This is a genomic window from Acinetobacter sp. YH12135 (genome assembly GCF_013418565.1).
In the GTDB taxonomy this organism is placed as follows: domain Bacteria; phylum Pseudomonadota; class Gammaproteobacteria; order Pseudomonadales; family Moraxellaceae; genus Acinetobacter; species Acinetobacter towneri.
Genome location: NZ_VPBU01000010.1, coordinates 57,672 through 109,829 on the forward strand (window position 1 = coordinate 57,672; position 52,158 = coordinate 109,829).

Annotated in this window: 64 protein-coding genes and 4 tRNA genes (1 of these 68 cut by a window edge); 22 read left to right on the forward strand and 46 right to left on the reverse strand. The window is 42.8% G+C overall.

Features of this window, described 5'->3' with window-relative positions; all coding sequences use genetic code 11:
* Positions 1 to 628, forward strand: the end of a protein-coding gene (locus FTU70_RS07355) for a PhoX family phosphatase (RefSeq protein WP_131260576.1). It extends 1,688 nt beyond the left edge of the window; only the last 628 of its 2,316 coding nucleotides appear in the window; its start codon lies off the left edge, out of view; it ends in the stop codon at positions 626 to 628.
* Positions 629 to 668: 40 nt separating this feature from the next.
* Here the strand turns inward: FTU70_RS07355 and FTU70_RS07360 are convergent, their stop codons facing one another.
* Positions 669 to 1,451, reverse strand: a complete 783-nt coding sequence (locus FTU70_RS07360; RefSeq protein ID WP_180060401.1) for an NRDE family protein — start codon at positions 1,449 to 1,451, stop codon at positions 669 to 671.
* Positions 1,452 to 1,544: 93 nt separating this feature from the next.
* Here FTU70_RS07360 and lgt point away from each other — a divergent pair, with 93 nt between their 5' ends.
* The 7 genes from lgt to msrA all read left to right on the forward strand — a co-directional run bounded on the left by lgt (position 1,545) and on the right by msrA (position 6,725).
* On the forward strand, positions 1,545 to 2,354 hold the full coding sequence (gene lgt / locus FTU70_RS07365) for a prolipoprotein diacylglyceryl transferase (protein ID WP_096901379.1): 810 nt from the start codon (positions 1,545 to 1,547) through the stop codon (positions 2,352 to 2,354).
* A 111-nt stretch (positions 2,355 to 2,465) separates the two neighbouring features.
* Entirely contained in the window at positions 2,466 to 2,849 is a 384-nt protein-coding gene (locus FTU70_RS07370; RefSeq protein ID WP_004974797.1) for an AzlD domain-containing protein, read from the forward strand.
* A gap of 98 nt (positions 2,850 to 2,947) precedes the next feature.
* Positions 2,948 to 3,790 (forward strand): thymidylate synthase, encoded by an 843-nt coding sequence (thyA, locus tag FTU70_RS07375; RefSeq protein ID WP_004974795.1) that lies wholly within the window; start codon positions 2,948 to 2,950, stop codon positions 3,788 to 3,790.
* Between the two features lie 91 nt (positions 3,791 to 3,881).
* Entirely contained in the window at positions 3,882 to 4,394 is a 513-nt protein-coding gene (locus FTU70_RS07380) for a dihydrofolate reductase (protein WP_180008668.1), read from the forward strand.
* Between the two features lie 70 nt (positions 4,395 to 4,464).
* Positions 4,465 to 5,520, forward strand: coding sequence for a DUF4105 domain-containing protein (locus tag FTU70_RS07385; RefSeq protein WP_004974789.1), 1,056 nt, complete (start codon positions 4,465 to 4,467; stop codon positions 5,518 to 5,520).
* A 153-nt stretch (positions 5,521 to 5,673) separates the two neighbouring features.
* The gene (locus FTU70_RS07390) at positions 5,674 to 6,141 is read left to right on the forward strand and encodes an META domain-containing protein (protein ID WP_004974787.1); all 468 of its coding nucleotides are present in this window, start codon (positions 5,674 to 5,676) and stop codon (positions 6,139 to 6,141) included.
* A gap of 62 nt (positions 6,142 to 6,203) precedes the next feature.
* Positions 6,204 to 6,725, forward strand: coding sequence for a peptide-methionine (S)-S-oxide reductase MsrA (gene msrA / locus FTU70_RS07395; protein ID WP_180050677.1), 522 nt, complete (start codon positions 6,204 to 6,206; stop codon positions 6,723 to 6,725).
* Positions 6,726 to 6,796: 71 nt separating this feature from the next.
* Here the strand turns inward: msrA and FTU70_RS07400 are convergent, their stop codons facing one another.
* The 6 genes from FTU70_RS07400 to FTU70_RS07425 all read right to left on the reverse strand — a co-directional run bounded on the left by FTU70_RS07400 (position 6,797) and on the right by FTU70_RS07425 (position 8,763).
* Positions 6,797 to 7,441, reverse strand: a complete 645-nt coding sequence (locus tag FTU70_RS07400) for a fumarylacetoacetate hydrolase family protein (protein ID WP_306669310.1) — start codon at positions 7,439 to 7,441, stop codon at positions 6,797 to 6,799.
* A 34-nt stretch (positions 7,442 to 7,475) separates the two neighbouring features.
* Positions 7,476 to 7,973 carry a YcxB family protein gene (locus tag FTU70_RS07405; RefSeq protein ID WP_179993954.1) on the reverse strand — a complete coding sequence of 166 codons (498 nt, stop codon included), beginning with the start codon at positions 7,971 to 7,973 and terminating at the stop codon, positions 7,476 to 7,478.
* 193 nt (positions 7,974 to 8,166) lie between these two features.
* Positions 8,167 to 8,243 (reverse strand) — tRNA-Arg (locus tag FTU70_RS07410).
* A 212-nt stretch (positions 8,244 to 8,455) separates the two neighbouring features.
* Positions 8,456 to 8,532 (reverse strand) — tRNA-Arg (locus FTU70_RS07415).
* Between the two features lie 49 nt (positions 8,533 to 8,581).
* A tRNA-Arg gene (locus FTU70_RS07420) sits at positions 8,582 to 8,658 on the reverse strand.
* A gap of 15 nt (positions 8,659 to 8,673) precedes the next feature.
* Positions 8,674 to 8,763, reverse strand: a tRNA-Ser gene (locus FTU70_RS07425).
* A 264-nt stretch (positions 8,764 to 9,027) separates the two neighbouring features.
* On the opposite strand from FTU70_RS07425, the gene rnr reads away from it, so the two are divergent.
* From rnr to FTU70_RS07455, 6 genes are all read left to right on the forward strand, one after another.
* Entirely contained in the window at positions 9,028 to 11,451 is a 2,424-nt protein-coding gene (gene rnr / locus FTU70_RS07430; protein WP_179997260.1) for a ribonuclease R, read from the forward strand.
* A 79-nt stretch (positions 11,452 to 11,530) separates the two neighbouring features.
* Positions 11,531 to 12,115 (forward strand): hypothetical protein, encoded by a 585-nt coding sequence (locus tag FTU70_RS07435; RefSeq protein ID WP_180060402.1) that lies wholly within the window; start codon positions 11,531 to 11,533, stop codon positions 12,113 to 12,115.
* Positions 12,116 to 12,189: 74 nt separating this feature from the next.
* Positions 12,190 to 14,229, forward strand: coding sequence for a M3 family metallopeptidase (locus FTU70_RS07440; protein WP_131260579.1), 2,040 nt, complete (start codon positions 12,190 to 12,192; stop codon positions 14,227 to 14,229).
* Positions 14,230 to 14,269: 40 nt separating this feature from the next.
* Positions 14,270 to 14,479: a YheV family putative zinc ribbon protein gene (locus tag FTU70_RS07445; RefSeq protein WP_171324836.1), complete on the forward strand. Its 210-nt coding sequence runs from the start codon at positions 14,270 to 14,272 to the stop codon at positions 14,477 to 14,479.
* Positions 14,480 to 14,500: 21 nt separating this feature from the next.
* Complete coding sequence (locus tag FTU70_RS07450; protein WP_004974772.1) at positions 14,501 to 14,911, forward strand: hypothetical protein; 411 nt, start codon at positions 14,501 to 14,503, stop codon at positions 14,909 to 14,911.
* Between the two features lie 101 nt (positions 14,912 to 15,012).
* The gene (locus tag FTU70_RS07455) at positions 15,013 to 15,906 is read left to right on the forward strand and encodes a DMT family transporter (RefSeq protein ID WP_154320308.1); all 894 of its coding nucleotides are present in this window, start codon (positions 15,013 to 15,015) and stop codon (positions 15,904 to 15,906) included.
* A 115-nt stretch (positions 15,907 to 16,021) separates the two neighbouring features.
* On the opposite strand, the gene FTU70_RS07460 is transcribed toward FTU70_RS07455, so the two are convergent.
* From FTU70_RS07460 to FTU70_RS07480, 5 genes are all read right to left on the reverse strand, one after another.
* Positions 16,022 to 18,229, reverse strand: a complete 2,208-nt coding sequence (locus FTU70_RS07460; RefSeq protein ID WP_180060403.1) for a TRAP transporter large permease subunit — start codon at positions 18,227 to 18,229, stop codon at positions 16,022 to 16,024.
* A 220-nt stretch (positions 18,230 to 18,449) separates the two neighbouring features.
* Entirely contained in the window at positions 18,450 to 19,031 is a 582-nt protein-coding gene (gene rrtA, locus FTU70_RS07465) for a rhombosortase (RefSeq protein WP_104853260.1), read from the reverse strand.
* 103 nt (positions 19,032 to 19,134) lie between these two features.
* Positions 19,135 to 20,181, reverse strand: coding sequence for a hypothetical protein (locus FTU70_RS07470; RefSeq protein WP_004974758.1), 1,047 nt, complete (start codon positions 20,179 to 20,181; stop codon positions 19,135 to 19,137).
* Between the two features lie 445 nt (positions 20,182 to 20,626).
* Complete coding sequence (locus tag FTU70_RS07475; protein WP_096901367.1) at positions 20,627 to 21,049, reverse strand: protein YgfX; 423 nt, start codon at positions 21,047 to 21,049, stop codon at positions 20,627 to 20,629.
* A complete protein-coding gene (locus FTU70_RS07480; RefSeq protein WP_004974752.1) occupies positions 21,042 to 21,299 on the reverse strand; it encodes a succinate dehydrogenase assembly factor 2 in 258 nt (85 codons plus the stop codon). Before FTU70_RS07480 ends, FTU70_RS07475 begins: the two co-directional genes overlap by 8 nt.
* A 185-nt stretch (positions 21,300 to 21,484) precedes the next feature.
* On the opposite strand from FTU70_RS07480, the gene FTU70_RS07485 reads away from it, so the two are divergent.
* Positions 21,485 to 22,657 (forward strand): acyl-CoA dehydrogenase family protein, encoded by a 1,173-nt coding sequence (locus tag FTU70_RS07485; RefSeq protein ID WP_004974751.1) that lies wholly within the window; start codon positions 21,485 to 21,487, stop codon positions 22,655 to 22,657.
* A 75-nt stretch (positions 22,658 to 22,732) separates the two neighbouring features.
* Here the strand turns inward: FTU70_RS07485 and FTU70_RS07490 are convergent, their stop codons facing one another.
* The 30 genes from FTU70_RS07490 to FTU70_RS07635 all read right to left on the reverse strand — a co-directional run bounded on the left by FTU70_RS07490 (position 22,733) and on the right by FTU70_RS07635 (position 39,155).
* The gene (locus FTU70_RS07490) at positions 22,733 to 24,223 is read right to left on the reverse strand and encodes an NAD(P)/FAD-dependent oxidoreductase (RefSeq protein ID WP_180060404.1); all 1,491 of its coding nucleotides are present in this window, start codon (positions 24,221 to 24,223) and stop codon (positions 22,733 to 22,735) included.
* A 202-nt stretch (positions 24,224 to 24,425) separates the two neighbouring features.
* The gene (rplQ, locus tag FTU70_RS07495; RefSeq protein ID WP_004974746.1) at positions 24,426 to 24,791 is read right to left on the reverse strand and encodes a 50S ribosomal protein L17; all 366 of its coding nucleotides are present in this window, start codon (positions 24,789 to 24,791) and stop codon (positions 24,426 to 24,428) included.
* A gap of 18 nt (positions 24,792 to 24,809) precedes the next feature.
* Positions 24,810 to 25,817, reverse strand: a complete 1,008-nt coding sequence (locus FTU70_RS07500) for a DNA-directed RNA polymerase subunit alpha (RefSeq protein WP_004974745.1) — start codon at positions 25,815 to 25,817, stop codon at positions 24,810 to 24,812.
* A gap of 17 nt (positions 25,818 to 25,834) precedes the next feature.
* Entirely contained in the window at positions 25,835 to 26,461 is a 627-nt protein-coding gene (rpsD, locus tag FTU70_RS07505) for a 30S ribosomal protein S4 (RefSeq protein ID WP_004974744.1), read from the reverse strand.
* A 12-nt stretch (positions 26,462 to 26,473) separates the two neighbouring features.
* Positions 26,474 to 26,860 (reverse strand): 30S ribosomal protein S11, encoded by a 387-nt coding sequence (gene rpsK, locus FTU70_RS07510; RefSeq protein ID WP_001040166.1) that lies wholly within the window; start codon positions 26,858 to 26,860, stop codon positions 26,474 to 26,476.
* A 19-nt stretch (positions 26,861 to 26,879) separates the two neighbouring features.
* Complete coding sequence (gene rpsM, locus FTU70_RS07515) at positions 26,880 to 27,236, reverse strand: 30S ribosomal protein S13 (RefSeq protein WP_004974734.1); 357 nt, start codon at positions 27,234 to 27,236, stop codon at positions 26,880 to 26,882.
* A 107-nt stretch (positions 27,237 to 27,343) separates the two neighbouring features.
* Positions 27,344 to 27,460, reverse strand: coding sequence for a 50S ribosomal protein L36 (rpmJ, locus tag FTU70_RS07520; RefSeq protein ID WP_000867907.1), 117 nt, complete (start codon positions 27,458 to 27,460; stop codon positions 27,344 to 27,346).
* 20 nt (positions 27,461 to 27,480) lie between these two features.
* A complete protein-coding gene (gene secY / locus FTU70_RS07525) occupies positions 27,481 to 28,800 on the reverse strand; it encodes a preprotein translocase subunit SecY (protein ID WP_171257418.1) in 1,320 nt (439 codons plus the stop codon).
* 45 nt (positions 28,801 to 28,845) lie between these two features.
* Complete coding sequence (rplO, locus tag FTU70_RS07530) at positions 28,846 to 29,286, reverse strand: 50S ribosomal protein L15 (RefSeq protein ID WP_004974728.1); 441 nt, start codon at positions 29,284 to 29,286, stop codon at positions 28,846 to 28,848.
* A 3-nt stretch (positions 29,287 to 29,289) separates the two neighbouring features.
* Positions 29,290 to 29,466 (reverse strand): 50S ribosomal protein L30, encoded by a 177-nt coding sequence (gene rpmD, locus FTU70_RS07535; RefSeq protein ID WP_004786899.1) that lies wholly within the window; start codon positions 29,464 to 29,466, stop codon positions 29,290 to 29,292.
* Between the two features lie 6 nt (positions 29,467 to 29,472).
* Entirely contained in the window at positions 29,473 to 29,970 is a 498-nt protein-coding gene (rpsE, locus tag FTU70_RS07540) for a 30S ribosomal protein S5 (RefSeq protein ID WP_004974725.1), read from the reverse strand.
* 2 nt (positions 29,971 to 29,972) lie between these two features.
* Positions 29,973 to 30,323, reverse strand: a complete 351-nt coding sequence (gene rplR, locus FTU70_RS07545) for a 50S ribosomal protein L18 (protein ID WP_004281497.1) — start codon at positions 30,321 to 30,323, stop codon at positions 29,973 to 29,975.
* A 14-nt stretch (positions 30,324 to 30,337) separates the two neighbouring features.
* The gene (gene rplF, locus FTU70_RS07550; protein ID WP_004974722.1) at positions 30,338 to 30,871 is read right to left on the reverse strand and encodes a 50S ribosomal protein L6; all 534 of its coding nucleotides are present in this window, start codon (positions 30,869 to 30,871) and stop codon (positions 30,338 to 30,340) included.
* A gap of 16 nt (positions 30,872 to 30,887) precedes the next feature.
* Positions 30,888 to 31,283, reverse strand: coding sequence for a 30S ribosomal protein S8 (gene rpsH, locus FTU70_RS07555; protein ID WP_004974720.1), 396 nt, complete (start codon positions 31,281 to 31,283; stop codon positions 30,888 to 30,890).
* 12 nt (positions 31,284 to 31,295) lie between these two features.
* Complete coding sequence (rpsN, locus tag FTU70_RS07560) at positions 31,296 to 31,601, reverse strand: 30S ribosomal protein S14 (RefSeq protein WP_004825185.1); 306 nt, start codon at positions 31,599 to 31,601, stop codon at positions 31,296 to 31,298.
* A 9-nt stretch (positions 31,602 to 31,610) separates the two neighbouring features.
* Positions 31,611 to 32,147, reverse strand: coding sequence for a 50S ribosomal protein L5 (gene rplE / locus FTU70_RS07565; RefSeq protein WP_004974719.1), 537 nt, complete (start codon positions 32,145 to 32,147; stop codon positions 31,611 to 31,613).
* 16 nt (positions 32,148 to 32,163) lie between these two features.
* Positions 32,164 to 32,481, reverse strand: a complete 318-nt coding sequence (gene rplX, locus FTU70_RS07570; protein WP_004974717.1) for a 50S ribosomal protein L24 — start codon at positions 32,479 to 32,481, stop codon at positions 32,164 to 32,166.
* A 9-nt stretch (positions 32,482 to 32,490) separates the two neighbouring features.
* Positions 32,491 to 32,859 carry a 50S ribosomal protein L14 gene (gene rplN / locus FTU70_RS07575; protein WP_001982634.1) on the reverse strand — a complete coding sequence of 123 codons (369 nt, stop codon included), beginning with the start codon at positions 32,857 to 32,859 and terminating at the stop codon, positions 32,491 to 32,493.
* A gap of 91 nt (positions 32,860 to 32,950) precedes the next feature.
* On the reverse strand, positions 32,951 to 33,208 hold the full coding sequence (rpsQ, locus tag FTU70_RS07580; protein ID WP_004974714.1) for a 30S ribosomal protein S17: 258 nt from the start codon (positions 33,206 to 33,208) through the stop codon (positions 32,951 to 32,953).
* Positions 33,205 to 33,402 carry a 50S ribosomal protein L29 gene (gene rpmC / locus FTU70_RS07585; RefSeq protein WP_004650482.1) on the reverse strand — a complete coding sequence of 66 codons (198 nt, stop codon included), beginning with the start codon at positions 33,400 to 33,402 and terminating at the stop codon, positions 33,205 to 33,207. Before rpmC ends, rpsQ begins: the two co-directional genes overlap by 4 nt.
* Complete coding sequence (rplP, locus tag FTU70_RS07590; RefSeq protein WP_004691317.1) at positions 33,402 to 33,815, reverse strand: 50S ribosomal protein L16; 414 nt, start codon at positions 33,813 to 33,815, stop codon at positions 33,402 to 33,404. Before rplP ends, rpmC begins: the two co-directional genes overlap by 1 nt.
* A gap of 3 nt (positions 33,816 to 33,818) precedes the next feature.
* On the reverse strand, positions 33,819 to 34,571 hold the full coding sequence (rpsC, locus tag FTU70_RS07595; RefSeq protein WP_004974711.1) for a 30S ribosomal protein S3: 753 nt from the start codon (positions 34,569 to 34,571) through the stop codon (positions 33,819 to 33,821).
* Between the two features lies 1 nt (position 34,572).
* Complete coding sequence (gene rplV / locus FTU70_RS07600; RefSeq protein WP_001982638.1) at positions 34,573 to 34,902, reverse strand: 50S ribosomal protein L22; 330 nt, start codon at positions 34,900 to 34,902, stop codon at positions 34,573 to 34,575.
* 11 nt (positions 34,903 to 34,913) lie between these two features.
* On the reverse strand, positions 34,914 to 35,189 hold the full coding sequence (gene rpsS / locus FTU70_RS07605; RefSeq protein WP_004673001.1) for a 30S ribosomal protein S19: 276 nt from the start codon (positions 35,187 to 35,189) through the stop codon (positions 34,914 to 34,916).
* A 19-nt stretch (positions 35,190 to 35,208) separates the two neighbouring features.
* Positions 35,209 to 36,033, reverse strand: coding sequence for a 50S ribosomal protein L2 (gene rplB, locus FTU70_RS07610; protein WP_004974706.1), 825 nt, complete (start codon positions 36,031 to 36,033; stop codon positions 35,209 to 35,211).
* Between the two features lie 11 nt (positions 36,034 to 36,044).
* Positions 36,045 to 36,365 (reverse strand): 50S ribosomal protein L23, encoded by a 321-nt coding sequence (rplW, locus tag FTU70_RS07615; RefSeq protein ID WP_004974703.1) that lies wholly within the window; start codon positions 36,363 to 36,365, stop codon positions 36,045 to 36,047.
* A complete protein-coding gene (gene rplD / locus FTU70_RS07620; RefSeq protein ID WP_004974702.1) occupies positions 36,362 to 36,964 on the reverse strand; it encodes a 50S ribosomal protein L4 in 603 nt (200 codons plus the stop codon). Before rplD ends, rplW begins: the two co-directional genes overlap by 4 nt.
* An 11-nt stretch (positions 36,965 to 36,975) precedes the next feature.
* Positions 36,976 to 37,614: a 50S ribosomal protein L3 gene (gene rplC / locus FTU70_RS07625; RefSeq protein ID WP_026438075.1), complete on the reverse strand. Its 639-nt coding sequence runs from the start codon at positions 37,612 to 37,614 to the stop codon at positions 36,976 to 36,978.
* Between the two features lie 59 nt (positions 37,615 to 37,673).
* Positions 37,674 to 37,985, reverse strand: a complete 312-nt coding sequence (gene rpsJ, locus FTU70_RS07630; RefSeq protein ID WP_000070912.1) for a 30S ribosomal protein S10 — start codon at positions 37,983 to 37,985, stop codon at positions 37,674 to 37,676.
* 426 nt (positions 37,986 to 38,411) lie between these two features.
* The gene (locus FTU70_RS07635; RefSeq protein ID WP_180060405.1) at positions 38,412 to 39,155 is read right to left on the reverse strand and encodes a type 1 glutamine amidotransferase; all 744 of its coding nucleotides are present in this window, start codon (positions 39,153 to 39,155) and stop codon (positions 38,412 to 38,414) included.
* 148 nt (positions 39,156 to 39,303) lie between these two features.
* Here FTU70_RS07635 and FTU70_RS07640 point away from each other — a divergent pair, with 148 nt between their 5' ends.
* The 6 genes from FTU70_RS07640 to FTU70_RS07665 all read left to right on the forward strand — a co-directional run bounded on the left by FTU70_RS07640 (position 39,304) and on the right by FTU70_RS07665 (position 45,718).
* Positions 39,304 to 40,494, forward strand: coding sequence for a PLP-dependent transferase (locus tag FTU70_RS07640; RefSeq protein WP_178318805.1), 1,191 nt, complete (start codon positions 39,304 to 39,306; stop codon positions 40,492 to 40,494).
* Between the two features lie 51 nt (positions 40,495 to 40,545).
* Positions 40,546 to 42,129 (forward strand): helicase HerA-like domain-containing protein, encoded by a 1,584-nt coding sequence (locus FTU70_RS07645; RefSeq protein ID WP_179989917.1) that lies wholly within the window; start codon positions 40,546 to 40,548, stop codon positions 42,127 to 42,129.
* A 239-nt stretch (positions 42,130 to 42,368) separates the two neighbouring features.
* Entirely contained in the window at positions 42,369 to 43,580 is a 1,212-nt protein-coding gene (hmpA, locus tag FTU70_RS07650) for an NO-inducible flavohemoprotein (RefSeq protein WP_004974691.1), read from the forward strand.
* Between the two features lie 91 nt (positions 43,581 to 43,671).
* On the forward strand, positions 43,672 to 44,115 hold the full coding sequence (locus FTU70_RS07655; protein ID WP_004974689.1) for an Rrf2 family transcriptional regulator: 444 nt from the start codon (positions 43,672 to 43,674) through the stop codon (positions 44,113 to 44,115).
* A gap of 130 nt (positions 44,116 to 44,245) precedes the next feature.
* Complete coding sequence (yihA, locus tag FTU70_RS07660; RefSeq protein WP_180060406.1) at positions 44,246 to 45,088, forward strand: ribosome biogenesis GTP-binding protein YihA/YsxC; 843 nt, start codon at positions 44,246 to 44,248, stop codon at positions 45,086 to 45,088.
* A 216-nt stretch (positions 45,089 to 45,304) separates the two neighbouring features.
* A complete protein-coding gene (locus FTU70_RS07665) occupies positions 45,305 to 45,718 on the forward strand; it encodes a VOC family protein (RefSeq protein ID WP_019836869.1) in 414 nt (137 codons plus the stop codon).
* A 78-nt stretch (positions 45,719 to 45,796) separates the two neighbouring features.
* Here the strand turns inward: FTU70_RS07665 and FTU70_RS07670 are convergent, their stop codons facing one another.
* Positions 45,797 to 47,038, reverse strand: a complete 1,242-nt coding sequence (locus FTU70_RS07670; RefSeq protein ID WP_004974680.1) for a dicarboxylate/amino acid:cation symporter — start codon at positions 47,036 to 47,038, stop codon at positions 45,797 to 45,799.
* 165 nt (positions 47,039 to 47,203) lie between these two features.
* Positions 47,204 to 48,076, reverse strand: a complete 873-nt coding sequence (locus tag FTU70_RS07675) for an acyl-CoA thioesterase II (protein WP_154320299.1) — start codon at positions 48,074 to 48,076, stop codon at positions 47,204 to 47,206.
* 304 nt (positions 48,077 to 48,380) lie between these two features.
* Between FTU70_RS07675 and plsB the strand changes: the two genes are divergently transcribed.
* The gene (plsB, locus tag FTU70_RS07680; protein WP_004974675.1) at positions 48,381 to 50,945 is read left to right on the forward strand and encodes a glycerol-3-phosphate 1-O-acyltransferase PlsB; all 2,565 of its coding nucleotides are present in this window, start codon (positions 48,381 to 48,383) and stop codon (positions 50,943 to 50,945) included.
* Between the two features lie 90 nt (positions 50,946 to 51,035).
* Here the strand turns inward: plsB and FTU70_RS07685 are convergent, their stop codons facing one another.
* Together FTU70_RS07685 and FTU70_RS07690 are read right to left on the reverse strand one after the other, a co-directional pair.
* Positions 51,036 to 51,371 (reverse strand): type II toxin-antitoxin system HicB family antitoxin, encoded by a 336-nt coding sequence (locus FTU70_RS07685; protein WP_004974672.1) that lies wholly within the window; start codon positions 51,369 to 51,371, stop codon positions 51,036 to 51,038.
* Positions 51,372 to 51,498: 127 nt separating this feature from the next.
* Positions 51,499 to 52,158: RNA-guided endonuclease TnpB family protein (locus FTU70_RS07690; RefSeq protein ID WP_180060407.1), on the reverse strand; the 660-nt coding region annotated here is incomplete at its 5' end.

Sequence of the window (52,158 nt, forward strand, 5' to 3'; positions counted from 1 at the left end):
TTCAAGCTATGCAACAGATCCTGCAAACCCACGTAACTACACCGATCCTGAAGGTGGTAAAGGTAACGTCAATGGTCATATTATCCGCTTTAAAGAAGAGAATACTGCAGCAACATCATTTGAATGGGATATCTATCTATTTGGTGCTGAAGCAAGTATGGATCCGACAATTAACCTTTCTAATTTAAGCGATGCAAACGACTTCTCAAGTCCAGATGGTATGTGGTTTGACCCACGTGGTGTTCTTTGGATTCAAACAGATGATGGCGCATATACAGATGTTACAAACTGTATGATGTTAGCAGCACTACCTGGTCAAGTTGGTGATGGCGGTGTTGTAAAAACTGTTGGTGATCAAAGTACAATTGCTGGTGCTCAAGTCACCGATAAAAACTTACGTCGCTTCCTTGTTGGGCCAAAAGAATGTGAAATTACAGGTGTAACCATGACACCTGACTACAAAGCAATCTTTATTAACGTTCAGCACCCAGGTGAAGATTCAAAGAGTTTTGATGCGCCAAGCAGCCATTGGCCTGCAACACAAACTGACATGAACAATAAAACTGCACGTCCTCGTTCAGCAACGGTTGTCATCACCCGTAAAGACGGCAAAGCAATTGCTGGATAACATCCATAAATTAAAAATGCCGACATCACGTCGGCATTTTTTATGCCTCAATGTTCAACTGTTGCTGCACAATATCTCCCTTTTGCTCACCATATTGTGTTTTTTCCAGCCATGTAAATTGCTGCGCCTGCATACGTAAAAAATTGGAACAACGTGTACCGTAAAGTGGACTTTGAATAAAAGTCGATGACAACAACGCTTCCATCTCCAATGAAATCCCTGTTTGCGGTAACAATTCAGATGCAACTTTGCGTTCATCTTGCAAAATATCCCACGCCGCAGCATTTAGCTCTGCCGTTGCAAGATCAGGCAATTGCAGCATCGGTAAAAACTCCTGCGTAAAGCGTTTGCGTAAGCGTGCAGTTTTCTCCCAAGGGTCACTCATCAATCCATTCGACACCACATAAACGCCTTTAGCTAAAACCTGCGGCGCTTCTCCACGGCTACTCATGTACACCGCTTGAGTGGTGTCACCCACAAATAAATTAAAACCTGCATATTCACATTGCTGTTTTTCTAAGGCTTGCGCAAAACGGATAGGCGTTTGCTCAGATTCTAAAAAAGCCTGAATAATATGCCCACGTGAAGTTGGATATTCACGAACATCATTCGCATCACGATAATTGGTAATCACAGCCCAGCGTCCCGATGGGGTAATGCCCATCCACGTACCGCCCGATTCTAAATCTTGCCCTGCAACAATTGGACTATCAGACCATGCTGCCAGTGCTGCTGTCGGACGCCGATAGAACTCATCTCGATTTGAAATCAAACACAGTGGTGTGTCTGTCAAGACCTGCCAAGCCAATGCCACAATACACATAATTTAAACTCTTGATCTTTACACATTGAATGTACAACATTTTTCATCACATTCAGCTAAAATCTGTGCAAAACAGAATCACAAGGAACAGGAATGCTCACCTATCCAAATATTGACCCCGTTGCTATTTCGCTCGGGCCTTTACAAGTCCATTGGTATGGCTTGATGTATTTACTGGCATTTTTATTTGCATGGGGTTTGGCAACTTACCGTGCCAAACAACGTGGCTGGACACCAGACATGGTTTCCGACCTGATCTTTTACGGCGCTTTGGGCGTGGTGATTGGTGGACGTGTCGGTTATGTGTTTTTCTACGGCTTTGAACAATTTTTGGAAAATCCACTGTGGTTATTCCAAGTCTGGACAGGCGGCATGAGTTTCCATGGCGGCTTTCTGGGCGTGATTTTAGCCATGCTGTTCTGGTGTAAAAAATACAAAATGACGTGGTTTCAAACTTTGGATTTTATTGCCCCATGTGTACCTACAGGTCTAATGTTTGGTCGTATTGGTAACTTTATTGGTGGTGAATTATATGGTCGCCCTGTGACCGATCCGAATTTTGCTTTGGGGATGATTTTCCCGACCGATCCTTTACAATTGGTACGTCATCCATCGCAATTGTATCAAGCCTTATGTGAAGGTCTAATCCTGTTTATTGTACTGTGGTGGTTTAGTTCAAAGCCACGTCCACGCATGGCAGTGTCTGCCCTATTCCTGATTGGTTATGGTTTGGCGCGCTTTGTTGTCGAATTTTTCCGCGAACCCGATCATGGTCAGCTCTTTATTGCATGGATGAGTAAGGGACAATTCCTGAGCTTACCAATGATTTTGGTCGGTTTCTGGATGATGTGGTATGCCTATCAAAAGAAAATTTATGATTGGGGGCCGCAAAAAAACAGCTAAGCTACTACCCATTTAAATGCAGGTTTCATCCATTCAGGCGAAGTCAATCTTCGCCTTTTTTATGCTACAGTGCTATCTATTACTTACACTTTTCAGACATCAATATCTCACATGCTTGAATTTTGGTTTAACCCACAGGTTGCGGTCACAAAGAAAATTGCCCTGCTGATGGTGATCGCGCTGGTCACTGCAGCGGTATACTTCTTAGAACCCTTAAAGCTCGATGCGATTTTAATGTTTCTGGCCACAGGTATTGTTTTTTTAATTTGTCGTTACTGCAAAATTCATTTTACTGCACAACATCCCACAGGTTGGTTGGCACGACTATTGACTTGGATTCCACTGGCGTTGTTACTCGCAATAATTTTCATGCAGATTCAACACGGTGAAATTTTACTGTCGGGCGCTCAAGGCATTGGCTTTACCGCTTTGGCTATTTGCCTGTTTTCGCCGTTGGCTTTACTGCATCAACATCACGCTTCCGACACACAATAAAGTCACAACTTTAAAAACTCTGCTATTATTCTTTCTGATTTACTGGGCATCGAATTGCCCAAACAAAAAATATTTCTTTTGCTTGACCAGAGAACGCTATGCGCCAGTATTTAGACCTACTCCAACATATTCTTGACCATGGTGGCGACAAAGGTGACCGTACCGGAACAGGCACACGTTCAGTGTTTGGGCACCAAATGCGTTTTAACCTTGCACAAGGTTTTCCACTGCTGACCACCAAAAAAGTACATTTCCGTTCTATCGTAATTGAGCTGTTATGGTTTTTAAAAGGCGATACCAACGTCAAATATCTACAAGAACATAAAGTCAGTATTTGGGATGAATGGTCTACCGCAGAACAAACCGCGCGCTTTGGTCGTCCTGAAGGTGAACTTGGCCCAGTGTACGGACATCAATGGCGTAATTTTGGTGCAACACAAAAAGCCGATGGTCTGTATGAGCAAGATGGTTTTGACCAAATTGCATGGTTAATCAATGAAATTAAAACCAATCCAAATTCACGTCGTTTAATCGTGTCAGGCTGGAACCCGAAAGAAGCAGGTCAAGTTGCTTTACCGCCTTGCCATACTTTATTCCAGTTTTTTGTGCACAACGGCAAACTCTCATGCCAGCTATATCAACGCAGTGCCGATGTGTTTTTAGGCGTGCCTTTTAATATTGCCAGCTATGCTTTACTAACCCACATGATCGCGCAAGTCTGTGATTTAGAAGTCGGAGATTTTGTCTGGACAGGTGGCGATACGCATTTATATGCCAACCACTTTGAACAGGCACAGTTACAGCTAAGCCGTGAACCACTGGCGTTATGTCAGTTAAAACTCAATCCTGAAATCAAAGATATTTTCGATTTTAAATTTGAAGATATTGAAATTGTAGGCTATGAGTCACATCCTGCAATTAAAGCACCTGTCGCTGTTTAATTGCCTGTTGCTAGATTTATCATCTCAACATTTAAATTGCCCCAACGTCCCCAAAAGATGCTTGGCAGACTAAGAAAATACGAGCCGAATTATGTCATTTCAAAATTTAGAAGTTGTACACGTAGTCGCTATGGATCAACAACGCTGCATTGGTCAGGGTAACCAATTGCCGTGGCATATTTCGGCAGACTTAAAACACTTCAAAGAAATCACCCAAGGTGGCGTGGTGATTATGGGACGCAAAACCTTGGAGTCGATGGGACGCACCCTGCCTAAACGTGTCAATTGGGTGATTACCCGCGACCCAAACTGGGCATTTGAAGGCACAAAAGTGGCGCATAGCATTGAAGATGCCTTGCAACAAGCCGTTGCCGATGTTCAAGCCTCAGAAAAACCAAACACTTTATTTATTATTGGTGGTGGTGAAATTTTTAGCCAAACCATGCCGATTGCTGACCGTTTGGAACTGACGCATATTGAATTGGATGTTCAGGGAGATGCGCATTATCCTGCCATTCCTGCCGAGTTTAAAAAAGTGGCCTCAGAACAGCATGTCGATGAAAAATCAGGGGTTGCCTTTGAGTTTGCCCGCTATCAAAAATAATGCTGACAGCCTTGGCAATATTTGATTATGATGACTTAAACGGAATTTAACTTTGCCTCAGGAATGGCGGATGCTGCATTTCATCTTCAGTTTAGGTGTCGTTCTTTCTTCTATTTGGCTCAGTATGGCCTTGTGGATTCATCAGCCTTTGGGTTGGTTAATGAGCCGTGTGCTGATTGGGACTTGGCTAGCCTTCACCCTCAGCATTTTGGGCATTTATATCACTCAGCATTTGCTCAGTCGCAATCAGGATATTTTGGTTTATCTTTTGGGTTTTACCTTGGGGCTGTTTTGGTATTTTGGGATGGATGCCAAGCAAGACCGTGACTGGAACCCTGAAGTAGCCCGTATGCTGCATTATGAACAAGTACAAGATCAGGTCACGCTGCACAATGTCCGCAATTTTGACTGGCATGCCGATGGTCGCTATACCGAACGTTGGGAAACCCGCCAATTTAACCTGAAACAGATTACGGGGGTGAATATCATCACCTCTTACTGGATGGGGCCAAAAATTGCGCATACCTTAGTCAGTTTTGACTTTGCCGATCAAGCGCCACTCACCTTTTCCATTGAAATTCGCAAAGAAAAACACGAAGAGTTTTCTGCGATTGGTGGCTTCTTTCGGCAATATGAACTCAGCCTTGTCGCTGCCGATGAAAAAGATATCATCTACACCCGCAGCAATATTCGGGGTGAGCAAGTTTATTTTTTCCCGATCCAGCTCAATCCACAAGAAGCACAAGCACTGTTTCAGGAATATCTGCATAAAGCCGATGCTTTAGCCGCCAAAGCGCGTTGGTATAATACGTTGACCAGTAATTGCACCACGCTACTGTTTGACATGATTCAGGCAGTATCTCAAAAACGTTTCCCTGCCGACTATCGTCTGTTTGCTTCGGGTTATTTACCCAATTATTTATATGATTTGCATGCGCTGGATCATCGTTGGGATATGCAAACTTGGTATCAACGTGCCCACATTAACCCACGTGTGGAAAACTTAAAAGATATCCACAGCCAAGACTTTTCCGCGCTCATTCGACAAGGCGTGCAGCTCGATTCTTCAGCAAACATCAGCACGCCTTATTCGCATCCGACTTATCAGAACAAAGTGCTGCCCTGACCTATTTTGGTCATTTTGCGCAGATACAATCAATTCAGAGAAAAAACCACACCATATCTTGGAAAAAGTTGCAGCAAACATACAAGTTTAACTAGAGCCACGGCGCATAATTTGTTTAGATAGCAACAATTTCAAAAAATTAGAGATCATTCCATGCTAAAAAAATACTTCGGGATCACCTTATTGGGTGCAATGATTGCTTTATCAGGATGTGAAACTATGCCAACTCAAACGAGTGCAAGCCAAATTAGCGCAATCAATCAAGCCAACTTAGTACAACGTACATGGACTGCTACGCAATTGGGCAACAGCATGTTAAAAACAGAAGCAAACCGCCAAAACTTGCCATATTTAAACTTTGATGCCGCCACACAAACAGTCACAGGTTCAGATAGTTGTAACCGACTCAGCGGTAGTTATGTCGCAGGACGTGACACCCTACAATTGGGGCAATTGGCAACCACGCGAATGGCTTGCTTAAATAACAACAACTTAGATCAGAAATTTCATGAAGCCCTAAATAAAGTGACGCATTATCAGGTCTATGGTAAAACCCTGAAATTGCTAGATCGCCATGGAAATTTACTGATTCAATTTGAAACACCAACGGCTGCACGTTAACGGCTAAGCCTAATAATAGACAGGCTTAAAATGGTTTATTCATAAAATATAAGGACAAAATCATGCAACAAGCATTGTTTGGTGGCGGATGTTTCTGGTGTGTCGAAGCCGTATTTTTACAACTGCAAGGCGTAGAAAAAGTCACCAGCGGTTATGCAGGTGGACATACCTTAAACCCAAGCTATGAAGATATTTGCCGTGGCGACAGCGGACATGCAGAAGTCATTTTGATTGATTTTGATGAGCAGCAGATCAGCTATTCACAATTACTTGAGGTGTTTTTTGCCACACACGACCCAACCACATTAAACCGTCAGGGCAATGATGTCGGCACACAATACCGCTCTGTGATTTATTATTTAGATGCTACACAGCAACAAGCTGCCGCCGAGATGATTGCAGCCTTACAAGCTGAAGGTGTGAATGTTGTGACTGAACTCAGTGCAGCACCTGAATTTTACCCTGCAGAAGACTATCATCAGAATTTCTTTGCCAAAAATCCAAATCAGGGCTACTGCAATTTTTCCGTTCCACCGAAACTGAATAAATTACGCAGTAAATTTCAGCATTTACTGAAAGTATAACCATTGGATTTAAAAGCAAGTACAAAACGGTGATACTCATCTTTTGATGACATCACCGTTTACACCACTATTTATTTTACAAAAGTCGTCCAGACAAATGCCTGAGTACGTCCTTGTAAGGTCATCTTCAACTGATCGCCCGACTGTAATGCTGCCACCCCTGCAGGTGTACCAGTCATTACCACATCACCAGGTTCTAAACTAAATACTTGGCTAATATCTGCCAACAATGCCGCAATATCAAAAATCAATAAACTGGTATCGCCTTGCTGACGTAATTCATCATTAATGTCCAAACGATATTGCACGTTTTTCCAGTCCTGAATTTCCGATACATCCACCCAATCTGCCAACACACAAGAACCGTCAAACGCTTTGGCTCGTTCCCACGGCTGTCCTTTTTTCTTCAGTTCATCCTGCAATTCACGCAAAGTTAAATCCAAGCCCAAAGTCACTGCACTTACAGCATCCAATACTTTGGCAGGATCTGTGTCTGCATTTAAAGGCTGGTCAATGCGTAAACTCAATTCACATTCATAGTGACAATTGCCCCAGACCTTATTCCACGTAATCCCATCACTTAAACTGCGTAAACTGCTTGGCGGTTTAATAAATAACACAGGATGATCAGGTACAGCATTACCTAATTCTTTGGCATGGTCTGCATAACTGCGACCGACACAGACAATTTTAGATGGACGTGTACTCATGATCATCCTCAAATAATTCGTAAATTGGGAAAATTAGAACTTACTTTTTAAAAGTATTTTCAAAAACCGTTTGTTCTGCAGGCTGATTAAATGCACGTTTCGGTACAATCACCACTGTACGATTTTTTAATTCCAGCATATAGGTCAGTTTACCCACAGCGAAATTTTGCACCTCGTTATAATGAAATACCTGTTTACGACCATTGGCATACAGCTCGGCATAGTCCTGAAATAAATCAATGCCTTGCTCGCTTTTTCCAAATTGGTATTTTACAAACTGGCGTTTAAACATCATTGGCAAAAACCAATAACGCATTAAAGTTTGCAAGATTAAAAAGAAAGCACCGAGTGCAACATAATAGCGACCTACCCCATCGAAGCCCAAATAAAAGCCCCAAGCAATAATCGCCACACTAATCAACGGTGTAATAAAACGGGTAAATTGTTTTTTACCAAAAGTCGCAAGGGCAAAGCCGTCTTGAGATTCTTCTAAATTTAAAAAATAGCGCAAAGACAATGCTGGCTGCGTGTCAGACATAAGCTCATCATCAAGTCATTCAAATTGAGCTAAATCTTACACTAGATTGAGCACTTTCCTTATTTTTTTCGTGTTTATTCGCTCAAAGCCAGACGTAAAACAATGGTCATGCTTTTGACACAGAAATTTCATCATTTTTAGATAGTGTAGATGCAAAAAAACCGCATCAAAAGTGCGGTTTTTTATTTCAAGTTGGTGCGCTCAGAGAGATTCGAACTCCCGACCCCTTAGTTCGTAGCCAAGTGCTCTATCCAGCTGAGCTATGAGCGCGACGACTTGATGGGGTGCATTATACGTGTTTTTTTCTGGCTGTTAAGTATTAATTCATCATTTTGCAATCAAATGCACAGATATTGGACGATTCAAAAGAATTTTAACGTAAAACCATGAGTACGCTATTCTTTTTAATAAACTGATTATTGTTTGAGTTTACTAAATTTCAGGCACAAAAAAACCGCATTTAAGCGGTTGATTGTTCAAGTTGGTGCGCTCAGAGAGATTCGAACTCCCGACCCCTTAGTTCGTAGCCAAGTGCTCTATCCAGCTGAGCTATGAGCGCATTACTTGTGTGCCAATTTAGGCGATACGTTACTGTTCGGTTTACTTATTGGTGCGCTCAGAGAGATTCGAACTCCCGACCCCTTAGTTCGTAGCCAAGTGCTCTATCCAGCTGAGCTATGAGCGCGACATAAGTAAAGCGTGGCGGTGAGAGAGGGATTCGAACCCTCGATACAGTTACCCGTATGCGTCCTTAGCAGGGACGTGGTTTCAGCCACTCACCCATCTCACCGTAACGTGCCGCCATAATACAAATTAAGTGCTAGCACTGCAAGCTTCGATACCACAATTTTTGCATATTTTTGCTCAATTAAATATTTTTTAAACAATTTTCAGGATTCATCACCAGAATTACGCCTGAACTTTTGGCAATCGCTGCACAAAAACTAGAAACATCGTAAAATAACGACAGAAAACACATTATTGCAATCATTTACGTGCAGTCTTTCCGTACATGACTTATGCTAAACCTATCTTCTGACATGAAGTTTATTCCATGATGAAAAATTGGGTCGATCCTGAAGCGAAAGCTGAAGCCGAACGCTACGAAAATCCTATTCCAAGCCGTACCTTAATCTTAGAAACCATTGAAACCTTGCAAGCGGCACAGTCACATGCAGACTTGGTAGAGCATTTTGCGATTGCCGATCAAAAAAGTATTGACGCCCTGAGCCATCGTTTAATTGCCATGGTACGTGATGGTCAGCTCATGAAAGATGGATTCAAGTTCCAGCTGGCTGCAGAACAACCGACTCATGACGCCACGGTTTACATCAACAGTAAAGGTTTAGGCACAGCCAATATTGCAGGTCATGAAGATATTTTATTGCCTGAACGCGAACTACGTTTGGTGTTTAATGGCGATCAGGTCAAAGTCCGCCAGACATCGGTAGATCGTAAAGGCAAGGCATGGGGGTTTATTACCGAAGTCACCCAGCGTCGTGTCAAACAAATCATTGGTAAATTGTCAGAATACGATGGTGAATATTTTATTCAGCCTGCCCAGCCAAATAGCCATCAACCCATTACCCTTGAAAAAGAATTAATTGAACATGCCCAAGTTAAATTGGGCGATTCTGTGCGCATTGCCATTGACGACTATCCAACCCGCGAAGAATTTGCCACAGGACATATTATTCAGTCGATGGCAGACAAAGCCGAAACTGAAATTATTATTCCGCAAACCATTTTAGAATTTGGTCTGCCGTATGAATTTCCTGAAGATGTCATTCAAGAAGCTGAAAGCTTTCAAGAACCGACTGCCCAAGACCGTGAAGGACGTGTTGATTTACGCGATTTAGCCTTAGTGACTATTGATGGTGAAGATGCCCGCGACTTTGACGATGCAGTATATGCAGAAAAACGTCCAGGCGGTGGTTACCGTGTCGTGGTCGCAATTGCCGATGTCAGCCATTACGTCCGCACAGGCAAACCTCTGGATGATGAAGCTCAGGAACGTGGGACTTCAGTCTATTTCCCGCATTTTGTATTGCCGATGTTGCCTGAAGCTTTATCGAATGGCTTATGTTCGCTCAATCCACAGGTTGACCGTTTGTGTATGGTCTGCGATTTAAAACTGTCACGTGCAGGTCGTGTCACAGGTTTTGAATTTTATCCATCGGTCATGCATTCCAAAGCACGTTTAACCTATACTCAAGTGGCACAATATTTTGAGGGTGATAGTGCGGCAATTCCAGAAGATCGGGAGGTGCGCAAATCATTAAATACTCTGTTCCAACTGTATCAAGTGCTGAAAGGTTTACGTGCTGAACGTCATGCCATGGAGTTTGAAACCGTTGAAACCTACATGACCTTTGATGAGTTAGGTGGAATTAAAGAAATTTTGCCGCGCAGCCGTAACGATGCGCATAAACTGATTGAAGAATGTATGTTACTCGCCAACGTCGCAGCAGCAGAATATGCACTCAAACATGATGTGCCGATGCTGTACCGTGTGCATGAACCGCCAGAGTTTTCACGTATTCAAAAAGTCCGTGATTTTGTCAAATTACTTGGGCTACATTTTCCAGAACAACCCACTCAGGCCGACTATCAAGCGGTGATTGAAGCCACTAAAGATCGTATTGATGCACCAAGTATTCACGCGGTGTTATTACGCTCAATGATGCAAGCCTATTATGGCGCCAATAATTCAGGTCACTATGGTTTAGCTTACGATGCCTACACGCATTTCACTTCACCAATTCGTCGCTACCCTGACCTATTGTTGCATCGTGCCATTAAAGCGCATTTAAAACAAAAACCATCACCACTTTCGGGCGCAGCTTTAGATGATGCAGGCGAACATTATTCTGCAACTGAACGTCGTGCCGATGAAGCCTCACGCTCTGTCACCACATGGCTAAAATGCCACTATATGCAGCAGCATTTGGGTGAAGAATTTGTGGGCGTAATTTCTGCAGTAGCCGAATTTGGTTTATTTGTTACTCTCAAAGACCTTTATGTCGATGGCATGATTCATGTCAGCCAGTTGGGCGATGACTTCTTTGTATTTGACCAAGCCAGCCAAAGTCTAATTGGACAAGCACGTGGTCAAAGCTTTAGCTTGGGCGATGAAGTTAAAATTAAAGTCGCGGCTGTCAATTTAGAAGATCGCAAAATTGATTTTGAGCTCATGCAGCAACTCACCCATGCAGGTCGTGCTATTCGTATGCGCGCACCGCGCGTGGCAAAACCGTTCAGCCGTGAAGCCACTGAAGAAGTTTTTTCTGAGCGTCCAAGCAAGGCGACTTTAAGTGAAAACGGTGAGCAACCTGTGCCGAAGAAAAAGCCAAAAAGCAAACCGAGCTCTTACGGTAAAAAAACCTCAGCGAAGTCGGAAGCTAAACCGAAAGACAAAGCCAAAAAAAAGACCAAGGTGAAAAAGAAAAAATCCAATGCCAAAGCAAAGGGTGAGTAAATTTTACTAAATAAAAAAGAGTGCTACGGCGCTCTTTTTCATTTAATATATCTCTATAAAAATAAACCACTTAAAAATCATGACATCACAGAAAATTACTAAATACTATTACCATGAATATGTAATATGCTTAGTCTTTGTACTTAGTATTTCAGCACTGATTGCTCTCTTTTTTATAGACTTCACCCCAACAAATCAAGTCAAAATCACAGCCTTCATTGTTGCAACGTTGATTTATTTGGCTGTTTTGATCTACTTTTATGTTCTGCATAGATACGGACAATGGATCATTCCACGTACATGGACAAATGTACAAAAAAAGCCAAAATTCTATTTTTTACTCCTCTTCCCTATTTTTGTAATTCTGTTTCTTTACTTAAATCTAGTTGTCTATCCTCCTCTGCTTCATACCCTAGTTTTGGGTACACCTGCTGTGGTGACATTGGAAGCAAGCGCTGTTAAAAAACATGGTAAAAAAGGAAGTGTCTACTATTCTATTGAAACACCGTATGACTCTACTGGTATGTTTCGAATCAATGTAGATGAATATGAACACTACAAAAATCAAAATCTATTCATAAAATTATCGGTCATTGAGGGGCGCTTTGGCACCTACATCCAAGATATTCAATCTATCCACGGTGAAACAAGAGCGAATAAATAGCACCCAAGGCTTGATTTATCCTTCTAGAAGCCTTACTTCTACAAATAACACAGGAAATAAATCGGCAGACCGACATGACATTAGAAAAGGCAACTTTGCCTGTTCCACAGTTTGATCAAATTACCCTGGCAGATTTAAAACAAAAAATTGAGCATGCCATTCAGCAGGGACAAAACTTTTTAAATAATCTGACTGCAGTACCTGAAAATACGACGGCGCAATTAAATGTTTTAGAACAGATTGATCAGCTCGAAAATAACATGAGCGAAGCATGGGGCGTGCTGTCACATTTAAATGCGGTCATGAATAATCCTGAAACCCGCGAAGTGTATCAAGCGCTGTTACCAAGTTTAAGCGACTACTACACTCAATTGGGTCAGCACACGGTGTTGTATCAAAGCTATCAACATATTCACGACGCCAACACCTTTAAAGATTTGCCTGCTGCACAACAAAGCGCAATTCAACTGGCATTGCGCGACTTTAAACTGTCAGGTGTGGCCTTAGAAGGTGAAGCTAAAAAACGCTATGCTGAAATTTCAGCGCGTTTATCGCAACTGTCATCAGACTTTTCCAATCATGTGTTGGATGCCACTCAAGCCTATTACAAAGTATTGTCCGAAGATCAGCTCAAAGGTTTACCGCCAAGCAGCGTTGAATTGCTGAAACAATATGGTCAGCAACGCGAATTGGAACAAGCTGTGGCAACACTGGATATTCCTGCCTATTTAGCCATTATGACCTATGCCGATGATCGTGCTTTGCGCGAAACCTTGTATCAGGCATACACTACTCGCGCGTCCGATCAATCAGCCCAGTCTGAATTTGACAACACCCCGATCATGGAAGAAATCTTGCGTTTACGTCAAGAAATGGCGCAATTGCTCGGTTTTAACAACTATGCAGAATTATCCCTTGCCAGCAAAATGGCACCAAGTGTCGAAGCAGTCGATCAATTCCTGCGTGAACTGGCAGAACATGCTCGTGCACCTGCAGAACAAGAAATTGCCGAACTCAAAGCCATTGCCGCCCAAGATGGGATTGATACCTTACAACCGTGGGATACAGGCTACTATTCTGAAAAATTAAAATTACAGCAATTTAACCTTTCACAAGAAATGTTAAAACCATATTTCCCTGCACCGAAAGTGGTTGAAGGTCTATTTAGCATCGTCAAGCGTTTATACGATGTCGATATTATTGAGCGCGCTGCCCCTGTTTGGCATCCTGATGCACGTTATTTTGAACTTGAAGATCAAGGTCAAGTGATTGGTGGTTTTTACTTTGATCTATATGCCCGTACAGGCAAACGCGGCGGTGCATGGATGAGTGGTTTCCGTTCACGCATGCAATTGGCACAAGGTTTACAAAAACCAATTTGCTATATGGTGTGTAACTTTACCCCACCTGTTGCAGACCAACCCGCGCTTTTAACGCATGATGAAGTCATCACCCTATTCCATGAATTTGGACATGGCTTACATCACATGCTAACTGAAGTAGATAATATTGCTGTGGCAGGTACACATGGTGTCGCTTGGGATGCGGTGGAATTACCAAGCCAATTCATGGAATTTTGGACTTGGGATCAAGATAGTTTAGATATGCTGAGTGCGCATATTGAAACCCAAGACACCCTGCCAGAACACCTGCTTAAAGCACTGTTAGATGCCCGTTTCTTCCAGTCGGGAATGCAGAGCCTGCGCCAAATTGAATTTGCCCTGTTCGATTTAAGTATTCATCGCAGCAACCCTGCTTTAAATGCGGAACAGATTCAAGCCATGCTAGATGATATTCGTCAAAACTATGCCGTTGCGCCAACTACAGCTTACAACCGCTTCCAGCACAGCTTCAGCCATATTTTCGCAGGCGGCTATGCTGCAGGATATTATTCATACAAATGGGCAGAGGTTTTGGCCAGCGATGCCTTTGATCGCTTTGAAAATGAAGGGCTATTTAACACCGAAACTGGCAAGCAGTTTAGACAGTTTATTCTAGCAGTTGGCGGAAAAGATTCAGCGCTTGACGCATTTATCAATTTCCGCGGACGCGAGCCAAAAATAGACGCACTATTACGTCATCAAGGTTGGACGAACATAGTCAAAAACGCTTAAACTAAGAACTTTAGATGAAGTTAGGGGAGTCGTGATGACCATTAAACGTCGTTTCATTGCAGGCGCAAAATGTCCGAAATGTCAGGCGATGGATCGGGTTGTCATGCTCACCGCTGACGAAGCTGAATGGATCGAATGTATCGAGTGTGATTATACGGAAAACCGTCCAACACATATTGATGAACCTGAAATCCCAGAGGTTTCAGATGAAATTGGGGTGATCCAGTTTAAGCCGCGTCAGTCAAAGTAAAACAATAAGGTTCAACAACGCATGACTGAAGATCAACGACATAACCCTAAGCTTTTATGGGCGATTACGGGTGGGTTAATTATTGTCATTATTGCCGTATTTATCTTTCAATGGATGGGCGATAGCGACAATACTGCGCCTATAGAAACTGCCCCAACTACGGCGTCTGTAGCGAAAGCTGTACCTGCTGAAGCAACGCCATTGCAAGAAGATGAAGCAGCACCAAAACAGTTGGTCACAGAAGATTTACTCAAAGCACCTATATCTGAGAATGCAGCGCTTGCCAAAGAAGAAGTGGCTAAATTAGATGACATTCAAAATCAGCTGAATGATCAACGTGCCTTATTAAAACAGCAACATAACGATGCCGATGAATTGATTAAACTGAAAGAAGAACAAATCAAAATACTGGAAGCCCAACTGGCACAGTAAGCCTCCTCTGCTTCACATCAGTCATTTTAAAATACGATAAAGGGTCAGTGTTGTAGCCAATTTAAGCTAGAATAGCCAGAGGTTATTCTGGCTTTATTTGTATGACATCTTCTGGTTCTGCCCAACAAAATTTGCTCAAAGCAATTATGCTGTTGACCTGCTCTGCCTTTCTGTTTTCACTCATGGGAGTGTGCGTTCGTTACGCATCAGAAACGGTAGATAATGCCACAGTGGTATTTTTCCGTAATTTTATTGGTTTGTTTATTTTTATCCCGTTCATTTTCAATAAAGGCTTAGGCTTTTTTAAAACTGAAAAGTTATGGATGCACACTTGGCGTTCGGTGGTCGGCTTAACCGCCATGTATGGTTTTTTCTACGCGATTGCCAATCTAAAACTGTCCAATGCGATGGTCTTTACCTATTCATCGCCTATTTTTATTCCCCTAATTGCATGGCTATTCCTTAAAGAAAAAATCACCAAACCAATGCTATGGGCTGCGTTCATTGGTTTATTTGGCGTGTTATTTGTCGCCAAACCCGATGCAGGTATGTTTAATAGCATGTCCGCAATTGGACTCAGTGCCAGTTTTTTAGCAGCGATGGCTTTTGTCACGGTACGCGCCCTGACTCAAACCGAACCGCCTGAACGCATTGTGTTTTATTTTTGCATGATTGGGACACTCATTTCTGTTGTACCGATGTTCTGGTCATGGCGTCCTTACAACTTAAAAGAATTGAGTTTTTTAATTGGTGCAGGATTGCTGGCCAATATCAGTCAGATCTTTATGTCCAATGCCTACCGTCTTGCCCCTGCTGGGCAAATTGGCCCTGTCAATTACATTGCGATTATTTTTGCAGGGATTTGGGGCTTTAGCTTTTGGCATGAAACGCCAGACTTATTTAGTTTAATTGGCTTTGCCCTAATTTTGCTTGCCATTATTTTGTGCAGTCCACTGTTACAAAAACACCTGAATCACCACTCACCACATTCTTAATGCTGTTTTTGTATTCCCTACACATCAGCCTCATAAACCTTATAAAAAAACACCCCGTAGCGAACTACAGGGTGTTGTTAAACAATAAGATGACAGTGATTAAGTATCCATGTGCTTATTCATACCAGCCGAATAGCTTGAACGCATACGGTGCATAGGCAATAATCAACATCGCAGGAAGCATCACAATCATAGGCAAAATCCAACGCTCATAACGATAATAGAACGATTTATGACGAACTTCTGCATCGGCTGCAGCGACTTCTTCATCTCCAATCGACTGCCTTGCCAATAAGTGATTCAGCGCTACAGGTGGCGTCACATAGCCTAATTCAAAACCAATTAGGGTAATCATCCAGAAATGTGCAGGATGTATCCCATATTGATAAGCTACAGGCGCAACCGTTGCAGAAATTAGAATCACCGCACCGAATGGATCCATAATCATGCCCACAAAAATCATCAAGGCAACAATCAGGCTAATCACAATAAAGATGCTGCTAATGTCGGTTGGGAACGCTTCCATAATTTCAATGCGTTCTAAATAGCCACCTACACTGACTGAAAGCGCCATCAAAATTACCAATGCCCCAATATGTCCCACCGTTTCACTGGTCGATAAATGCAGAGCTTTGAAGAAACCATACTGACGCAATGGTGAATCAGGTGCAGTCAATAATGAGCGCTCAGATGAAGCTGCTGTCTGTTGTGCTACAGGCTTGTGATCTAAAGTCTGATCCCACTGCCCCATCGCTGGAATAGGCGCAGGTTCATGGCGCAATTTATCAAACAACACCATCATCAATAAAATAACCGGCATCATTACAGGTGCAGTAAATTCATTCATATTGGTGTCTAAAGCATATTTATAGAACAACCAAATCAACACAAAAATGAGGATATATGGTAGTACAGGGCCAAAAGCACGTAAGGACAATGGCGCAGCTATGTTCGGTGCAGCAATGCGGAATTTATTTTCAGCAAAGAACAACGAAATCACTAAAAATAGGGTTGAAGTCAGTAGGAACACATACAAACCATAGTGATACAGCATGTCCGTTGTGACTTCTTTATTCAGCGATGCCACCACAACAATCAATAGGCATGGACGAAGCACGACCCCCATTGAGCCTGACATAGCTGTTGCCGCCAGTGCAAACTGACGTCGTCCACCCGCATTCCAAACTTCTTTATAAATGATCGCACCTGCAGCAATGACAAAAATCCCCGATGCACCGGTATAAGCCGTTGGTAATGCAGCAGCAATCAGAATCAGCCAGGTTAAGGTTTCAGGTGCCAAATTCCACGGACGCAGAATATTCAGGAACAAATCCACAATTCGGGTTTGTTTGAGCAACATCCCCGCCCAAATAAACAATGCCAAGTTCAGGAAAATACTGGAGAATTCGACCAGTTGCCCCAAGTAAATCCCTTGCCCCATCGGATAATCCATTAGGAAAGTAAAGGAGAAACCTGTACTAATTGCCATATAGGCATACAAAGGCACGCTCAGGAACGCAAGACCTAAACTGCCGCCTTCACGAGTTGGTGCAGGTGGCTTAATGAGCTGGAATAAACTAATCAAAGTCAGGGTTGCAAACAGAATCATCCACATCCAGTAAATGACCTGTGTTTCGCCACTCATCGGTACGCCCGAATCGAGTACTGAACGATATTGACTGATACTTGACGAGGTTAAGAAACCATTCGCCACCACCATTAAGGTCGAGTACACCTTGAAGTCAATTTTGGTCGCAGGGCCACGTAAACCAATGTGATGGGTTTTTAAAGTGGCACTAATTGCGGCAAAGACCACCATCAACACCAATAAAATGGCACGGTTTTCAGTACCAAATTTAAAAATGCCAAAGAAAGAGGTTTCAATGGTTCGATACATTTTCAAGCTTGGATGAGCTTGAATATGCTGAATCGCCTGATCATGAAATTGAAATTTTTCTTCACAAATTTGTTTGGCTGCCAAAATTGAAGCACGGACATCTGACTCAGAGGCGGTGCCAAAAATATCGGCAAACTCATCAGCAGCATTGGCTTGCATTTGGGCATGTACTTGCGCATCGACATCGGGGTTGCGTTCACAGTCAGGTGCAGTGGGTTCGGCACGTAAAAATGAATATTGCATACCTGTTGCAGGGTCACCATATAGGCGTTCACCCATGCGCAACAACTGACCATGTACCATTTCACCTGTACCAATAATGAGGGTCAGTAACAACAAGATCAAAATAACGAATGTAGAAATCCATTCTGTCCATATATGTCTGAGCAAAGCCAAGCCAGACCTGCGTTGTCCGTTATTGTGCATATATTTTCCTGTTTTTATTCTATGCAGAAACCGAGACACTCGAATTTCTGTCTGTCCTTATTCAACGGAATATCCATCTTCCATTGAGCATTTTTGTATTCAGTTTAAATGTGAATGAACGTCGTTATTTTTAAAATGACAATATAGATTTTCTTTTAAGTAAAAATGGTCAATTGTGAGATTTCTTGTGAGCCCTTTTTGCCATCATTTTGATGTAATTTTAATGCGGATCAATGCAATAGGCCCAAATAATATAAGCCAGTGCAAAAATTACTCCCCAAATCACCCCCAATAAATGTGCCTCAACTAATACAGGACTGCCGATTAATTCTGCTGTACCCAAACTGCCCACTGTATTTTCCCAAATCAGTTTAGATAAAATAAGCAGCAAGACCAATGTGGCAAAGCCACGTTCTTTTTTATAAAGCAAATGCACACATGCCACCGCCACATAAGCACCATGCAACACCCCAGAAAGTCCTGCATAGGCATCAATATCGGCAAGGAAGTAATAGAAACTCAGACTAATCGCTGGCGGTAGTACCAACAAAAGCGCCACAAAGTGCCATACTTTGGCATGCGGAAAAATAAAAGGTAAACAGGCAAAGGCGATCATATTAAGCAAATAATGAATCCAGCCCACATGCACCCAATGCCCTGTCCATAAGCGCCAGAATTCATCCAATAAATGTGTAGACCAATAAATAAAATGCTCTGCAAAAATCTGCAAACATGCCGAAACCGACATACATGCCGCAATAAACACAATTTTTCGACTGAGAAATTGAGATGAATATTGCATAGGCGCTTGCATCCTCCAAATTATTCTTGTTATGTGCTTCGGCAAACGGATTGCCCAATCCTAAAACTTCTTGTCTATATTGAATTGGGCAATCTTGATATTTTTACAATTGAGCTGCCGTATCCTCATTAAATAAATCATCTAATTCAGATGAATCATCTTGTTCATCCCAGAAACGTTGCTGATCACCCGTACGCACACCTGTATGTTCAGTCCAGTAACGGTCTGAAATTCCTTGTACCATGCTTCCTGCCATGGCATCAATCAATTTAAATTGTGGATTTACAGGTTTTTCGTCACTGCGTGCATTAGAAAAGGCTTTGAGTGCGTCGCGGATTTTGGCATCTTCACCACTGGCTTGGGCAGCAACCGCGTATAAAGCGTGTGATAAACGCACGCCTTTATTTTCACCGATTTGCATCGACTGCTTTAAGGTTTGATACGGATCAGGTTTGCCATCTCCCGCACCTGGAAGCAAAGTCCAAATTACGGCACGTGTAGCCTCTGGTGCGCCCCAGAATTTTTCATTGTTTAAACAGGTCATACCACGTTCAACAATCGCGGCAATATCTTTAGGCACATGCACTGCCCCGCCTGAATTAATATCATTGGTCATGGCTTGCAAGCCACTCAACATCCCCAACATATACACAGTTTGATCAATATCACTGTTCATTTTTGGACAACCTTCGCCCAAAGGTTTCCGATATTTCTTTTCCCAACGATGCTGAAACAATTGATAGCCTGTGTATTGGCGCTGTGCCGCCAAAGCCGCCCAACGTTTTTGCTGAATCCGCGCATCTTGCGCTTCGCCCACTTGCCCTGCTTTTGCTGCACGTAAATAACGCAATTCAGCATCCAAAGCTTTTTCTTCGGCACAAATACCCGCAGCCGAATACATTAGTACCGCAACACGGGTTGGGTCTGCGCCCATATCTTTAGTCGCCATAATGGCAGGGGTTAAGGAATTACCAGAATTACACACCATTTCAGCATCTTCCATCGCTAAAATTGGCGGCACAATATGTTTTTCAGTAAATCCAAGTGCGACATTGGCACCTGTTTTGATCACTTGTGAACAACCTGATAATAATAAACTTGTGATTGCAAATACGGCCACACCCTGGCCTATTTTTTGGACTTGCGACATTTTCCTGTCCTCTATAATTGTGTTTATGTCCATTGCAACAAACATAGCAGAAGCAATATCTGAATAAAAGCGTCTACTTGCTGCTTCAGATGGATAACTTTGCCATGTTTTAAAGTGACTAAAATTGACTGAAATCTGTCATCCGACAAAATTTAGGCAAAAAAAAGTAGCATTGCGACGGTTCAGCACATGCTACTTATTAACTGATGCCCAATTCGGGCTTATCTTAAAAAATCTTTCGACTAAATTTAAATCTGCACATTTCAGGAATCTGATTTGTATTGATCTACACTTGTCTGGAATGAATATAACTGAAAATAGGGATATGTGTAATCTTTTATGCCAATATAAAATGACTGATCAGGACACGAAAAATAGATGATAATTTTATCTTTATGATACTTATAGTTTTTTATTATTATAAAAATATACAGCTGTCTGTAAATTAGAGCATTTTCGCCAATACTTTTAGAGCCTTCCATTCCGCCTTGGAAACCTGATCACACCAAATCACCAGAGGTTTAAAGGCTTGCTGAAATTCCATGACGATATAAATTTGATGATCTATCACTTGACGCAGTTGCACACGCTGAATTTCAATTTGGCGAGCTGTGCTTTTAATCTGTTGTGATACTACACGAGGCGCGAGATAGGAAATTGACCATTCACGGTCATCTAATTGATCTAAACCAACAATTCGGTTTGCACGAACAAATTTAAAATATGTCCAGCCCATAATGACAATACATACAACGCTAAGCCATGGCTTTAACACTTGTAGTAAAAGCCAAACGATGAGTAGAGCGATCATCAGCTGAAACACTATTGCGATGACACTAGGTTTCAGCTGAAACTGCTGCTTAGCCATGCACATAATGCTTTAGTTTACGGATAAAATCTTTCAACTCAGGACGTGGTGGCTCAGACACTTCCATAAACCAATCCAATAAATCTGGGTCTTCCTGCTCAACCAAATCGGCAAACATTTGTTTTTCTTCCGCACTGGCAGTCAAATAATGATTTTTCACATACGGGTCAAAATAGACATCAATTTCCTTTAAACCACGACGGGCACGGTAAATCACTTTGCGTTCTTCTAAGCTGATGTCATCACTCATGCGGTTTCCCCATTAAAACTAAACTCAGGCTAGTTTAACCGACCCCTTTTAAAGTTTCGATGACTTTTATGCAGCATTGACTAAAAGCATCATCTTTCATTTGCAATTGAAACTTTTGCACCTTGTTGCCCCCTATAAATTCTTCTAAGGTGAATTCAAAATAACAACATCAGGAAGATAAAACCATGCAATCTGCCGCAATTCGCCCCATTGCCAATATGTTACCGCGCACCTTATTCAGTGCTGAACACGACAGTTTTCGTGATTTGGTACGAAAATTCTATTTGCAGGAAGTCATCCCCCATACTGAAAAATTTGAAGCGCAGCAGCATGTAGACCGTGAGCTATGGCGTAAAGCAGGTACTTTGGGTTTGCTGTGTAGCACCATGCCTGAAGAATATGCAGGTTCAGGGGTAGACCGCTTATACAGCATGATTTTGATTGAAGAACAAGCCTATGCAGGTGACAGTGCTACCGGTTTTTCACTGCATTCAGATATTGTCGCCAATTACATTAATAACTTTGGCACAACTGAACAAAAACAACACTGGTTACCCCGCATGGCCACAGGTGAAGTCATCACCGCGATTGCCATGACCGAACCCAGTACAGGTTCAGACTTACAAGCTGTGCGTACCTCTGCGGTATTGGATGGCGATGAATACGTGATTAATGGTTCTAAAATTTTTATTACCAACGGCTATTTGTGCGACATGGCGATTGTGGTATGTAAAACAGCGAACACAGACAAAGGTTCAGCCAATCTGTCTTTAATATTGGTAGAAGCAGACCGTGCGGGATTTAGCAAAGGCAAACCACTGAATAAAATTGGTATGAAAGGTCAGGACACTTGCGAATTATTTTTTGATAATGTCCGCGTGCCTCGCAGCAATTTATTGGGTGCAGAAGGCATGGGCTTTATCATGCTGATGAAAGAACTGGCTTGGGAACGCTTAATTGTCGCGATTATTTGCCAAGCAGGTGCAGAAGCTGCTTTTGCACATACACTGCAATATACTCAGCAACGTCAAGCCTTTGGCAAAAGTATTCATAGCTTTCAAAATACGCGCTTTAAACTGGCAGAATTACGCACCGAAATTGATTTCTGTCGTGCTTTTTTAGATCAATGTATGCAGTTACAACTTCAAGATCAGCTCAGTGTTGAAGCTGCAGCGGCCGCCAAATATAAAATTTCAGAGATGTACTCCAAAGTGGTGGATGAATGTCTACAACTGCATGGTGGTTATGGCTATATGCTTGAGTATCCAATTGCACGTGCTTACTTAGACAATCGGGCCAATCGTATTTATGCAGGCACCAATGAAATTATGAAAGAGCTGATTTCACGTTCTTTATAAAATTTCCACCTCAACATAAAAATGGCGCAAGCAATTTTAAATTTCTTGTGCCATATTATTTTTGCACCCAACGATTTAAGACACTAATTTAGGTTTACGCTGCTGTGCAGGCACAGCTTGTTTGAATTTTAAAATACCATCTTCAAAACTTGCTTGTTTTAAAGTTTTGCGATCTTCTAAGTAATTGTTGGTCACTCGCCATGGCGCATGTTTGCCTTGCTTTGGCATCACATCAGCAGCACGCGCGATATAGCCCGAACTCAAACTGCCCATCACCGTATCTTCCAATAACTCTGTTTGGTCACCTTGAGGAATTACCTCGTCATAACCTTGTCGATCCATATAATTGAGCAAACGACAAATATAATCCGCAGCCACATCCACTTTAAGCGTCCAAGAGGCATTAATATAGCCAATAATCATCGCCATATTCGGTACATCGCTGATCATCACACCTTGATATAGCATGTGCTTCGAGGTGTCTAAAGGCACACCATCAATTGTGGCTTGAATACCGCCTAGAATCTGAATATTCAAACCTGTCGCAGACACAATAATATCGGCATCCAAATGTTTACCCGATTTTAATTGCACACCTGTTTCAGTAAAACTTGCAATTTGATTGGTTTCAATCGAGGCATGCCCTTCGCGTAAAATCTTAAATAAATCACCATCAGGCACAACACATAAACGCTGATCCCACGGATTATAATGTGGCGTGAAATGCTTCATATCTACCTTGCCCTTGAGCTGCATTTGGATAGATTTCAGCAACAAAGTCCGCAGTAATTTCGGCTGTTTTTGTGCTAAAGCATAAATGGCGCGTTGCATGCCAATATTACGTGCGCGCGTGATTTTGTAAGCAACATCTTCAGGCAAAACTTTACGCATTTGCTGATAAACAAAATCCATTGCAGGCACTGAAGCAATATAAGTCGGCGAGCGTTGTAGCATGGTGACATGCGCTGCACCACCTTTTGACATAGCAGGTACTAAGGTAATGGCGGTTGCACCACTACCAATAATTAAGACCTTTTTACCACGATAATCTAAATTCTCAGGCCAATGCTGTGGGTGAATAAATGTACCTTTAAACGCATGTTGATTCGGAAAGTCAGGCTGAAAACCTTGATCGTAATTGTAATAGCCTGTGCAACCTAAAACAAAATTAGCCACCCAAGTTTCAATCTGTTGCACTGCATTTTCTATACGTAACGTCCACTTACGTGTTTGAGAGTCATAATTGGCAGATAACACACGATGCTGAAAATGAATTTTTGAGTGTAAGGCTTTTTCTTGAATGACTTCTGCTAAATAACCTTTGATAGATGCGCCATCGGCAAGTACATTGGTTTTTTTCCAAGGCTTAAAATTATAACCAAAAGTCGACATATCCGAATCTGAACGAATGCCCGGATATTGGAATAAATCCCAAGTGCCACCAAAACTTTGACGACGCTCAATAATTTCAAAAGAACGCTGTGGGCAATTTTGACTTAAATGTGCAGCTACACCAATGCCCGAAATCCCTGCCCCAATAATTAATATATCAACCTGCTTATCCATGTTTTATTGTCCAGCTTGAATGATGTTTTTTATTAAAGCACAAATTTGACAATACACAATGTCAAGTTTGGCAAAAGTTGCTAAAATTTATATCAATTCGGGACAATTTCATCATTTTTTGAGATTCAACTTATTTTTTACATAAAAAAAAGACCGGTAAAACCGGTCTTTTTCTGAACAACGTGCGTTATTCTTGGCGAAATTATTTAACTTCGCGATCTACAAGCTCAACGTAAGCCATCGGTGCAGCATCACCCGCACGGAAGCCCGCTTTAAGAACACGTAGATACCCGCCGTTACGCTCTTTGTAACGAGGGCCAAGAACGGTAAATAATTTACCAACAGTTGCTGCTGAACGAGTACGAGCAAACGCTAAACGACGGTTTGCTACTGTATCGTTTTTAGCTAAAGTGATTAAAGGCTCAGCAACACGACGTAATTCTTTTGCTTTAGGAACAGTTGTTTTGATTAACTCGTGTTCGAACAAAGAATTAGCCAAGTTTTGGAACATCGCTTTGCGATGGCTGCTTGTACGGCCTAATTTCACACCACTATTACGATGACGCATGGTGATAGTCCTACTTAATTAACGGCTACGATAGGCGAAACGATCGTCCATACGGAGACTAGCCGGTGGCCAGTTCTCTAAACGCATGCCGAGCTGTAAGCCTTTAGAAGCCAGAACATCTTTGATCTCTGTAAGCGATTTTTTACCCAAGTTAGGCGTTTTAAGTAGCTCAACTTCAGTACGCTGTACAAGATCACCAATGTAGTAAATATTTTCTGCTTTCAAACAGTTAGCAGAACGAACAGTAAGCTCTAGATCATCTACTGGACGAAGCAAGATTGGGTCAACTTCTTCACGAGGCTCTTGAGCAACAGGAGCTTGATCTTTCTGAAGATCAACAAAAATTGCAATTTGTTGTTGCAAGATTGTTGCCGCTTTGCGGATTGCTTCTTCTGGATCAACTGTACCATTGGTTTCAAGATCAATGATCAACTTGTCAAGGTCAGTACGTTGTTCTACACGCGCATTTTCTACGATGTAAGACACACGTTTAATTGGGCTATAAGAAGCATCTAACTGCAAACGACCTACAGGGCGAGTTTCGCCTTCTGGGAAACGTGAGTCAGATGTTTCATAACCACGACCTTGAGCAACTTTCAGGCGCATTTTTAAATTGCCTGTAGCACTTAAAGTGCCGATCAAGTGTTCAGGGTTAACCACTTCAACATTATGCGGTAAACGAAGGTCTGCAGCAGTTACATCGCCTGGACCTTGTTTTTCCAATGTCAAATAAGCTTCATTTTGATCGAACAGCTTAATAGACAATCCTTTCAGGTTCAGCAAGAGCTCGACGATGTCCTGCTGCAAGCCTTCCAAAGTACTGTACTCGTGCTCGACACCTTCAATTTCAACTTCTACCACAGCTGCGCCAGGTAAAGAAGAAAGAAGGATGCGACGTAAAGCATTACCAAGAGTATGACCAAAGCCACGCTCTAATGGTTCTAGAATAACTTTTGCCGAGGTCCCGCTTGCCGCTTCGACCTTGATCGCTTGCGGAGTAAGAAACTCATTTGCAGTACGCGTCATTATTGCTACCTCAAGGATTATTTAGAATACAATTCTACAATCAAGCTTTCGTTGATTTCAGCAGGTAAATCAGAACGATCTGGTGCAGCTTTAAACGTACCTTCAAATTTAGAATGGTCAACTTCCATCCATGAAGGGATACCACGTTGAGCAGCCAATTCAATTGCGTTTTTAATACGTAATTGTTGTTTTGCACCTTCGTGAACTGCAATTACATCACCAGCTTTAACTTGAATAGACGCAATGTTAACACGACGACCATTTAAAGTAATGCTACGGTGAGATACAAGCTGACGAGCTTCTGCACGTGTAGAACCAAAACCCATGCGATAAACAACGTTATCAAGACGGCTTTCGAGCAATTTCAACAAGTTTTCACCTGTTGCGCCTTTCACACGAGCAGCTTCTTTATAGTAGTTACTAAATTGACGCTCTAAAACACCGTACATACGACGTACTTTTTGTTTTTCACGTAATTGTAGTGAGTACTCAGATTGCTTACCACCACGAGCCCCGCCATGTTGGCCAGGAGCTTTAGCGTGTTTTTTAGTTTTGACGTCAAATGGTTTAACGCCAGATTTTAGTTGCAGGTCTGTCCCTTCGCGGCGAGAGAGTTTGCATTTTGGACCAATATAACGAGCCATGAATGTTTCTCCTTACACGCGACGTTTTTTAGGTGGACGGCAACCGTTGTGAGGGATTGGAGTCACATCGGTAATGCTGTTAATTTTATAACCCACTGCACCTAATGCACGAACCGCAGACTCACGACCTGGACCAGGACCTTTAACAAGGACGTCCAAGTTTTTCAAACCGTAATCTAAAGCAGCTTTACCAGCAACTTCAGCAGCTACCTGAGCAGCGAACGGAGTTGATTTACGTGATCCACGGAAGCCTTGTCCACCTGAGGTAGCCCAAGCCAGTGCATTACCTTGACGATCGGTAATGGTCACAATGGTGTTATTAAAAGAAGCGTGAATGTGTGCAACACCTTCAGAGACGGTACGAGTGACCTTCTTGCGTGTGCGAGTATCTTTAGCCATCTTTTAGCTTCCAGAAATCTTATTTCTTAATCGGTTTGCGCGGACCTTTACGGGTACGTGCGTTAGTTTTGGTGCGTTGACCACGGACAGGCAAGCTGCGACGATGACGAAGACCGCGGTAGCAGCCTAAATCCATTAAACGTTTAATGTTCATGGAAATTTCGCGACGTAAGTCACCTTCGGTCGGAACCTTAGCAACTTCTGCACGAATCGCATCAAGCTGAGCGTCATCTAATTCACGGATCTTTGTTGTTGGTGCGATACCAGCAGCAGCTAAGATAGTCTTAGCAGTGTGGCGACCAATACCAAAGATATAAGTGAGAGAGATAACAGCGTGCTTGTTATCCGGAATGTTTACACCGGCAATACGAGCCATTCAATTTTCTCCAAAAAGGCAGTTAAGATAATCAACCGCCCCACAAAAATCTTGAGGGGCGGATAATAACCTAATTAGCCTACTGAAATCAACAGGTCTTAATCAAATTAACCTTGACGCTGCTTATGACGAGGTTCTGCGCTGCAAATTACGCGAATAACCCCATTACGACGGATAACTTTGCAGCTACCACAAATTTTCTTTACAGAAGCTTGTACTTTCATGATGAAACCTCTAAGTGCGCTTATCCCTTAGGATGAGCAGTCGTTTTTCTCATTAACGTTTGATTATCGTACTGGTGCGAGGTGAGATGTGCTTGAAGCTGAGCCATAAAGTCCATCACAACCACTACAACGATTAATAATGATGTACCACCTAAGCTAAATGGAATTCCAAATGAGCTTTGTAGAATCATCGGCATTAAGCAGACTACAGTGATGTAAATCGCGCCAATAAAGGTCAAACGACTGAGAATATGATCTAAGTAACGAGCAGTTTGCTCACCTGGGCGAATACCAGGCACATAAGCTCCGCTGCGTTTCAAGTTTTCCGAAACTTCTTTAGGGCTGAAAACCAGCGCAGTGTAGAAGTAACAGAAAAAGATAATTAACGCACCAAAGAGCACCAAATACAACGGTTGTCCAGGCGACAATACCAATGCCAAGTCTTGTAGACTACGCTTGATTAATCCAGCATTAGGGTCCGCACTGCCGACCCATTGACCTAAGCTCGCTGGGAACAAAAGCAATGAACTGGCAAAAATTGCTGGAATCACACCTGCCATATTAATTTTTAATGGCAAATGCGTTTGCTGAGCAGTAAATACACGACGACCTTGTTGTTTTTGAGCATAGTTTACTGGAATACGACGCTGCGCCTTCTCAATAAACACAATTGCTGCAAGTACACCCAAAGACAATAAACCAAAAATTGCCAAACCAATCAGGCTTGACTGGCCACTATCAATAGATGTGAAGGATTGCATAATTAAATTAGGCAAGCCTGCAACAATACCTGCGAAAATGATCATGGAAATACCATTGCCCACTCCGCGTTCGGTAATTTGCTCACCCAACCACATTAAGAACATTGTGCCTGCAACCAAAGAGGTCACAGCTGGAACGTAAAAAGCCAGACCTGACGTTAAGGTAATACCTTGACCAATCAGACCTGCACACATCCCAATCGCTTGCACAAGTGCAAGAAACAATGTGCCTTGGCGCGTATATTGATTAATTTTGCGTTTGCCTTGCTCGCCTTCTTTTTTCAAAGCTTCAAGCGAAGGAACCACGGTAGACATCAACTGTACGATAATCGAAGCAGAAATGTATGGCATGATCCCTAAAGCAAGAATCGACATCCGCTCTAATGCACCACCCGAAAACATGTTAAACAAACCAAGGATTGTACCTTGGTTTGCATTAAACAATTGTTCAAGTGCGGCATTATTAATGCCTGGTACTGGAATATGCGCTCCTAGTCGAAATACCAACAACGCACCAATGAGAAACATCATTCGGCGTATAATTTCACGGTATTTCACGTGAAATGGTTGGCCTTTCATCATGTGAACATGACCTGAAGAACTAGGAGACATAGACACTGGGGATTACTCCTCGACTTTACCGCCAGCCGCTTCAACAGCAGCTTTAGCGCCTTTAGTCACAGCAACACCTTGAATAGTGAATGCGCGAGTAATTTCACCAGAAAGTACGATACGAGCACGAGCCATATCTTTACGTACAACGTTCGCTGCTTTTAAAGTTTCAAGGCTAACGATGTCGCCTTCCACTTTAGCAAGCTCAGATAAACGTACTTCAGCAGTTTTCAAAGCGATTTGGCTAGTGAAACCGAATTTAGGTAAACGACGATATAACGCAGTTTGACCACCTTCGAATCCAGGACGTGTACCACCGCTCTTACGTGAGTTTTGACCTTTGATACCACGACCACCAGTCTTACCAACGCCAGAACCGATACCACGGCCTAAACGACGGGCTTCACGCTTAGCACCTTCTGCAGGTGCAAGTTCATTTAAACGCAGAGTCATGGCTTATTCCTCTACACTAACCATATAGTAGACTTGGTTGATCATACCACGGTTAGAAGGCGTATCTTGCACTTCTACAGTATGACCAATACGACGCAGACCTAAACCTTTAAGGCTAAGCTTGTGATTTTTCAAGCGGTGCGATGCAGATTTAGTCTGGGTAACTTTAATCGTTTTCATGATTGATTACCCTTGAATTTGTTCTACTGAAAGACCACGTTTCGCAGCAACCTTTTCAGGAGTTGTCATGTCACGCAAACCGTTGAAAGTTGCGTTCACTACGTTTGCAGCGTTAGTAGAACCACGGCATTTAGTCAATACGTTACGTACACCTGCAGCTTCTAAAACTGCACGCATAGAACCACCCGCAATTACACCAGTACCTTCAGATGCTGGCTGCATGTAAACACGGCTTGCACCATGACGCGCATGAATCGGGTGTTGTAAAGTACCATCTGCCAATTCGATAGTGATCATGTTACGACGTGCAGCTTCAAGTGCTTTAGAAATAGCAGCTGGAACTTCACGTGCTTTACCACGACCAAAACCTACGCGACCATTACCATCACCCACAACAGTTAATGCTGTGAAAGAGAAGATACGACCACCTTTAACAACTTTGGCTACGCGATCAACGGCAACCAGCTTTTCAACAAGACCTTCGTTTTGTTCAACTTTAGCCATGATTAGAACTCCAAGCCGTTTTCACGAGCAGCATCAGCCAAGGCTTTGATACGACCATGATATTTAAAACCAGAACGGTCAAACGCAACTTTAGTTACGCCAGCTGCTTTCGCGCGTTCTGCGATTAAAGCACCTACTTTTTGAGCTGCTTCAACGTTACCAGTTGTACCAGCACGTAAAGTAGCATCTAAAGTTGAAGCTTGCGCTAAAACTTTGCCACCATCTGCTGAAATAACTTGAGCATAGATGTGACGCGGCGTGCGGTTTACACACAAACGAGTCGCACCCAATGCACGGATGTGCAAGCGTGTGCTTTTCGCACGACGCAAACGGGATTGTTTCTTTTCGTTCATAAGAACCTCGCGCCTTATTTCTTCTTAGCTTCTTTACGAAGAACAACTTCATCCGAATAACGAACACCTTTACCTTTATATGGCTCTGGTGGACGGTATCCACGGATATCCGCAGCAACTTGACCTAAAGCTGCTTTGTCAGCAGATTTAAGGATAATTTCAGTTGCAGTTGGAGTTTCTGCAGTTACACCTTCAGGAAGGGTGTAATCGATTGGGTGTGAAAAACCAAGGTTAAGGTTAACAACGTTACCTTTTACCGCAGCTTTATAACCAACACCAATCAATTGTAACTTACGTTCGAAGCCTTCGCTCACACCTTTTACAAGATTGTTAAGCACAGCGCGAGCAGTACCAGCTTGCATCCAAGCGTCTTTCGACTCAGCTTTAGGAGCAATAGCTAAAATACCGTCTTCCTGTTTTAGCTCGACCAGCGCATGCAGGTTGAAAGACAATGTACCTTTGCTGCCTTTCACTTCGACCTGCCGGCCGTTCTGAGTAACTGTAACACCGTTAGGTACAGTTACTGGGGCTTTAGCCACACGAGACATGAGGAATCACCTATTATTAAGAAACAAAAGCAATAACTTCACCACCGATACCTGCAGCACGTGCAGCGCGATCAGTCATGATGCCTTTGCTTGTAGAAACGATTGCAATACCTAAACCTTGCTTAACGCTTGGAAGTGCATCTTTACCGCGATACTGACGTAGACCTGGACGGCTTACGCGTTTCACAGTTTCGATAACTGGTTTGCCTTCATAGTATTTTAAAGTAATCGTTAATGTAGGTTTGCCTTCGTTGTCAGCCACTTCTACATTTGCGATATAACCTTCTTGTTGAAGTACGTTTGCAATAGCAACCTTCAACTTAGAATTAGGCATAGAAACAGTTTGTTTCTTTGCCATTTGAGCGTTACGAACACGCGTTAGCATGTCGGCAACGGTATCTTGCATACTCATTTATAGTGCTCCTTACCAGCTTGCCTTAACAACGCCCGGTACATCACCTTGCATTACTGTGTCACGTAATTTGTTACGGCTTAAACCGAACTTACGGAAGTAACCATGAGGACGACCAGTTAAACCACAACGGTTACGAAGACGTACTGGAGACGCATTACGTGGTAATGCTTGTAATTTCATCATCGCTTCGAAACGCTCTTCGTCGCTTGCATTTACGTTTGCAATCGTTGCTTTTAATTCAGCACGTTTTGCAGCGTATTTAGCAACAGTAGCTTCGCGTTTCAATTCGCGATTAATCATACCTTTCTTAGCCATATCGACCTCTTATTTGAACGGGAAGCCGAATGCACGCATAAGCGCACGGCCTTCGTCATCGGTGCGAGCAGTCGTAGTAATGGTGATGTCCATACCACGAATTTGATCAATCTTATCGAAATCGATTTCAGGGAACATGATTTGTTCCTTGAGACCCATAGAGTAGTTACCACGACCATCAAATGATTTCGAAGAGAAACCACGGAAGTCACGGATACGAGGGATCGCGATAGAGATCAAACGGTCTAAGAATTCGTACATACGTTCGCCGCGTAAAGTAACTTTACAACCAATCGGCCAACCATCACGGATTTTAAAACCAGCGATTGATTTACGAGCTAATGTTAAAACTGGTTTTTGACCAGCAATAGCTTGCATATCAGAAAGAGCGCCATCTAACAATTTCTTGTCAGCAGCTGCAGCACCAACACCCATGTTGATGGTAATTTTAGTGATGCGAGGGATCTCCATCACATTCTTAACGCCCAATTGTTCTTGTAATTGAGCCTTAAGTTCGTCGTTGTAACGTGTTTTAAGTCTGGCCATTGCCTATTTCAACCTATTACTTCGCCACCGCCACTGATTCACCATTCGATTTATAAACGCGAGTTTTCACGCCATCAATCGTTTGGTAACCAACACGGTCAGCCTTTTGGGTTGTAGCATTAAAAATTGCCACGTTTGAGATATGAAGCGAAGCTTCCTGCGTTACGATACCGCCTTCAGCGCCCGTAGCACGGTTTGGCTTCTGGTGCTTCTTAACCAAGTTAAGACCTTCGACCTTAACACGGTCATTAGAAACTGACAGAACAGTACCCTGTTTGCCTTTTTCTTTACCTGCGATCACAATTACTTGATCGCCTTTTTTAATCTTAGCCATGATTGCCTCTTATAGAACTTCAGGAGCCAATGAAATGATTTTCATGAACTGTTCAGTACGAAGTTCACGAGTCACTGGTCCGAAAATACGAGTTGCAATCGGTGCTTTGTTGTTATTCAAAATAACAGCAGCGTTATCATCAAAACGGATCACAGAACCGTCTGGACGACGAATACCGAACTTTGTACGTACAACAACAGCATTCATCACGTCACCTTTTTTAACACGTGCGCGTGGAATAGCTTCTTTTACAGTAACTTTAATAATGTCGCCAACAGAAGCATAACGACGATGTGAACCACCTAGTACTTTAATACATTGTACGCGGCGAGCACCACTGTTGTCAGCTACGTCAAGCATCGTTTCGGTTTGAATCATTGCCCTACTCCAAAACCGAGCATCACCGGTCACAATTTCGAAAGGCTCAAAGAGTACTCGAAATTGACCGATGATGCAACAAGAACGTTAATTACTCAGCAGCAGCTTCAACAACTTCAACTAAAGTCCATGACTTAGTTTTAGACATTGGGCGGCTTTCTTTGATGGTTACAACATCACCAATCTTGGCGGTATTGTTCTCATCATGAGCGTGTAATTTGGTTGAACGGCGAATCAATTTGCCATACAACGGGTGTTGAACTTGGCGTTCAATAAGGACAACAATAGATTTTTCCATTTTGTCGCTTACAACTTTGCCAGTTAACGTGCGGACTGTATTTTGACTCATTGCCCGTTCCCCTGTTTTTCGGTAAGGAGGGTCTTGATGCGTGCAATAGTTTTACGAGTAAGCGCAACTTCATGCGATTTACCCAATTGACCAGTTGCTTTCGCCATACGAAGACGGAATTGGTTAAGCTGTTGCTCATCAAGCAAAGCTGTCAACTCTTCTACCGACTTTTCACGTAGATCTTTAGTTTTCATTACATTACCGTCCGAGTCACGATAGTGGTTTTAAACGGAAGTTTAGCAGCAGCAAGCGTAAATGCTTCACGCGCCAATTCTTCGTTCACACCATCAATTTCGTACAAGACTTTACCTGGTTTGATTTGACAAACCCAATATTCCACAGAACCTTTACCTTTACCCATACGCACTTCAAGAGGCTTAGAAGTAATTGGTTTGTCTGGGAATACACGGATAAAGATCTTACCACCACGCTTAATACGACGGCTGATTGTACGACGTGCCGCTTCAATTTGACGCGCAGTCATTTGACCACGTTCAACTGATTTAAGAGCGATAGTACCGAAAGATACTGAGCTACCACGGTGCGCTAAGCCAGTGTTACGGCCTTTTTGCACCTTACGGAATTTAGTACGTTTAGGTTGCAACATGGATTATTCTCCTTTTTCAGCAGAACGATCATTGCGACGACCACGACGCTCTTGACCTTCACCACGACCGCGACCGCGTTTAGCTGGACGTTCTTCAGCAGGTGCTGGGTTCATGACTTGCTTCATGCCACCCAAGATTTCACCACGGAATACCCAAACTTTAACACCAATCGTACCGTAAGTAGTTTCAGCACGCATAGTTGCATAGTCGATGTCCGCACGAAGTGTATGCAAAGGTACACGACCTTCACGATACCATTCAGTACGTGCAATCTCTGCACCACCTAAACGACCAGAAACTTCAACTTTGATACCTTTAGCACCAGCACGCATAGAGTTCTGTACCGCACGCTTCATAGCACGACGGAACATTACACGCTTTTCTAATTGAGAAGCGATTGCTTCAGCAACTAAACGTGCATCTAAGTCTGGACGGTCAATTTCGTTGATGCTTACTTGCGCAGGAACACCCATAATAGATGTTAATTCGCGTTGTAATTTCTCAATGTCTTCGCCTTTTTTACCGATTACGATACCAGGACGCGCAGTGCTAATTGTTACTTTAGCAGCACCCGTTGGACGTTCGATAAGAATATTGCTTACCATTGCGTTCTTAAGTTTTTTAGTTAAAAACTCACGAACTTGAAGGTCTTTAAGCAAGTATTCAGCGTATTGTTTCGGATTCGCATACCAGTTAGCGTTATGACGTTTCACAACACCTAGGCGGATACCGATTGGATGAACCTTCTGACCCATATCAAACCCCTACCTTAACGGTGATGTGACAAGTACGCTTAGTAATACGATCTGCACGGCCTTTAGCACGTGGCATAATACGTTTAAGGCTCATGCCTTCATCAACGTAAATCGTAGATACTTTAAGGTCGTCTACATCTAAACTGTTATTGTGTTCAGCATTTGCAATTGCAGATTCCAATGCTTTCTTAACTAAAACAGCAGCTTTTTTGTTGCTGAAGTTTAAAATGTTAAGTGCATGCGCAACAGATTTGCCGCGGATAAGATCTGCAACCAAACGTGCTTTTTGTGCCGAGATAGCGGCACCGCGTAATTTAGCAGTTACTTCCATCATAGCACCTATTAACGTTTAGACTTCTTGTCAACACCGTGACCACGATAGGTACGAGTTGGCGCGAATTCACCGAGTTTATGACCAACCATGTGTTCAGAGATAATCACTGGAACATGGTTACGACCATTGTGAACAGAAATTGTTAAACCAACAAAATCTGGGAGGATCATCGAACGACGCGACCAAGTTTTGATCGGCTTACGGTTATTAGCCGCGATTGCCGCTTCAACCTTAGCGAACAAGTGCGCATCGACGAATGGGCCTTTTTTCAGAGAACGAGGCATTGTCAGATTCCTTTACTTGTTACTTAACGCGACGGTCGCGAATAATCATCTTAGTCGTACGCTTGTTGGTACGTGTCTTGTACCCTTTAGCTTTTTGACCCCATGGGCTTACAGGTTGGATACCTTTAGTACGCCCTTCACCACCACCGTGCGGGTGATCAACTGGGTTCATTGCCATACCACGAACAGTAGGACGAACACCACGCCAGCGCGAAGCACCTGCTTTACCAAGTGAACGAAGGTTGCTTTCTGAGTTAGATACTTCACCTAACACAGCGCGACACTCAACGTGCACTTTACGCATTTCGCCTGAACGTAGACGAACGATAGCGTATGAACCGTCACGACCCAACAATTGAACCGAAGTACCAGCAGAACGCGCTAATTGAGCACCTTTACCGATTTTAAGTTCGATGTTGTGAAGAGTAGCACCGATTGGCATATTACGAAGTGGTAAGCAGTTACCTGGACGAATTGGAGCATCGTTACCAGATTGAACTTGATCACCAGCACGTAAACCTTTAGGCGCAATAATATAACGACGTTCACCGTCAGCATACTTCAACAATGCGATGTGTGCAGTACGGTTTGGATCGTATTCAATACGCTCTACAACAGCAGGAATGCCATCTTTGTTACGTTTGAAGTCTACGATACGGTAGTGTTGCTTATGACCACCACCAACGTGACGTGTAGTAATGTGACCGTTGTTGTTACGACCACCTGTACGTTTTTTAGCTTCTACCAACGGCGCATAAGGCGCACCTTTGTGAAGATGGTCGTGAACGACTTTCTCTACAAAGCGACGCCCTGGAGACGTTGGCTTACATTTTTGAATCGGCATAAATTTCGTCCTTATTCCGCTGCGCTTTCAGCGGTATCGCCCAAGTCAGCCATTTCAACATCTTGGCCAGCTTTCAGGGTGACGTATGCTTTTTTAACATCAGAACGGCGTCCTAATGTACGACCAAAGCGCTTAGTCTTACCTTTAGTGATAGTCGTGTTAACTTTAACAACTTCCACACCAAATAATTGCTCAACTGCTTTTTTGATTTCAAGTTTGTTTGCATTTAATGCAACTTTGAACACTTGAACACCAGCAGTTTCGCCTAAAACTTGTGCTTTTTCTGAAAATACAGGTCCTTGTAGGACTTGATATAAACGTTCGTTGTTCATCCGAGTTCTACCTCAATTTTCTTAGCAGCAGCAACAGACATTACAACTTTGTCGAACGCGATCAAGCTAACAGGATCGATTGCAGTAGCATCAACCACATCAACGTGTGGAAGGTTACGCGCTGCAAGATATAGATTCTCATCTACAGCTTCAGTTACGATCAATGCGCGAGTTGCATTCAAGTCGTTAAGTTTTGCAAGCAACTCTTTAGTTTTAGGAGCTTCAACAGCAAACTCTTCAACCAATACAAGACGATCTTGGCGAACAAGTTCAGCTAAGATACATTGCATTGCACCGCGGTACATTTTGCGGTTAACTTTTTGAGACCAATCTTGTGGACGAGCAGCAAAAGTTTTACCACCACCAACCCAGATTGGGCTACGAATAGAACCAGCACGAGCGCGGCCAGTACCTTTTTGACGGAATGGTTTTTTACCACCGCCAGCAACGTCTGCACGTGATTTCTGAGCTTTAGAGCCTTGACGACCACCAGCTAAGTAAGCTGTAACAACTTGGTGTACAAGTGCTTCATTGAATTCACGACCGAACGCAACTTCAGATAACTCAACAGCAGAGCCGGAAACAGTATTTAAATTCACGTTATTTCCCCTCAAGCCTTGATCGTAGGACGTACAGTTACGTCACCACCAGTCGCACCAGGAATCGCACCCTTAACAACAAGAACTGAACGCTCTGTGTCGATAGATACAATTTCAAGACCCTGTACAGTTACGCGCTCAGCACCTAAATGGCCAGCCATTTTTTTGCCTTTGAATACGCGACCAGGAGTCTGGTTTTGACCTGTAGAACCTAGAACACGGTGAGAAACAGAGTTACCGTGAGTAGCGTCTTGAGTACGGAAGTTCCAACGCTTAACACCACCCTGGAAACCCTTACCTTTAGACTGACCAGTTACGTCAACGATCTGACCTACTGTGAACAAATCCACACCGATAGTTCCGCCAACTTCACGACCTTCAAGGTCAGCTTCTGTAGCACGGAATTCTTGAACCAAACGACCAGCAGCAACACCCGCTTTAGCGAAGTGACCTTTCTGAGCGTTAGTTACGCGAGATTCGCGACGTTCACCAGTAGTAACCTGAATTGCTTGATAACCATCTGTTTCAAGCGTTTTGATTTGAGTGATGCGGTTAGGATCAACCTCAATCACTGTAACAGGTACAGAAACACCAGCATCTGTAAAGATACGGGTCATACCGCACTTGCGACCGACTAAACCAATAGCCATGTGCATAAACCTCTAAAAAAGCGGCCTAATTAACTTAGAGTGTTAATTAACCGAAAGCCTTAACCCAATGCAATCTGAACATCAACACCAGCTGCTAGATCTAATTTCATCAACGCATCAACAGTTTTATCTGTAGGTTGAACAATGTCGATCAAACGCTTGTAAGTACGGATTTCATACTGGTCGCGTGCATCTTTGTTTACGTGTGGTGATGTTAAAACGTTGAAGCGTTCGATGCGAGTTGGCATCGGGATTGGACCACAAACTTGTGCGCCAGTACGCTTAGCGGTTTCTACGATTTCTTGAGCAGATTGATCGATCAGACGATGATCAAAAGACTTCAAACGGATACGAATTCTCTGGTTAGACATACCAGTTAACTCCAAGCCAAATATATAAAGAATCACCCTTGACGCATCTCACCCCACTAATTTAAGGCAAGTGTCAAAGGCAGTGAATTATCACTAAGGTCATGATCGATGCCACGACTGTCACGATGTTAACTACTTTCTTCGCAGTTAACCCCCTTGCATAAAGGGTCGCCCATTATAACGATTGTTTAATGCATAAGCAAATCTCTTTTTGGCTTTATTGCTTTATTTTTCACGCTCTGCCGATTTCTCTTTTTAAAATATACGATTAGCACTTTATATATGAGTTAGGCAGCATTCCTATCCATTTATTGAGTGTAAATTTAGACAATCTGCATTTTGACCATTCCAACCATCCCTGACAGCAGAAATCGTCATCGCCCTGACCTAACTTTCTTTTCTGTGTTTGCGCCACAATCCATGACTTTATTCCCTAAGTTTGCTTTGTACTAAAACATAATCTATTGCACGATTCATTAATTGGTTGCCTGCCTGAAATTGTGCTGCAGACATCTGTTTTAATTCATGCGCGGGTTGTACATACATGCCTGAAAATGCAGGTTTCATTTCGGCATTGTCTAAAAACAGCTGCAAAGCTTGTGGGGTAATTTCTGGATGGAATTGGAATCCTAGTACATTTTTCCCAATTTGATACAGTTGATTGGTGCAAGCGGCATTACTGGCAAGTCTTACCGCGCCCTTAGGTAATTCAAAAGTTTCGCCATGCCACTGCATCACTGAGATTTGATCAGGCATTTGGAAACAGCTTTCTGGTATATTTTCGACTTTATAGACAGGATGCCAACCGCGCTCCTGTTCAGGATTAGGACTCACTGCTGCACCCAACGCATTGGCAATCATCTGCCCACCTAAACACAAACCGATTGCAGGTTTACTCATCGCCAAATAACGCCTAATCCAGCGTTTTTCTGTTTTTAACCATGGATAATGTACTTCATCATTTACACTCATGGCACCGCCCATCACAATTAACAGGTCAATATCTTCAACTTTGGGTAAGGCTTCAATTTCAATATTTTGCTCAGGCGGTAAAGCAAAAAATTCGGTTGCAGTGATATGCGCCCCCATCTGCTTTAAATAGTCATAGCAACTTCCAAAACCTTCACCTGCACTATGCTGAAAATAATGCACGCTTAGTGGTGCTTTCATCTGGATCATCCTTTGTATTTTCTATACTTCAGCTTCTGCAAAAATAGCGCCAAGTTCAAGGCATGTCTTGTAGTGCAGCTTTTTATAGCCTAAAGCCAGTATTTCTCTTAAGCTAAACTCAATATTTGCTTATTTTCTGAGTGAACCTGTGAAGAAAAATGCTCAAACTGCTTTAATTCATGCACCAAGACGTGCCCCACAATATATTCAAACGGTACAGCCTCCCCTATTTCGTGCATCGACCATTATCTTTGAAAACACAGATGCACTGTTTAATCGACACTGGACTGATGCTTATGATTATAGCTATGGCACACATGGCACACCGACTACATTCACACTCGCTGATCAGATTGCGCAATTAGAAGGTGGTGAATACTGCTTACTCGCACCAAGCGGACTATCAGCAATTAATTTGGTGAATTCCTGCTTTTTAAGTCAAGGCGATGAAGTTTGGGTGGCTGACAATATTTACGGCCCAAACATGGAGCATTTACGCAATTTAGAGCAGCGTTACGGCATCACCGTTCAAGTCTACAATCCAATTGATGTCGATAGCTTTCAACCTTCTGCCCAAGCCAAACTGATTTGGCTAGAAGCGGCAGGTTCGGTCACACTAGAGTTTCCAAACCTAACTGCATTAGTCAAAAAAGCCAAATCACATCACATGCTCACAGCCTTAGATAATACTTGGGGTGCAGGACTTGCGTTTAATGCTTTCGATTTTGGTGATGAACATTTAAGTGTCGATATAAGCGTCCATGCCCTGACCAAATACCCAAGTGGTGGTGGTGACATTTTAATGGGGTCTGTCGTGACCCGTGATCAACACTTACATCATCAACTGTTTCGTATGCATGCCATTCAAGGTATTTGCGTATCGGGGGATGATGTCGCGCAAGTACAACGCAGTTTGGCTTCGATGCAACTACGTTATGAGCACCAAGCAAAAAGCACAATTGAATTACTCAACTGGCTGAAACTACAACCACAATTTGCTCAGGTGTTGCACCCTGCCGATGCCACATCTGCGGGGCATGCGTATTGGAAAGAAATTTGCCGCGATGGACACAGCGCAGGTTTGGTCAGTGTGATTTTTAAGCCTGAATATGATTTAGCCGCTGTACGCCAATTCTGTGATGCACTATCTTTATTTAAACTCGGCTTTAGCTGGGGCGGCCCCGTAAGTTTAGTGATGCTTTACGATCTCAAGTCCATGCGTACCCTAGAACACTCTCACTTGGCTGAAGGATTATTGGTGCGTTTTTGTATTGGGCTAGAACATCCTGCAGATTTAATTCACGATATTCAAAATGCCTTACAACGCTTCAGCGACTAATGCAGCACAGATCATCATTTTAACAATAGCTATATAAATCAGGATAAAAATATGAGTACAGCAATCGTTATTGGTAAAAAAACTGCCGACGTTCAACAAGACGTGGTTTTACATTCACAGTTTGCCAACCGCCACGGTTTAATTGCAGGTGCAACAGGTACAGGTAAAACCGTCACCTTAAAAGTCTTGGCAGAAAGCTTTTCACGAATTGGTGTACCCGTATTTTTAGCCGATGCCAAAGGCGATGTTTCCAGTCTAGCCAAAGCAGGCAGCAGCAGCCCAAAGTTTGATGCACGTATTAAGAGCTTAGGTATCGAAAGCATTCCGTTTGCAGCATCTCCTGTGGTGTTTTGGGATTTATTTGCCGAACAAGGTCATCCGATTCGTACCACCATTTCTGAAATTGGCCCGTTATTATTGGCGCAAATGCTGAACCTGAATGACACCCAAGAGGGCGTGTTGTCTGCGGTATTCCGTATTGCCGATGATCAGGGTTTATTACTGATTGATTTTAAAGATTTAAAAGCCATGCTGACCTATGTCAGCGAACACGCCAGTGAATTTAAAGCTGAGTATGGCAATCTTTCTCCAGCCAGTTTGGGTGCGATTCAGCGTAATTTACTGGCTTTAGCCGATCAGGGCGGTGATAAATTCTTTGGTGAACCAAGTTTGGATATTTTGGATTTTATTCAAACTGACAGTCAAGGACGCGGCAATATTAATGTTTTGGCTGCAGACAAACTCATGAACACGCCAAAACTGTACGCCACCTTTTTATTATGGATGTTATCAGAACTGTTTGAACAATTGCCTGAAGTGGGCGATATGGACAAGCCAAAACTGGTGTTCTTTTTTGATGAAGCACACTTGTTATTTGACAATGCCAGCAGCGCGCTACAAGAAAAAATTGAACAAGTGGTACGCTTAATTCGCTCTAAAGGCGTGGGGATTTATTTTGTGACCCAAAACCCGCTGGACTTGCCTGAAAGCGTATTGGGACAATTGGGTAACCGTGTTCAGCATGCCTTACGTGCTTTTACACCCAAAGACCAAAAAGCAGTAAAAACTGCCGCAGATACATTCCGTGCCAACCCAGACTTTAAAGTTGAACAAGCCATTACCGAACTTGCGGTAGGTGAAGCCTTAATTAGTTGCTTAGATGAACAAGGCACACCACAAATTGTAGAACGTGCTTGGGTAATGCCACCCTACTCATCGTTTAGCCCAATTAGCACAGAAGAACGTCAAGCCTGTATCAGCCAAAGTGTTATTGCAGGTGTTTATGAGCAGCAGCTAGATCGTGAAAGTGCTTATGAAATGCTGCAACAAAAAGTTGAACAACGTCAGCAACAAACGGCAGCAGCAGAACAAGCTAAAATTGAAGCCAAAGAAGCTGAAGCTCGCGCCAAGCAAGAGGCTAAAGAGGCCGAGGCACTGGCCAAACAACAAGCGCGCGAGCAAGAACGTCTAGCCCGCGAACAGCAAAAAGAAGCAGAACGCGCTGCCAAACAGCGTGAAAAACTGACTCAGGATATTGTGGGTACCTTTGCCAAAAGCGCAGCACGCAGCTTAGGCGGTTCTACAGGGCAGAAAATTGTACGAGGTTTGTTAGGGTCATTATTTGGTAAGAAATAGCATGTTATAAACGATGAGGTTTGTATAGATTTCATTCATGGATGCACCATCCAAAACCTAAATGAACACTTACAAACCTCTCGCTGTCACATCTACAAACCCCATAAAAACTTTAAAAATAATGGGATATTTTTATAATCCATATTTTTTTTAAGGTTTCACAAAAAAATGTTTGCAATCCTTATTTATAAGATGTATTTTGAATACATCTTATAAATAACAGCCATGAGAGATCGAACATGACTCCACAGCAAATTGACCTTGTAAAAGCAACTGTTCCTGTACTCCGTGAAAATGGTGTCGCACTGACTGGTTATTTCTATAACCGCATGTTGGGGAATAATCCTGATCTAAAAGAAACCTTTAACATGGGTCACCAACGTAGTGGTGCGCAGGCTCAAGCGCTTGCAGGTGCTGTATTGGCTTATGCTGAAAACATTGAAGATCCTTCTGTGCTTGCGCCTGTGATTGAATTGATTGCCCACAAACACGTGAGCTTAAACATTCAAGCACCTGACTATAATATTGTGGGCGAAAACCTACTTCACTCTATTAGCGAAGTATTAAATATTTCAATGGAAGATCCTCTAATTGATGCATGGGCAGCTGCTTATGGTCAGTTAGCAGAAGTGTTTATTAATGCTGAACGTGCAATCTACGAACAACACGAACAAACTAAAGGCAGCTGGTTAGGCTGGCGTAATTTCAAAATTGCCAAGAAAGTTGTAGAAAGTGACGAAATCACTTCAATCTACTTTGAGCCAGTAGATGGCGGCGATTTACCAAAATACGAAGCAGGTCAATATATTTCAGTACGTGTATTTGTTCCTGAACTTGGCTTGAAGCAACCACGTCAATACACACTATCGACTAGCCCACAACAAGATTACTTACGCATTTCTGTAAAACGTGAGCCAGGCAATGGTGCAGATAAAGTTGCAGGTTGGGTATCGAACGTATTGCACCAATTACCAGAAGGTTCTGAAGTTGAAGTATCTGCACCAACAGGTAACTTCTTCCTCATCGACAGCAACAAACGTAATGTCTTCATTAGTGGTGGCGTAGGCTTAACACCAATGATTGCGATGTTGAATCAATTAGTGACTTTAGATGTACCACAACCTGTGACATTCATTCACGCATGTCGTAGCAAACAAGTGCATGCGATGAAACAGCATCTTCAAGACTTAACTGCGAAATGTCCACGTATTCATACGTTGACTGCGTATGAGTTCCCGAACGAAGGTGATGTACTGGGTCAAGATTACGATGTTGCTGGTCGTTTAGACCTCAGCACTGTAGATGCAGCGCTGTTACCAGCCGATGCAGATTACTACTTATGTGGTCCAATGCCATTCATGGCAGAACAGCGCAAAGCTTTACTTGCGCGTGGCATCAAAGATGAGCAAATCCATAGCGAAGCGTTTGGTACAGGTGGTGTTCGCCACTAATCTAAAGCGTTAAAAGCTAATAGGTAAGGCTAGTCTAGTTATGCTAGACTAGCCTTAATTTATTTGTATTTAAAAAAACATCTGTGCGATCATGCAATTAAATAAATTCACCGACTATGCGCTGCGTATTTTAATGTATATCTCGCGTCCTCGAGATGTACCCTATACCATTGCGGAAATTGCACAGGATTTGCATGTTTCCCAGAACCATCTGGTAAAAATCGTTCACTTTATGGGTAAGCAAGGATGGCTAATTACCACTCGTGGTAAAGGTGGCGGGATTCGCTTGCATCCTGAAGCATTGCCTTTGCGTTTAGGTCATGTGGTGAGAATCCTGCAAGGTGAAAATCAAATTGTAGAGTGTAATACCCCGCCCTGCGTGCTGCGTGCGCAATGTGGACTAAAAGGCATTCTCAATCAGGCAATGGAACAGTTTTATCAAAGCTTAGATCAATACAGCTTGGGTGAAGTGCTACAGCCTGTACCCAATTTACAGTTCAGTACACAATCTCCAATCCCGCTGATTCATCTTTAAAGTAACTTAAACGGTCAAAGCAATATCATCCTAGATGTTGCTTTTTTCGGGCATTCAGGGCGCAAAGGTCGCTTGCCTGTATGACTTGCTTTATAATACCTGTTTGTAGACCATGAATTGAAGTTAAGTTATGCACCATAGCAGAGGAAAATCGAAAAACAGTAAGGCAGCAGCACAGCCACGGCAGAAAATTAGCTACGAGAAAAAAGTAGACCCTGCCATTACTGAATACTCTGTTCGCGCCTTAAACTGGCTGCGTAAAGCCGAGTTTTTAATGAGTGCGCCTAAACTGAATTTATGTGTAGAAGATACTGGCTACGAAGTGGCTTTTGCAGGACGCTCCAACGCAGGTAAGTCCAGTGCAATTAATGCTTTAACCAATCAAAAACAATTGGCACGTGCTTCTAAAAAACCGGGTCGTACTCAAATGATCAACTTCTTTAGTTTGGGCAACCCCGAACAGCGTTTGGTCGATTTACCCGGTTATGGTTATGCAGCCGTACCTGAAGCCATGAAAATTGTGTGGCAAAAAGAACTCGAAAATTATTTGATTCATCGTAAAAGTTTACAAGGCTTGGTGTTACTGATGGATATTCGCCATCCCTTACAGCACTTTGATGTGATGATGCTGGAATGGGCGTATTCGCGTAAATTGTTCGTGCATGTATTGCTCACCAAATCGGACAAACTCAACCGCGGCCCTGCCAATAAAGTATTGCTTGAAGTCAAACAGCAGTTGAAAAAGATGAAACTAGATTTCTCGATTCAATTGTTTTCATCACTCAATAAGCAAGGTTTGGAAGAACTTGCGAGTGTGATGGGCGGACGTTTGAACTTTACCTTAGAACAAGCGCATCAATTTGATTTAGACAGCATTCCAGAAGCGACTGGCGATGATGTTGATGTTGATGTTGATCAGCCTGAATTTTTAGAAACTGACTATTTAACCGCATCTGATACCGAAACCAAATAGTCCGTTAAATTACTGACTATTGGTCTATAACATAAAGTCCTATTCGCTCAATCTCGAATAGGACTTTTTATTTGCATGTCCACTTTCAGTTTTACGCCGTAATCACAATCTCCCTCTCCACCAAAGTTGCACTTTACAACGCAGCCAGAAATGCCCTACTGTCAAGATCATAACAATTAAACGCTTAAACAATTACATAAGATAAGGAGATCAAACATGCAGGCACACATTTCAGTGATTACCTTAGCGGTAGAAGATTTACAACGTGCACTCGATTTTTACCGCGACGGCTTAGGACTTGTAACTGAAGGTATTATTGGACAGGAATTTGAACAAGGTGCGGTGGTCTTTTTTGAACTGCAAGCAGGCTTAAAACTGGCTTTATGGTCTAAACAAAGTTTACAACAAGATACAGGCTTAACAGGTACAGCCAGCAGTGCTGCACAAATCACTTTAGGACATAATGTACATAGCCCACTCGAGGTCGATCAGGTATTGAAACAAGCAAAAAATGCAGGTGCGAAAATTTTAAAACCTGCACAGAGCACCTTTTACGGCGGTTATGCAGGTTATTTTCAGGACTTAGATGGTCATATTTGGGAAGTGGCCTACAGCCCATGTTGGGATTAATCTGCTTTGGCTCATGTCTTTGCATAGCACAATAAAACAGGATGATGCTGAAAACTTGATTCGATTTTAAACCCATTATCAGGAATGCAGTGCAGGGTCATCACGAGTATGCCGATCGACCACCACACTAATCATCATATCGCCCTGCACATTGACCACAGTACGCACAGTATCCAACAAACGGTCGATCGGCAATAAAATCGCAATCGCTTCTGCAGGCAAGCCCACCGATTGTAATACCATAATCATCGTCACCATACCTGCGCTTGGAATACCAGGCGCGCCCAAAGAAGCGATCATGGCTGTGGCACAGACAATTAATTGCTGTCCTAAACTTAAATCCAGCCCCATTAAATTGGCAACAAACAAAGCCGCTGCAGCTTCATACAATGCCGTTCCATCCATATTCAGTTGTGTACCTAACGGGATCACAAAGCCTGCAGTTTGCGGACGCACACCTAAATTTTCCTGCGCACATTTCATCGAAAGTGGCATAGTGGCAGAACTGGAACTGGTGGCAAAAGCCGTAATTAAGGCAGCACGTGTGCCTTTAAAAAAGGTGATCGGATCCATTTTGCCAAATATCCACAACAGCAAAGGCAAGACCACCACACCATGAAAAATCGTGGTGCCCGTGACCACTGCAGCAAACTCTGCCAAACGACTCAGGACTGAAATATCTTCGGTTGCAACCAACTTAGCCAATAAAGCAAAAATCCCCAAAGGTGCCAGTTTCATTACCCAGCCAATCATCAACATCATAATTTCAAAAAATTGCTGACTGAGTTTACGTACCGTTTTAAAGTGCTCCCCGCCTTTGACCAGCGCCACACCCACCAATAAGGCAAATATCACCACTGCCAAAACATTACCCTCGGCAAAAGCTTTAAACGGATTGATTAAGGTGTTTTGAATGAAATTGGTAAAAAACGAAGACGGCGTAAGCGTGTCTGGGCTTTGATGCTGCGCCATAGCATCTTGAAACATCACAATATCTACGCCTTTACCCACTGCAAATAAATGCGCACACGCCAAACCTAAAATTAAAGCCAAAGTCGTGGTGGTGACACAACACGCCAACGTAATTTTCCAGACTCGACTCAATTGCCCTACAGCCTGTAAGTTCGACACACCGACCACAATTGAGCTAAAAATTAGTGGGATCAGCAGCATTTTCAGTAAACCAATAAAAATACTGCTCATTAAACCAATGCCATACAAACTGGCGCTAAAAAATGTGCTGTCTGGAAATAGATTCAGAATAAAACCAAACACCACACCCAAAATTGCGGCAATTAGAATTTGTGTATTGAGGCTCATACGCAATTGAGTTTTTTAATGTGATGTGTGGACTATGCCATGTGGCTGAAATTGAATCGAGTATTATTTTTCTAGCGCACTTTGATTAGGTTCAGATCGTGCTTCAGGATGTAAAAAAGCCGACATGAATGTCGGCTGATGAATGTAGATTTTAAAGGCTATATTTTATTGCGTTTCGATTTCACGTAAACGAATCAAGCCTTCCTGACTGGTGCTACACACCAATTCACCATTTTGCCACATGCGCCCAAAGTTCAAACCACGCGAACTAGTGCTAATGGTGGCTTCCATGTCGTACAGCATCCAGTCATCCACACGGAACGGTTTATGGAAATACATGGCATGGTCAATACTGGCACACTGCAAACTTGGTGATAAATAGCTCAAACCATGCGGACGCAGTGCTGTGGTCATTAACGTGAAGTCTGAATAAAATGCCGCAATTGCCTGATGCAAAGACACTTCATCCACCTCTGGTGAAATGCTGTCATGGGTACGAATGTAGTGTGCATAAGCAGGTTCTTCAGGCTGCGGTAAAAATGGATTGCTCGGATTAATCGGGCGAATCTCCACCAAGCGATCACGCATAAAACTGGCACGCACATTTTCAGGTACAAACTCGACAATATGCTGTTTGAGTTCCGCTTCGTTTTTTAAAGCTTCTGCTGCAGGATAGTTTGGCTCTGAAATTTGATAATTCAGACCGTCTTCCAACGGCGCAAAGGACACCATCGCAGTAAAAATGGTACGCCCATGCTGAATGGCACGTACTTGACGGCTAGAAAAACTTTTACCATCACGCAAACGGTCAACTTCATAAATAATAGGTGCGTTGACATCGCCACCAAACAAGAAATAGGCATGCAATGAGTGCGCAGGACGATCAGTGGTATAAGATGCAGCACGTAAAGCCTGTCCCAAAACCTGTCCACCAAAAACACGTTTACCCACCAAGTTACGACTGATACCTCGGTAGATATTTTCTTCTAACTTTTCTAAACAAAGAAGTTCAACCAGCTCTTGTGTGAGTGCGTTCATAACTAACCTATGTATGGCGGAAATTGGGGATGCGGGATCGAAGTCGATGAAAAAATAAATCGTCAAAATAAACTGACTATTTTAAGCCTGCTATTTTGCCATAGATTCTGCATCTTTTACCCATCAAAGACTGACCGCTGTGTCACAACTTAGCCGATCAATTTTGCTAAAAATACGATTTTTAACGATAAAATCTAACAATATTCATGCAAATTATCTAAAAATGCAGCGCGATTATTAGATACAATGACGCAAAATAAATTCCCTACTGGCTAGGGACTTAGGTGATGAAGTAGGAGTGAATATGTCCAAGCGTGGTTTTGGTCAAATGTATCGTCAGCTTTCTGGTAAGCTGCTTGACCTTGTGGTGACACCGCATGTTTTGGGTGAAGTCCCTGTCAAGGATGCGCAAAGTGTAGACTCAAATGCCACTCGCACCAAGATAACTTGCTACGTATTGCAAAATCACTCACGCAGCAATGCCTTGGTGGTCGATGGCGAAACACGTCGCTTAAAACTCACGCCTGCGCTTGATCCATTGGTGATGGGTTCACATAAAGAAAAAGCCTCGATTCTGTTTTTACAGCATCACGATGAGAACAACCTACTCAATCCACCACCTTATGCTTTTCCGCCACGCTTGTTACGTTTAATTGAACAATTAGAACAACACCCAGAACTTGATATTGAATTGGTACCTGTGACCGTGTTGTGGGGACGTTCTCCAGACAAAGAGGATTCGTGGTTTAAACTACTGTTTACCGATACGTGGGCAACGCCTGGCACAGTCAAGCAGTTAATGAATATTGGGGTGCATGGTCGTCAGTCTTATTTGGAATTTCACGAGCCACAATCATTACGCGCTTTAATTGAACATGCCAAAACTGAGCATCCGAACCTGTCGCCTGCGACCTTTATTGTTAACACTCTAAATAATTACTTAGATGGACAACGTGAAGTCGTACTTGGCCCAGACTTGTCTGACCGCCGCAATGTCATGCTCAGTCTGATTAAATCTCCCGATGTGCAAGATGCCATTCGTCGTGAAAGTTTACGCAGTAAAATTAGCGTGATTGAAGCCGAGCGTCGTGCGATTGGTTATTTAAATGAAATCGTGTCGGACTACTCTCATGCAGCGGTACGCTTTGCCGATATGGCACTGACCCGCTTATGGACACAATTGTACGATGGCGTGGAAGTGCATAATTTTAGTACCGTGCGCGAACTGGCCAAAGACTATGAAATTATCTATACCCCATGTCACCGCAGTCATATCGACTATTTATTGCTGTCTTATGTGATTTACAAACGCGGCATGATGGTGCCGTACATTGCTGCGGGCGATAACCTGAATATGCCATTTGTAGGTCAATTGCTTCGTGGTGGCGGTGCGTTTTTTATCCGTCGTACTTTCCGTGGCAACGGCTTATACACAACCGTCTTTAAAGAATATTTATTCAGTATTTTGTCGCGTAACACGCCGCTTGAATACTTTATTGAAGGTGGACGTTCACGTACAGGCCGCTTGTTGCCACCAAAAACAGGCATGCTCGCCATGACCATTCACAGTCATTTGCGTGGTCGTGCTAAACCGATTGCTTTTGTGCCAACTTATATTGGTTATGAACGCCTGATGGAAGGTTCAACCTATGTCGGTGAAATGCAAGGCAAGCCAAAAGAATCTGAATCGCTAATGGGCATTTTAAAAACCATGCGCAAGATTGAACGGATTTTTGGCAAGGTACATGTCAATTTTGGCGAACCTGTGTTTTTAGATGATGTTCTAAAACAACACGATGCCGAACACATCAGCATTGAAAAAAATGATGATCCTATTCCACCACAAGTGTCAGATGCAGTGAATACTTCAGCACATGCGATTTTGGAAAACATTAACCGTGCTGCGGTAATTAACCCGGTATCTTTGTTATCGCTGATTTTACTGGCAACACCAAAACATACCTTGGATGAAGAAATTTGTGTGAAGCAGTTAGACACTTACCGTAATCTGCTCACTGCCCTGCCTTATGATGAGCGCACTCAAGTCACACCATTATCAGGTAAAGAAATTATTGCCTACGGCTTAAAACTCAAACTGATTAAACGAGTGCAGCACGTTTTGGGCGATATTATCGCGATTGAAGACCATCAGGCGGTGTTACTCACCTACTTCCGCAACAATATTTTGCATGCCTTTGTCTTACCATCTTTAATTGCAGCATTGGTGAAACATAATGGTTCGATTCGTCGTGGTGATTTAATCAACGTCATTCGTACTTTATATCCGTTCCTGAAAGCTGAGTTGTTCTTGAAATGGCAAGATCAGGAACTCAAAGAACGGATTTGTGCCTATGTAGAAGCGTTAATTCAGGCCAAATTGATTTCTGAAGATGCGGAAGGCAACTTAATTTCACCTGCACCAAATAGTGAAGACCATAACCAGTTGGTAGTATTGGCTGCACCTGTAATGCAGAGTTTAGAGCGTTATTACATGACACTGGCGCTGATTACACAACGCGGCTCAGGCAATATTTCGGCACGTCAGGTCGAAGAACTCAGCCATTTGGTCGGTCAGCGTTTGTCGGTGCTGTATGAATTCAACTCACCTGAATTCTTTGACAAAGCCTTGTTCCAAAGCTTTATTAAAGTCTTAACTCAGCAAGGTTATATCAGCACCAACAGTGACAATGCGATTGTGTTTGATGATAACTTTAAAAACGTCGCACAATACGCCAATTTGGTGTTGGATGATGTGACTTTACAGATGCTGCAACACATCACCACCTTTAGCGATGAAGAATTGCGTGAGGCGTTAGAGGCTCTTGCTGCACAACAGGCGAAGAAACGCTTAAAACGTAAGAAGAAGTAATTTTCACACAAAAAAACATAGCGATCTGTATAGCAATAGGTCGCTATGCTTTAAATTGAATATAGAATAAAGTTTATAGCATTGATAAAATCATACACCTAAGCGCATTAATTTCTCTTGAATTGCATCACTCACAAATGCATTCAAAGAACTCTCCTCCGAAGCTAAAACAGCTTTGCGATGTAATTCAGGACTGATACGAACATTAAATGTTCCCTTGAATGGCTGATCAGGTTTCTTCCCTAATTCTGCACAAGAATCTAAATATCCATCTACCGATTCCTGAAAAGCTTGCTCAAGTGTTTTTAAGGTTTCAGCCTCATAAGTAATAAGATCTCGAATGAACGCCAATTTTCCAAACAACTCACCTGTTTCAAGGTCTGGTTCAATCGTCCCGAGATAACCTTTGTATTTAAAATAACTCATAAAAAACCCTCCTGCTTGAGTGCTTGCTTTACAGCTTTCAATGCCCCACCTTTGATTTCATTTTCAGGGTGAGGTCGATGCAGTAAAACCATGTGCTCGGTTTTGAGGTTTTGACATCCTCACCCCCTTAAAAGAGGGTGATTCCTACAGCTAGACGCTTATGCCCAAGCGCAAGAATGTTTAGAGCTGAGTTTATATCTCGATCATGAGCTGTACCACAGCTCATGCACTCCCATTCTCTTATTCCAAGATCTGTACTACCTTTGGGACTACTTGAGGTGATCTCACCGCAGCACGAACAGATTTGGGTGGTATAGGCTTCTTGGACTTCTTCAAACAATACGCCTGCGTTCTCGCATTTATACTTGAGCATTGTTTTTAGTGCCGAAAATCCTGTATCCAAAACAGATTTTGCCATTTTGGTTTTTACTAATTTTTTAGCACTCAAGTCACCTACAATAATCAATGCATTTTCATTCACAAGCTTGGTGCTTGCTTTATGCAAATGATCTTTTCGACTATTTGCAATCTTGGCGTGTAATGCACGAACACGCTTCTTATTCCTGGCTCTCTGAGCAATACATAATTTCTGCTCATATTTTCGATAGAATTTTGGATTTGAAATTACAGTGCCATCAGAACAGGTGGCAATATCTTTTAAGCCTAGATCAATACCAATCGATTTGGTTGCTGTCGATTTATCTTGCTTAGGCGATTCAACAACAAGACATACATACCAACGCCCACGGCTATCCTCTACAAATGAACCTGTTTTTAACGTGTATTT

Coding starts and splice junctions, on each gene's coding strand:
- FTU70_RS07485 (WP_004974751.1), top strand. CDS start 21,485: ATGCAATCTGCCGCAATTCGCCCCATTGCCAATATGTTACCGCGCACC.
- rpsS (WP_004673001.1), bottom strand. CDS start 35,189: ATGCCTCGTTCTCTGAAAAAAGGCCCATTCGTCGATGCGCACTTGTTC.
- FTU70_RS07390 (WP_004974787.1), top strand. CDS start 5,674: ATGCTAAAAAAATACTTCGGGATCACCTTATTGGGTGCAATGATTGCT.
- rplC (WP_026438075.1), bottom strand. CDS start 37,614: ATGGCTATTGGTTTAGTCGGTCGCAAGTGCGGTATGACCCGTATCTTT.
- FTU70_RS07455 (WP_154320308.1), top strand. CDS start 15,013: ATGACATCTTCTGGTTCTGCCCAACAAAATTTGCTCAAAGCAATTATG.
- FTU70_RS07435 (WP_180060402.1), top strand. CDS start 11,531: ATGACATCACAGAAAATTACTAAATACTATTACCATGAATATGTAATA.
- FTU70_RS07490 (WP_180060404.1), bottom strand. CDS start 24,223: ATGGATAAGCAGGTTGATATATTAATTATTGGGGCAGGGATTTCGGGC.
- rpsC (WP_004974711.1), bottom strand. CDS start 34,571: ATGGGTCAGAAGGTTCATCCAATCGGTATCCGCCTAGGTGTTGTGAAA.
- rpsD (WP_004974744.1), bottom strand. CDS start 26,461: ATGGCTCGTTATATTGGTCCAAAATGCAAACTCTCTCGCCGCGAAGGG.
- rplX (WP_004974717.1), bottom strand. CDS start 32,481: ATGGCTAAGATTAAAAAAGGCGATCAAGTAATTGTGATCGCAGGTAAA.
- thyA (WP_004974795.1), top strand. CDS start 2,948: ATGCGCCAGTATTTAGACCTACTCCAACATATTCTTGACCATGGTGGC.
- FTU70_RS07655 (WP_004974689.1), top strand. CDS start 43,672: ATGCAATTAAATAAATTCACCGACTATGCGCTGCGTATTTTAATGTAT.
- rplN (WP_001982634.1), bottom strand. CDS start 32,859: ATGATTCAAACCGAAACGATGCTTGACGTAGCTGACAACAGTGGTGCT.
- rplF (WP_004974722.1), bottom strand. CDS start 30,871: ATGTCTCGTGTGGCTAAAGCCCCAGTAACTGTACCTAACGGTGTTACA.
- FTU70_RS07670 (WP_004974680.1), bottom strand. CDS start 47,038: ATGAGCCTCAATACACAAATTCTAATTGCCGCAATTTTGGGTGTGGTG.
- yihA (WP_180060406.1), top strand. CDS start 44,246: ATGCACCATAGCAGAGGAAAATCGAAAAACAGTAAGGCAGCAGCACAG.
- FTU70_RS07675 (WP_154320299.1), bottom strand. CDS start 48,076: ATGAACGCACTCACACAAGAGCTGGTTGAACTTCTTTGTTTAGAAAAG.
- rplO (WP_004974728.1), bottom strand. CDS start 29,286: ATGACTCTGCGTTTAAATGAACTTGCACCTGCAGAAGGTGCTAAGCGT.
- rplR (WP_004281497.1), bottom strand. CDS start 30,323: ATGAACGAAAAGAAACAATCCCGTTTGCGTCGTGCGAAAAGCACACGC.
- FTU70_RS07635 (WP_180060405.1), bottom strand. CDS start 39,155: ATGAAAGCACCACTAAGCGTGCATTATTTTCAGCATAGTGCAGGTGAA.
- FTU70_RS07480 (WP_004974752.1), bottom strand. CDS start 21,299: ATGAGTGATGACATCAGCTTAGAAGAACGCAAAGTGATTTACCGTGCC.
- FTU70_RS07645 (WP_179989917.1), top strand. CDS start 40,546: ATGAGTACAGCAATCGTTATTGGTAAAAAAACTGCCGACGTTCAACAA.
- rrtA (WP_104853260.1), bottom strand. CDS start 19,031: ATGCAATATTCATCTCAATTTCTCAGTCGAAAAATTGTGTTTATTGCG.
- lgt (WP_096901379.1), top strand. CDS start 1,545: ATGCTCACCTATCCAAATATTGACCCCGTTGCTATTTCGCTCGGGCCT.
- FTU70_RS07460 (WP_180060403.1), bottom strand. CDS start 18,229: ATGCACAATAACGGACAACGCAGGTCTGGCTTGGCTTTGCTCAGACAT.
- rpmJ (WP_000867907.1), bottom strand. CDS start 27,460: ATGAAAGTACAAGCTTCTGTAAAGAAAATTTGTGGTAGCTGCAAAGTT.
- FTU70_RS07665 (WP_019836869.1), top strand. CDS start 45,305: ATGCAGGCACACATTTCAGTGATTACCTTAGCGGTAGAAGATTTACAA.
- rpsK (WP_001040166.1), bottom strand. CDS start 26,860: ATGGCTAAAGATACTCGCACACGCAAGAAGGTCACTCGTACCGTCTCT.
- msrA (WP_180050677.1), top strand. CDS start 6,204: ATGCAACAAGCATTGTTTGGTGGCGGATGTTTCTGGTGTGTCGAAGCC.
- plsB (WP_004974675.1), top strand. CDS start 48,381: ATGTCCAAGCGTGGTTTTGGTCAAATGTATCGTCAGCTTTCTGGTAAG.
- rpsM (WP_004974734.1), bottom strand. CDS start 27,236: ATGGCTCGTATTGCCGGTGTAAACATTCCGGATAACAAGCACGCTGTT.
- FTU70_RS07450 (WP_004974772.1), top strand. CDS start 14,501: ATGACTGAAGATCAACGACATAACCCTAAGCTTTTATGGGCGATTACG.
- rplB (WP_004974706.1), bottom strand. CDS start 36,033: ATGCCGATTCAAAAATGTAAGCCAACGTCTCCAGGGCGTCGCTTTGTA.
- FTU70_RS07400 (WP_306669310.1), bottom strand. CDS start 7,441: ATGATCATGAGTACACGTCCATCTAAAATTGTCTGTGTCGGTCGCAGT.
- rpsJ (WP_000070912.1), bottom strand. CDS start 37,985: ATGTCTAACCAGAGAATTCGTATCCGTTTGAAGTCTTTTGATCATCGT.
- rpmD (WP_004786899.1), bottom strand. CDS start 29,466: ATGAAAACGATTAAAGTTACCCAGACTAAATCTGCATCGCACCGCTTG.
- FTU70_RS07440 (WP_131260579.1), top strand. CDS start 12,190: ATGACATTAGAAAAGGCAACTTTGCCTGTTCCACAGTTTGATCAAATT.
- rpsQ (WP_004974714.1), bottom strand. CDS start 33,208: ATGAGTCAAAATACAGTCCGCACGTTAACTGGCAAAGTTGTAAGCGAC.
- rpsE (WP_004974725.1), bottom strand. CDS start 29,970: ATGGCTAAAGTTGAACAAAACGAAGGTCTTGTTGAAAAGCTGGTTGCC.
- rplP (WP_004691317.1), bottom strand. CDS start 33,815: ATGTTGCAACCTAAACGTACTAAATTCCGTAAGGTGCAAAAAGGCCGT.
- FTU70_RS07385 (WP_004974789.1), top strand. CDS start 4,465: ATGCTGCATTTCATCTTCAGTTTAGGTGTCGTTCTTTCTTCTATTTGG.
- FTU70_RS07405 (WP_179993954.1), bottom strand. CDS start 7,973: ATGTCTGACACGCAGCCAGCATTGTCTTTGCGCTATTTTTTAAATTTA.
- rpmC (WP_004650482.1), bottom strand. CDS start 33,402: ATGAAAACTAAAGATCTACGTGAAAAGTCGGTAGAAGAGTTGACAGCT.
- FTU70_RS07380 (WP_180008668.1), top strand. CDS start 3,882: ATGTCATTTCAAAATTTAGAAGTTGTACACGTAGTCGCTATGGATCAA.
- rpsN (WP_004825185.1), bottom strand. CDS start 31,601: ATGGCTAAGAAAGGTATGATTAATCGCGAATTGAAACGCGAAGCTACT.
- FTU70_RS07475 (WP_096901367.1), bottom strand. CDS start 21,049: ATGGCTAAGCAGCAGTTTCAGCTGAAACCTAGTGTCATCGCAATAGTG.
- FTU70_RS07500 (WP_004974745.1), bottom strand. CDS start 25,817: ATGACGCGTACTGCAAATGAGTTTCTTACTCCGCAAGCGATCAAGGTC.
- rpsH (WP_004974720.1), bottom strand. CDS start 31,283: ATGAGTATGCAAGATACCGTTGCCGACATGCTAACGCGTGTTCGTAAC.
- FTU70_RS07370 (WP_004974797.1), top strand. CDS start 2,466: ATGCTTGAATTTTGGTTTAACCCACAGGTTGCGGTCACAAAGAAAATT.
- hmpA (WP_004974691.1), top strand. CDS start 42,369: ATGACTCCACAGCAAATTGACCTTGTAAAAGCAACTGTTCCTGTACTC.
- rnr (WP_179997260.1), top strand. CDS start 9,028: ATGATGAAAAATTGGGTCGATCCTGAAGCGAAAGCTGAAGCCGAACGC.
- FTU70_RS07685 (WP_004974672.1), bottom strand. CDS start 51,371: ATGAGTTATTTTAAATACAAAGGTTATCTCGGGACGATTGAACCAGAC.
- FTU70_RS07470 (WP_004974758.1), bottom strand. CDS start 20,181: ATGTCGCAAGTCCAAAAAATAGGCCAGGGTGTGGCCGTATTTGCAATC.
- rplQ (WP_004974746.1), bottom strand. CDS start 24,791: ATGCGTCATCGTAATAGTGGTGTGAAATTAGGCCGTACAAGCAGCCAT.
- rplV (WP_001982638.1), bottom strand. CDS start 34,902: ATGGAAGTAACTGCTAAATTACGCGGTGCCGCTATCTCGGCACAAAAA.
- rplE (WP_004974719.1), bottom strand. CDS start 32,147: ATGGCCAGACTTAAAACACGTTACAACGACGAACTTAAGGCTCAATTA.
- rplW (WP_004974703.1), bottom strand. CDS start 36,365: ATGAACAACGAACGTTTATATCAAGTCCTACAAGGACCTGTATTTTCA.
- FTU70_RS07360 (WP_180060401.1), bottom strand. CDS start 1,451: ATGTGTATTGTGGCATTGGCTTGGCAGGTCTTGACAGACACACCACTG.
- secY (WP_171257418.1), bottom strand. CDS start 28,800: ATGAAAGGCCAACCATTTCACGTGAAATACCGTGAAATTATACGCCGA.